The 57,671-nt window shown below is 57.8% G+C and carries 53 protein-coding genes and 4 pseudogenes (2 of these 57 only partly in view); 46 read left to right on the top strand and 11 right to left on the bottom strand.

Features of this window, described 5'->3' with window-relative positions:
- From L2I46_RS00615 to L2I46_RS00630, 4 genes are all read left to right on the top strand, one after another.
- A protein-coding gene (locus L2I46_RS00615) for a transglutaminase family protein (RefSeq protein WP_032453344.1) crosses the window boundary here: on the top strand, window positions 1–663 show its 3' portion. The gene continues 153 nt to the left of window position 1, outside the view; 663 of the gene's 816 nt are visible here — the last part of the coding sequence; the start codon falls outside the window, past its left edge; it ends in the stop codon at window positions 661–663.
- Between the two features lie 16 nt (window positions 664–679).
- A complete protein-coding gene (locus tag L2I46_RS00620) occupies window positions 680–1,426 on the top strand; it encodes a proteasome-type protease (protein ID WP_032453343.1) in 747 nt (248 codons plus the stop codon).
- A gap of 423 nt (window positions 1,427–1,849) precedes the next feature.
- On the top strand, window positions 1,850–2,836 hold the full coding sequence (locus L2I46_RS00625) for a fatty acid desaturase (RefSeq protein ID WP_164481489.1): 987 nt from the start codon (window positions 1,850–1,852) through the stop codon (window positions 2,834–2,836).
- Window positions 2,829–3,629 carry a phosphate/phosphite/phosphonate ABC transporter substrate-binding protein gene (locus tag L2I46_RS00630; RefSeq protein ID WP_194859638.1) on the top strand — a complete coding sequence of 267 codons (801 nt, stop codon included), beginning with the start codon at window positions 2,829–2,831 and terminating at the stop codon, window positions 3,627–3,629. The genes L2I46_RS00625 and L2I46_RS00630 overlap by 8 nt, the downstream gene beginning before the upstream one ends.
- Window positions 3,630–3,990: 361 nt before the next feature.
- Here the strand turns inward: L2I46_RS00630 and L2I46_RS00635 are convergent, their stop codons facing one another.
- Window positions 3,991–4,113: a hypothetical protein gene (locus tag L2I46_RS00635; RefSeq protein WP_218811005.1), complete on the bottom strand. Its 123-nt coding sequence runs from the start codon at window positions 4,111–4,113 to the stop codon at window positions 3,991–3,993.
- Window positions 4,114–4,310: 197 nt separating this feature from the next.
- Here L2I46_RS00635 and tdcA point away from each other — a divergent pair, with 197 nt between their 5' ends.
- The 5 genes from tdcA (at window position 4,311) to pflB (ending at window position 11,249) form a co-directional block, all read left to right on the top strand.
- On the top strand, window positions 4,311–5,249 hold the full coding sequence (gene tdcA / locus L2I46_RS00640) for a transcriptional regulator TdcA (protein ID WP_032453338.1): 939 nt from the start codon (window positions 4,311–4,313) through the stop codon (window positions 5,247–5,249).
- Between the two features lie 93 nt (window positions 5,250–5,342).
- Window positions 5,343–6,332, top strand: a complete 990-nt coding sequence (gene tdcB, locus L2I46_RS00645; protein ID WP_023290189.1) for a bifunctional threonine ammonia-lyase/L-serine ammonia-lyase TdcB — start codon at window positions 5,343–5,345, stop codon at window positions 6,330–6,332.
- A gap of 25 nt (window positions 6,333–6,357) precedes the next feature.
- On the top strand, window positions 6,358–7,689 hold the full coding sequence (gene tdcC, locus L2I46_RS00650; protein ID WP_236947461.1) for a threonine/serine transporter TdcC: 1,332 nt from the start codon (window positions 6,358–6,360) through the stop codon (window positions 7,687–7,689).
- A 27-nt stretch (window positions 7,690–7,716) separates the two neighbouring features.
- Window positions 7,717–8,925: a propionate kinase gene (gene tdcD / locus L2I46_RS00655; protein WP_032453336.1), complete on the top strand. Its 1,209-nt coding sequence runs from the start codon at window positions 7,717–7,719 to the stop codon at window positions 8,923–8,925.
- Window positions 8,926–8,954: 29 nt separating this feature from the next.
- Window positions 8,955–11,249 (top strand): formate C-acetyltransferase, encoded by a 2,295-nt coding sequence (gene pflB, locus L2I46_RS00660; protein ID WP_236947524.1) that lies wholly within the window; start codon window positions 8,955–8,957, stop codon window positions 11,247–11,249.
- A gap of 51 nt (window positions 11,250–11,300) precedes the next feature.
- Here pflB and L2I46_RS00665 read toward each other — a convergent pair whose 3' ends face one another.
- A complete protein-coding gene (locus tag L2I46_RS00665; RefSeq protein ID WP_004225356.1) occupies window positions 11,301–11,447 on the bottom strand; it encodes a hypothetical protein in 147 nt (48 codons plus the stop codon).
- 289 nt (window positions 11,448–11,736) lie between these two features.
- Between L2I46_RS00665 and L2I46_RS00670 the strand changes: the two genes are divergently transcribed.
- From L2I46_RS00670 to L2I46_RS00690, 5 genes are all read left to right on the top strand, one after another.
- The gene (locus L2I46_RS00670) at window positions 11,737–12,795 is read left to right on the top strand and encodes a branched-chain amino acid ABC transporter substrate-binding protein (RefSeq protein WP_075206763.1); all 1,059 of its coding nucleotides are present in this window, start codon (window positions 11,737–11,739) and stop codon (window positions 12,793–12,795) included.
- Between the two features lie 109 nt (window positions 12,796–12,904).
- A complete protein-coding gene (locus L2I46_RS00675; protein WP_023290184.1) occupies window positions 12,905–13,819 on the top strand; it encodes an ABC transporter permease subunit in 915 nt (304 codons plus the stop codon).
- 9 nt (window positions 13,820–13,828) lie between these two features.
- Window positions 13,829–15,115 carry a high-affinity branched-chain amino acid ABC transporter permease LivM gene (livM, locus tag L2I46_RS00680; RefSeq protein WP_023290183.1) on the top strand — a complete coding sequence of 429 codons (1,287 nt, stop codon included), beginning with the start codon at window positions 13,829–13,831 and terminating at the stop codon, window positions 15,113–15,115.
- A complete protein-coding gene (locus L2I46_RS00685) occupies window positions 15,112–15,987 on the top strand; it encodes an ABC transporter ATP-binding protein (RefSeq protein WP_072420770.1) in 876 nt (291 codons plus the stop codon). The genes livM and L2I46_RS00685 overlap by 4 nt, the downstream gene beginning before the upstream one ends.
- Window positions 15,984–16,703, top strand: coding sequence for an ABC transporter ATP-binding protein (locus L2I46_RS00690; protein WP_023290181.1), 720 nt, complete (start codon window positions 15,984–15,986; stop codon window positions 16,701–16,703). The genes L2I46_RS00685 and L2I46_RS00690 overlap by 4 nt, the downstream gene beginning before the upstream one ends.
- 5 nt (window positions 16,704–16,708) lie before the next feature.
- Here the strand turns inward: L2I46_RS00690 and L2I46_RS00695 are convergent, their stop codons facing one another.
- Complete coding sequence (locus tag L2I46_RS00695) at window positions 16,709–17,602, bottom strand: LysR substrate-binding domain-containing protein (RefSeq protein ID WP_023290180.1); 894 nt, start codon at window positions 17,600–17,602, stop codon at window positions 16,709–16,711.
- Window positions 17,603–17,885: 283 nt separating this feature from the next.
- Between L2I46_RS00695 and pckA the strand changes: the two genes are divergently transcribed.
- Entirely contained in the window at window positions 17,886–19,529 is a 1,644-nt protein-coding gene (gene pckA / locus L2I46_RS00700; RefSeq protein WP_072413373.1) for a phosphoenolpyruvate carboxykinase (ATP), read from the top strand.
- 49 nt (window positions 19,530–19,578) lie between these two features.
- Here the strand turns inward: pckA and L2I46_RS00705 are convergent, their stop codons facing one another.
- Entirely contained in the window at window positions 19,579–20,055 is a 477-nt protein-coding gene (locus L2I46_RS00705) for a GNAT family N-acetyltransferase (protein WP_065813351.1), read from the bottom strand.
- Window positions 20,056–20,154: 99 nt separating this feature from the next.
- Here L2I46_RS00705 and L2I46_RS00710 point away from each other — a divergent pair, with 99 nt between their 5' ends.
- From L2I46_RS00710 to L2I46_RS00720, 3 genes are all read left to right on the top strand, one after another.
- The gene (locus L2I46_RS00710; protein ID WP_117132444.1) at window positions 20,155–21,087 is read left to right on the top strand and encodes a LysR family transcriptional regulator; all 933 of its coding nucleotides are present in this window, start codon (window positions 20,155–20,157) and stop codon (window positions 21,085–21,087) included.
- 333 nt (window positions 21,088–21,420) lie between these two features.
- On the top strand, window positions 21,421–22,716 hold the full coding sequence (locus L2I46_RS00715) for an MFS transporter (protein WP_044523912.1): 1,296 nt from the start codon (window positions 21,421–21,423) through the stop codon (window positions 22,714–22,716).
- An 11-nt stretch (window positions 22,717–22,727) separates the two neighbouring features.
- The gene (locus tag L2I46_RS00720; protein WP_236947525.1) at window positions 22,728–23,537 is read left to right on the top strand and encodes a substrate-binding domain-containing protein; all 810 of its coding nucleotides are present in this window, start codon (window positions 22,728–22,730) and stop codon (window positions 23,535–23,537) included.
- Here the strand turns inward: L2I46_RS00720 and L2I46_RS00725 are convergent.
- On the bottom strand, window positions 23,512–24,411 hold the full coding sequence (locus L2I46_RS00725; RefSeq protein WP_023290175.1) for a LysR family transcriptional regulator: 900 nt from the start codon (window positions 24,409–24,411) through the stop codon (window positions 23,512–23,514). The genes L2I46_RS00720 and L2I46_RS00725 overlap by 26 nt on opposite strands.
- A 114-nt stretch (window positions 24,412–24,525) precedes the next feature.
- Window positions 24,526–25,008, bottom strand: a complete 483-nt coding sequence (locus L2I46_RS00730; RefSeq protein ID WP_236947462.1) for a cold-shock protein — start codon at window positions 25,006–25,008, stop codon at window positions 24,526–24,528.
- A gap of 191 nt (window positions 25,009–25,199) precedes the next feature.
- Here L2I46_RS00730 and L2I46_RS00735 point away from each other — a divergent pair, with 191 nt between their 5' ends.
- Entirely contained in the window at window positions 25,200–25,898 is a 699-nt protein-coding gene (locus L2I46_RS00735; protein WP_032428902.1) for an RluA family pseudouridine synthase, read from the top strand.
- A 24-nt stretch (window positions 25,899–25,922) separates the two neighbouring features.
- On the opposite strand, the gene L2I46_RS00740 is transcribed toward L2I46_RS00735, so the two are convergent.
- A complete protein-coding gene (locus L2I46_RS00740) occupies window positions 25,923–26,462 on the bottom strand; it encodes a DUF2058 domain-containing protein (protein ID WP_023290173.1) in 540 nt (179 codons plus the stop codon).
- Window positions 26,463–26,577: 115 nt separating this feature from the next.
- Entirely contained in the window at window positions 26,578–26,907 is a 330-nt protein-coding gene (locus L2I46_RS00745) for a gamma-glutamylcyclotransferase family protein (protein WP_236947463.1), read from the bottom strand.
- A 600-nt stretch (window positions 26,908–27,507) separates the two neighbouring features.
- Here L2I46_RS00745 and tssK point away from each other — a divergent pair.
- The 25 genes and pseudogenes from tssK to L2I46_RS00865 all read left to right on the top strand — a co-directional run bounded on the left by tssK (window position 27,508) and on the right by L2I46_RS00865 (window position 52,327).
- Window positions 27,508–28,848 carry a type VI secretion system baseplate subunit TssK gene (gene tssK, locus L2I46_RS00750; RefSeq protein WP_236947464.1) on the top strand — a complete coding sequence of 447 codons (1,341 nt, stop codon included), beginning with the start codon at window positions 27,508–27,510 and terminating at the stop codon, window positions 28,846–28,848.
- Window positions 28,845–29,498 carry a type VI secretion system protein TssL, short form gene (gene tssL, locus L2I46_RS00755; RefSeq protein WP_102002948.1) on the top strand — a complete coding sequence of 218 codons (654 nt, stop codon included), beginning with the start codon at window positions 28,845–28,847 and terminating at the stop codon, window positions 29,496–29,498. Before tssK ends, tssL begins: the two co-directional genes overlap by 4 nt.
- Before the next feature lie 3 nt (window positions 29,499–29,501).
- Entirely contained in the window at window positions 29,502–31,199 is a 1,698-nt protein-coding gene (locus L2I46_RS00760; protein WP_236947465.1) for an OmpA family protein, read from the top strand.
- A gap of 186 nt (window positions 31,200–31,385) precedes the next feature.
- Window positions 31,386–31,510, top strand: a pseudogene (locus tag L2I46_RS00765) (hypothetical protein).
- A gap of 150 nt (window positions 31,511–31,660) precedes the next feature.
- Window positions 31,661–34,147, top strand: a complete 2,487-nt coding sequence (locus L2I46_RS00770; RefSeq protein WP_032453318.1) for a DUF2345 domain-containing protein — start codon at window positions 31,661–31,663, stop codon at window positions 34,145–34,147.
- Window positions 34,148–35,068: 921 nt separating this feature from the next.
- Window positions 35,069–36,098, top strand: a pseudogene (locus L2I46_RS00775) (hypothetical protein).
- 248 nt (window positions 36,099–36,346) lie between these two features.
- Window positions 36,347–36,427 (top strand): annotated as a pseudogene (locus L2I46_RS00780) (hypothetical protein); the annotation flags it as partial.
- 21 nt (window positions 36,428–36,448) lie between these two features.
- Window positions 36,449–37,342, top strand: a complete 894-nt coding sequence (locus tag L2I46_RS00785; RefSeq protein ID WP_101855461.1) for a formylglycine-generating enzyme family protein — start codon at window positions 36,449–36,451, stop codon at window positions 37,340–37,342.
- A gap of 52 nt (window positions 37,343–37,394) precedes the next feature.
- Window positions 37,395–37,496: a hypothetical protein gene (locus L2I46_RS00790; RefSeq protein WP_071787070.1), complete on the top strand. Its 102-nt coding sequence runs from the start codon at window positions 37,395–37,397 to the stop codon at window positions 37,494–37,496.
- A 21-nt stretch (window positions 37,497–37,517) separates the two neighbouring features.
- Window positions 37,518–38,408: a formylglycine-generating enzyme family protein gene (locus tag L2I46_RS00795; RefSeq protein WP_023290165.1), complete on the top strand. Its 891-nt coding sequence runs from the start codon at window positions 37,518–37,520 to the stop codon at window positions 38,406–38,408.
- A 45-nt stretch (window positions 38,409–38,453) separates the two neighbouring features.
- The gene (locus L2I46_RS00800) at window positions 38,454–38,570 is read left to right on the top strand and encodes a hypothetical protein (protein ID WP_032453317.1); all 117 of its coding nucleotides are present in this window, start codon (window positions 38,454–38,456) and stop codon (window positions 38,568–38,570) included.
- Between the two features lie 21 nt (window positions 38,571–38,591).
- Window positions 38,592–39,485: a formylglycine-generating enzyme family protein gene (locus L2I46_RS00805; protein WP_105490710.1), complete on the top strand. Its 894-nt coding sequence runs from the start codon at window positions 38,592–38,594 to the stop codon at window positions 39,483–39,485.
- A 163-nt stretch (window positions 39,486–39,648) separates the two neighbouring features.
- Window positions 39,649–39,966, top strand: a complete 318-nt coding sequence (locus tag L2I46_RS00810; protein WP_272909654.1) for a DUF6392 family protein — start codon at window positions 39,649–39,651, stop codon at window positions 39,964–39,966.
- Window positions 39,963–40,100: pseudogene (locus L2I46_RS29580) on the top strand (DUF6392 family protein). The gene L2I46_RS00810 and the pseudogene L2I46_RS29580 overlap by 4 nt, the downstream one beginning before the upstream one ends.
- A gap of 65 nt (window positions 40,101–40,165) precedes the next feature.
- The gene (locus L2I46_RS00815) at window positions 40,166–40,408 is read left to right on the top strand and encodes a DUF6392 family protein (RefSeq protein ID WP_101867042.1); all 243 of its coding nucleotides are present in this window, start codon (window positions 40,166–40,168) and stop codon (window positions 40,406–40,408) included.
- A 297-nt stretch (window positions 40,409–40,705) separates the two neighbouring features.
- Window positions 40,706–40,972, top strand: coding sequence for a PAAR domain-containing protein (locus tag L2I46_RS00820; protein WP_004175522.1), 267 nt, complete (start codon window positions 40,706–40,708; stop codon window positions 40,970–40,972).
- Between the two features lie 3 nt (window positions 40,973–40,975).
- Window positions 40,976–42,133, top strand: a complete 1,158-nt coding sequence (locus tag L2I46_RS00825) for a type VI secretion protein (protein ID WP_236947466.1) — start codon at window positions 40,976–40,978, stop codon at window positions 42,131–42,133.
- A complete protein-coding gene (locus L2I46_RS00830; protein ID WP_236947467.1) occupies window positions 42,117–45,527 on the top strand; it encodes an ImcF-related family protein in 3,411 nt (1,136 codons plus the stop codon). Before L2I46_RS00825 ends, L2I46_RS00830 begins: the two co-directional genes overlap by 17 nt.
- Before the next feature lie 134 nt (window positions 45,528–45,661).
- Complete coding sequence (gene tssF, locus L2I46_RS00835; RefSeq protein ID WP_032453314.1) at window positions 45,662–47,425, top strand: type VI secretion system baseplate subunit TssF; 1,764 nt, start codon at window positions 45,662–45,664, stop codon at window positions 47,423–47,425.
- A gap of 29 nt (window positions 47,426–47,454) precedes the next feature.
- The gene (tssG, locus tag L2I46_RS00840; protein WP_168381036.1) at window positions 47,455–48,471 is read left to right on the top strand and encodes a type VI secretion system baseplate subunit TssG; all 1,017 of its coding nucleotides are present in this window, start codon (window positions 47,455–47,457) and stop codon (window positions 48,469–48,471) included.
- A complete protein-coding gene (gene tssJ, locus L2I46_RS00845) occupies window positions 48,452–48,988 on the top strand; it encodes a type VI secretion system lipoprotein TssJ (protein ID WP_072199221.1) in 537 nt (178 codons plus the stop codon). The genes tssG and tssJ overlap by 20 nt, the downstream gene beginning before the upstream one ends.
- A gap of 1 nt (window position 48,989) precedes the next feature.
- Window positions 48,990–49,433, top strand: a complete 444-nt coding sequence (tssE, locus tag L2I46_RS00850) for a type VI secretion system baseplate subunit TssE (protein WP_048297773.1) — start codon at window positions 48,990–48,992, stop codon at window positions 49,431–49,433.
- Between the two features lie 19 nt (window positions 49,434–49,452).
- Window positions 49,453–50,868, top strand: coding sequence for a VasL domain-containing protein (locus L2I46_RS00855; protein ID WP_105490708.1), 1,416 nt, complete (start codon window positions 49,453–49,455; stop codon window positions 50,866–50,868).
- A gap of 131 nt (window positions 50,869–50,999) precedes the next feature.
- The gene (locus tag L2I46_RS00860) at window positions 51,000–51,914 is read left to right on the top strand and encodes a sugar ABC transporter substrate-binding protein (protein WP_085550978.1); all 915 of its coding nucleotides are present in this window, start codon (window positions 51,000–51,002) and stop codon (window positions 51,912–51,914) included.
- A gap of 83 nt (window positions 51,915–51,997) precedes the next feature.
- Window positions 51,998–52,327: a DUF1869 domain-containing protein gene (locus L2I46_RS00865; protein ID WP_236947468.1), complete on the top strand. Its 330-nt coding sequence runs from the start codon at window positions 51,998–52,000 to the stop codon at window positions 52,325–52,327.
- Between the two features lie 88 nt (window positions 52,328–52,415).
- Here the strand turns inward: L2I46_RS00865 and ychF are convergent, their stop codons facing one another.
- Both ychF and pth read right to left on the bottom strand, forming a co-directional pair.
- Complete coding sequence (gene ychF / locus L2I46_RS00870; protein WP_002910443.1) at window positions 52,416–53,507, bottom strand: redox-regulated ATPase YchF; 1,092 nt, start codon at window positions 53,505–53,507, stop codon at window positions 52,416–52,418.
- Window positions 53,508–53,624: 117 nt separating this feature from the next.
- Complete coding sequence (pth, locus tag L2I46_RS00875; protein WP_004180389.1) at window positions 53,625–54,209, bottom strand: aminoacyl-tRNA hydrolase; 585 nt, start codon at window positions 54,207–54,209, stop codon at window positions 53,625–53,627.
- Between the two features lie 272 nt (window positions 54,210–54,481).
- On the opposite strand from pth, the gene ychH reads away from it, so the two are divergent.
- Together ychH and L2I46_RS00885 are read left to right on the top strand one after the other, a co-directional pair.
- Window positions 54,482–54,757, top strand: a complete 276-nt coding sequence (gene ychH, locus L2I46_RS00880) for a stress-induced protein YchH (RefSeq protein ID WP_002910437.1) — start codon at window positions 54,482–54,484, stop codon at window positions 54,755–54,757.
- 221 nt (window positions 54,758–54,978) lie between these two features.
- A complete protein-coding gene (locus L2I46_RS00885; RefSeq protein WP_048297769.1) occupies window positions 54,979–56,025 on the top strand; it encodes a MerR family transcriptional regulator in 1,047 nt (348 codons plus the stop codon).
- On the opposite strand, the gene dauA is transcribed toward L2I46_RS00885, so the two are convergent.
- Window positions 56,026–57,671: the 3' portion of a C4-dicarboxylic acid transporter DauA gene (gene dauA / locus L2I46_RS00890; protein ID WP_064157472.1), read on the bottom strand. It continues 34 nt past the right edge of the window; only the last 1,646 of its 1,680 coding nucleotides appear in the window; the start codon falls outside the window, past its right edge; its stop codon occupies window positions 56,026–56,028.

A 57,671-nucleotide genomic window follows, 5' to 3' on the forward strand; every position in this document is an offset into this window, starting at 1 on the left:
ACCGACGGCTGGGGCAATGTGCTGCATGTGCTGACGCTGGATAACCCGCACAAAGAGATCACCATCCGCGCCAGCGGGATTGTCGATATCGCCGACGAGGGGGAAGAGACGCGTGATGAAGAGGCCGAGCTGCTGTCGCCGCTGGTTTTTCTGCGCTCTACGCCGCTGACCCGCGCCGATACGGCGATCCGCGAGTTTGCCCAGCGCCTCTATCGTCCCGATGCGGCGGAAGAGAGTTTGAATCAACTGATGGCGGATCTGCTGTTAAGAATGCCATACTCCCCCGGCGCGACCCAGGTGCAGGACTCCGCTGCCGACGCCTTCGCCCGGGCGAAGGGAGTGTGCCAGGATCATACCCATGTTTTTCTCGCCTGCTGCCGGGCGCTGGATATCCCGGCGCGCTACGTCAGCGGCTATGTCTACAGCGATAACGCCCAGCATGTGGCGATGCATGCCTGGGCGGAAGTGTGGCTCGACGGCCGCTGGCTGTCGTTTGATATCACCAATAATACCCGTCGTCTGAATCAGCATCTGCGGCTGGCGACCGGGCTGGATTATCTCGACGCCTGCCCGGTACGGGGCACCCGGTTGGGCGGCGGCGGGGAGATTATGTTAACCAACGCTGAAGTGCGCGAACACAGCCAGCAGGCGCAGCAGCAATAATACGGGAATAACCGCAATGACCTACTGTGTGGCCATGTGCCTGGCGGATGGACTAGTGTTTGCTTCCGACTCCCGCACCAACGCGGGCGTCGACCATATTGCCACTTTTAAAAAGCTGCACGTTTTCCATCAGGAAGGGGAACGGGTGCTGGTGCTGCAATCCGCCGGCAACCTGGCCACCACCCAGAGCGTGATAAGCCTGCTCAGCGCGCGGATCCGTACCCAGCAGGAGCCGAACCTGATGCAGGTAACTTCCCTCTACGACGCCGCCATGCTGATCGGGAAAACGCTGCTGGAGGTGATCCAGCGCGACAGCAGCAACCAGCAAAACTGCAGTAACACCAACTTCAACTGCAACCTGCTGCTTGGCGGCCAGATCGCCGGTGAAACCCATCGTCTGTTCCATATTTATCCGGAGGGTAACTTTATTGAAGCCACCCGCGACACGCCTTATTTCCAGATTGGCGAAAGCAAATACGGCAAGCCGATCATCGATCGGGTGCTGACCATCGATACGCCGCTGGAGCAGGCGATGTGCTGCGCGTTGATCTCCATTGACTCGACGCTGCGCAGTAATCTGTCCGTCGGTCTGCCGCTGGATACGCTGCTCTACCGCAGCGGCAGCCTGAGCAGCGCCGGGCAGCATCGCATCACCGACAGCGATCCCTACTTCAACCGCATCCGCAAGGCGTGGTCGGAAGGGCTGTTGCACACCTTCCGGACCCTGCCGACCTGGACCCCAGCGGAGCGGGAAGAGGAGTAGTCTCTGCGCCGCATCGCCGGCAACGCCGGCGCGAAGGCGGATAAGGCGCCAGCCTCCAGCGGGCAAGAAAGGGGGGTACGTTGCCTGCTGTGGATTGCCGGGCGGCGCTGCGCTAACACCGGCCTCCAGTGACCGGGGATCGACGTTCATCCCGTAGGCCCGGCAAGCTTAGCGCCGCCGGGCGATGGGCCATCATAACCGGATGGCGGTCGCAGCGAACGTCTCCTCTTAACTCATGCCACGGCTGTCAGAATCCCACGCTATTTGCACGCCATCGACCCGTTGCGCCGTGGACGGCATTCTCTGAGTCATGCGGAACGTAAACGCGCTTTTTGGCAAAGCTAAGTAAATTAAATACTTTGTTATTTAACGTGTTATCTCACATCTTCGGAGGGAATGAGGCAACACGGCAAGGTATGGGAAGTGACGGAAAAGAAGACGGCTGTCTATGTGGATGACCAACAGCGCATCCTGATCCGCCAGCTGGCGCGCAGCTGGCTGTGGCGCAGCGAGCTGCCGACCTGGCTGCTGATTGTGACGGTTTACGGCGGCTGGTTTGCCTGCGTGACGAGCTGGCGGACGCTGGGACTGTTTCCGGCCACGCTGCTGCTAATCTGGTTTACCGCCTGGTATATGTCCTTACAGCATGAGCTGATCCATGGGCATCCCACCCGGCTGGCATGGTTCAACCAGCTGCTGGGGACGCTGCCGCTGGCGGTCTGGTATCCCTACGGCGTCTACCGCGACAGCCATCTGGCGCACCATCGCAACCATCTGCTGACGCACCCCGAGGACGACCCCGAATCGTACTATGTGACGGCGGAAAGCTGGCAGCGCTTCTCTGCCTGGCAGCGCCGCCTTATCCACCTGCGCAATACCTTCTGGGGGCGTCTGCTGCTGGCGCCGCTGATGGATATCGTTCACACCCTGCGTAGCGCGCTGCGGGCTTTCCGCGCGGGCGACCGCCGCGCCATTGCCATGTGGAGCCTGCATCTGTTTCTGTTGACGGGTCTGCTGGCCTGGATGGCGGCGCAGGGTTTTTCCCCGCTGTGGTTTGTGCTGGCGGTGAGCTACCCGGCGCTGGCCCTGACCAAAGTGCGCTCTTTTCTCGAACACCGGGCCGCGGATGACCCGCTGGCCCGCTCGGTGATCAACGAGGCCGGGCTCCCCTGGCGGGTGCTGTTCCTCAATCTCAACTACCATGCGGTACATCATGACCTGCCAGGGGTCCCCTGGTACGCTTTACGTCGGCTGTATCTGCATCGCCAGACGGCTTATCTACAGCGTAATCAGGGGTTCCTGGTGCGCGGGTACGGTGAGTGGCGACGCCATTTTAGCCGCCGGGCGGTGGCGGTGAACGCCCATCCAGGCTTTGGCGAACAGGCGCAGGCGGGAGGAGAACATGGCTGAACGTATGACCTTTCCTATGTATGCCATCCACCGACAACAGACCCAGGCCCTGTGGCTGGCGGTGCAGTCGCTGCTGGCTGAACGCGGCGTGAGGGTGGCGGAGGACCCTCCGGCGGCCGATCCCGAGGATCTGCTGGCCCACTGGCGCCAGCCGGGGCTGTTGCTGAGCCAGACCTGTGGCTATCCGCTGGTGACCCAGCTGCCGGAGGTGCAGACGGTGGGCTGCTTCCACTACGCCGCGCCCGGTTGCGAGGGGCGCCGCTACCGCAGCCTGCTGGTGGTTCGCGAAGCGGATAGTCACCGGATGCTGGCGGACTTTTTTGGCCGCCGCGCGGTGTGCAATGCCGAGCACTCGCAGTCTGGCTACAACGTGCTGCGCAAAATGGTCGCGCCGCTCTCCCGGCAGGGGCGATTTTTTTCGGCGGTGGTGTTCAGCGGCAGCCATCGGCAGTCGCTGCGCGAGCTGCAGCAGGAAAACGCCGATATCGCCGCCATCGACTGCGTGACCTACGCTCTGCTGCAGCGCCATCAGCCGCAGGCCCTGGCAGGCCTGGCGGCGATCGGCTGGAGCCCGGCCGCGCCAGGGCTGCCGCTGATCACCGCCGGCGCCACCCCGGCGGCGACGCTGAACAGCCTGCGCGAGGCGCTCCAGCAGCTGGTGAGCGATGCGCGCTATCGTCCCCTGTGCGACGCCTTTCTGATCTGCGGCTATAGCGATATGTCGCGGGAGGCCTATGCTCCGCTGCTGGCGTGGCGGGATGAGGCCGTGGCGCTGGGGGTCAGTCAGTTATAAGGGAGACGGTCCGGTTTACCGTCGTTGGCGAGTCGGCTGCGGTGTACCACCTCCGTGTCAGAGCGAGCAACAGGCGCGTTTAATTAACTGTTTTGAAGATTTGTGATCGGCAACACAAATGACTGCCTGCCAGGCGCCGCAAAAGATAAATTGCCAGAGTTGATTTTAATCAAAGTATGACCGCCTGCGATATGGCGGAAAAGCCGCCCCCTCCGCCGCACAAGAAAAACAAGATTGTGAATTTAATGTTTCTTTGCTGTAAATAATGCCTGCGCCTTTTTCCCGCCCGCCGCCGATAAAATGTGATGCCAAACCGACTTGTCGTTAAATAATGGCGTTGATTACGTCCGCTTTTTATTCTTTACAGCATTAATTTAATTTTCGCCTTTTTTATCGCCCTGACGGCGCGGGTCAAATAGCGTACAAAAAGCGTATTTTTTATCGCCATTTTGCCGTCGATGTTATCGCCATCAATTATTTTTATCCCCGCATTCGGTTACGGCAATAAACGCGCAAACGACGTTCACTATGATCTTAATGCGTTGATTTTAAATGGATTGTTCTGGGTGGAGAATCCTGCTAATCGGCCACGGCGGAGCCTTTGTGAGAGCTCTCACATAACCCGCTAATCGCGATTTGTTACACTTTCCGCCGTCAACAAAGGAATGAAAGTGAGACGTGATGAATACTTTTTCTCTGCCTAAAACTCAGCATCTGGTGGTTTTCCAGGAAGTGATCCGCAGCGGGTCTATCGGGGCCGGAGCAAAAGCGTTAGGACTCACACAGCCGGCGGTCAGTAAAATCATTGGCGACATGGAAAGCTATTTTGGCAGCGAATTAATCGTCCGGCGAAATACCGGCGTCTCGCTCACCGAGGCCGGGCAGGTATTTCTGAACTGGTCAGAAGCGATCACCCGGGAAATGAAAAATATGGTCAATGAAATGAATGCGTTGACCAACAGCACGGTGGTGGATGTCTCCTTTGGTTTTCCCTCGCTGGTGGGGTTTACCTTTATGTCGGAGATGGTGCATCAGTTCAAAATGACCTTCCCCAAGGCGCGGGTATCGATGTATGAGGCGCAGCTCTCTGCCTTCTTGCCGGCGATCCGCGACGGGCGCCTCGACTTCGCCATCGGGACGCTGAGCGATGAGATGAAGCTGCAGGACCTGCACGTCGAGCCGCTGTTTGAGTCTGAGTTTGTGCTGGTGGCGAACCGGGCGCGGATCGGCAACGGCACCGTCCGCCTGGCCTCGCTCCAGCACGAGCAGTGGGTGCTGCCGGAGACCAATATGGGCTACTACAGCGAACTGCTGACCACCCTGCAGCGCAGCGGCATCCGCCGTGAAAATATCGTCAATACCGATTCGGTGGTGACGATCTATAACCTGGTGCTCAATGCCGATTTTTTGACGGTCATTCCCTGCGACATGACCACGCCGTTCGGCTCGAGCCAGTTTGTCACCATCCCCATTAAAGAGGCCTTGCCGGTGGCGCGCTATGCGGCGGTGTGGTCGAAAAATTATCGGCTGAAAACCGCGGCGGCGTCGCTGGTGGAGATGGCGAAACAGTATTCATCGGGGCAGGGCAACCGCCACTGGCAGCCAATAGAAATTGCCTGACTGATATTGATTAAATAATCCAACAACCATCCTCGCTGTTGTCAGCAGGATGACGCCCGGTCATTGACTTTATATTAAGATACAGAGGCCATAATGCATATTACCTACGATCTTCCGGTATCCATTGACGATATTCTCGAAGCGAAGCAACGCCTGGCAGGAAAAATATATAAAACGGGTATGCCGCGGTCGAATTATTTTAGCGAACGCTGTAAGGGTGAAATATTTCTTAAATTCGAAAATATGCAGCGCACGGGTTCATTTAAAATTCGCGGCGCCTTTAATAAGCTCTGCGGCTTAACCGCAGCGGAAAAACGCAAAGGGGTGGTGGCTTGCTCAGCGGGCAACCACGCCCAGGGCGTCTCGCTCTCATGCGCCATGCTCGGCATTGACGGGAAAGTGGTGATGCCGAAAGGGGCGCCGAAATCGAAAGTCGCCGCCACCTGCGATTATTCGGCGGAGGTGGTGCTGCATGGCGATAATTTTAACGATACCCTCGCCAAAGCCAGCGATATTGTTGAACTTGAAGGCCGTATCTTTATTCCCCCCTATGACGATCCCCAGGTTATTGCCGGGCAGGGCACCATCGGTCTCGAAATATTAGAAGATCTGTATGACGTGGATAATGTCATTGTGCCGATTGGCGGCGGGGGCTTAATTGCCGGCATCGCGATTGCGATTAAATCTATTAACCCGACGATCCGCATTATCGGCGTGCAGTCGGAGAATGTTCACGGCATGGCCGCCTCCTGGTACGCCGGAGAGATCACCAGCCATCGCCACGCCGGCACCTTAGCCGATGGCTGCGATGTCGCCCGCCCGGGAAAACTGACCTATGAAATCGCCCGCCAGCTGGTGGATGACATCGTCCTCGTCAGCGAGGACGACATTCGCCAGAGCATGGTCGCCTTAATTCAGCGCAATAAAGTGATCACCGAAGGGGCCGGAGCGTTGGCCTGCGCCGCGTTATTAAGCGGCAAATTAGACAGCTATATCCAGAACCGCAAAACGGTCAGCCTGATTTCCGGCGGCAATATCGATCTCTCGCGGGTATCGCAAATTACCGGTTTTGTTGACGCTTAATTCAATACATAAGTGAGGACAGGATATGAGTACGACTGAGAGCATTGCATCCAGCCAGACAAGCCTTTCGTCCTGGCGTAAATCTGACACCACCTGGACCCTGGGCCTGTTTGGCACCGCCATCGGCGCCGGGGTGCTGTTTTTCCCCATCCGCGCCGGCTTCGGCGGGCTGATCCCGATCCTGGTGATGCTGGTGCTGGCCTATCCCATCGCCTTCTATTGCCACCGGGCGCTGGCGCGGCTGTGCCTGTCGGGGGCTAACCCCTCCGGCAATATCACCGAAACGGTGGAAGAGCATTTTGGCAAAACCGGCGGGGTGGTGATCACCTTTCTGTACTTCTTCGCCATCTGCCCACTGCTGTGGATTTATGGCGTGACGATCACCAATACCTTCATGACCTTCTGGGAGAACCAGCTGCAGATGCCGGCCCTCAACCGCGGAGTGGTGGCGCTGCTCCTGCTGCTGCTGATGGCGTTTGTCATCTGGTTTGGCAAAGACCTGATGGTCAAGGTGATGAGCTATCTGGTGTGGCCGTTTATCGCCAGCCTGGTGGTAATCTCCCTGTCTCTGATCCCTTACTGGAATAGCGCGGTGATTGATCAGGTGAACCTCAGCGATATCGCCTTAACCGGTCACGACGGCATTCTGGTGACAGTGTGGCTGGGCATCTCCATTATGGTGTTCTCCTTTAACTTCTCGCCGATCGTCTCCTCGTTTGTGGTCTCCAAACGCGAAGAGTATGAAGCGCAGTTTGGCCGGGAGTATACCGAACACAAATGCTCGCAGATCATCTCCCGGGCCAGCATGCTGATGGTGGCGGTGGTGATGTTCTTCGCCTTCAGCTGCCTGTTTACCCTCTCGCCGCAGAACATGGCGGACGCCAAGGCGCAGAATATCCCGGTGCTCTCCTATCTGGCGAACCACTTTGCCTCGATGTCGGGCGCCAAATCCACCTTTGCCACCCTGCTGGAGTATGGCGCGTCGATCATCGCCCTGGTGGCCATCTTCAAATCGTTCTTCGGCCACTATCTCGGCACCCTCGAGGGGCTGAACGGTTTGATCCTGCGTTTCGGCTTTAAAGGGGATAAAACCCGGGTCTCCAGCGGCAAGCTCAATACCCTGAGCATGGTGTTCATCATGGGCTCGACCTGGGTGGTGGCCTATGCCAACCCCAATATCCTCGACCTGATTGAGGCCATGGGCGCGCCGATTATCGCCTCGCTGCTGTGCCTGCTGCCGATGTACGCCATTCGTAAAGCGCCTTCGCTGGCCAAATACCGTGGCCGTCTCGATAACCTCTTTGTGACCGCCATTGGTCTGCTGACCATCCTCAATATCGTTTACAAACTGTTCTAATCCGGCTCAGGCCACGCGGAGTACAACATGACTGAATTTCCGGTAGTGCTGGTGATCAACTGCGGCTCGTCGTCGATCAAATTTTCCGTACTGGACGCCGCCAGCTGCGACTGCCTGCTCAACGGCGTAGCCGAGGGCATCAACGCGGACCAGGCGTCTCTCTCGCTCAACGGCGGCGAGCCGGTGGCGCTGGCGCCGCGCGGCTACGAAGGCGCCCTGCAGGCGATTGCCGGGGCATTAGCCCAACGCGATCTTATCGACAGCGTGGCCCTGATTGGCCACCGCGTCGCCCACGGCGGCGACCTCTTCACCGAGTCGGTCATTATCAGCGAGGAGGTTATCGACAATATTCGCCAGGTATCGTCCCTGGCCCCGCTGCATAACTACGCCAGCCTTAGCGGCATCGCCTCGGCGCAGCGGCTGTTCCCGGGGGTCATGCAGGTGGCGGTCTTTGATACCAGCTTTCACCAGACCCTGGCCCCGGAAGCCTTTCTCTATGGCCTGCCGTGGGAGTATTACCAGAACCTCGGGGTACGCCGCTATGGCTTCCACGGAACCTCCCACCGCTATGTCTCCCGGCGCGCCCTGGCGCTGCTCGGGTTGCCGGAGCAGGAGAGCGGCCTGGTGATCGCCCACCTGGGCAATGGCGCCTCGATCTGCGCGGTGCGCAACGGCCGCAGCGTGGACACCTCGATGGGGATGACGCCCCTGGAGGGGCTGATGATGGGCACCCGCAGCGGCGATGTCGACTTCGGCGCCATGGCGTGGATTGCCGCGGAAACCCGGCAGACCCTCAGCGACCTGGAGCGGGTGGCCAACACCGCCTCCGGCCTGCTGGGGATCTCCGGCCTTTCCTCCGACCTGCGGGTACTGGAGCAGGCCTGGCATGAGGGCCATGCCCGCGCCCGCCTGGCGATCAAAACCTTCGTCCATCGCATCGCCCGCCATATCGCCGGCCACGCCGCCGCGCTGCAGCGTCTTGACGGCATTATTTTCACCGGCGGGATTGGCGAAAACTCGGTGCTGATCCGTCGGCTGGTGAGCGAGCGGCTGGCGGTCTTTGGCCTTGAGATGGACGCTGCCCGCAACCAGCAGCCTAATTCGGCCGGCGAGCGCCTGATCTCCGCCGACGGCAGCCGGGTGCGCTGCGCGGTTATCCCCACCAATGAAGAGCGCATGATTGCCCTCGATGCGATCCGCTTAGGCCGGATCCACACCGCGGCGGCGCTGGCCTGATTTTTTTATTCTGTAGAGAGACGATGTTCATGAAAGTAGATATCGACACCCACGACGCACGATACGCCGACGCCTGGCAGGGCTTTCGCGGTACGGCGTGGCAAACGCAGATTAACGTTCGCGACTTTATTCAGCATAACTACACCCCTTACGAGGGCGATGAGTCCTTCCTCGCCGACGCGACGCCGGCCACCACCGCCCTCTGGGAGCAGGTGATGGCCGGGATCCGCGTCGAGAACGCCACCCATGCGCCGGTGGATTTCGACACCAATGTCGCCACCAGCATCACCGCCCACGCGGCGGGCTATATCAACCAGCCGCTGGAAAAGATCGTCGGCCTGCAAACGGACCGGCCGCTGAAGCGCGCCCTGCACCCCTTTGGCGGCATCAATATGATCAAAAGCGCCTTCGAGGCCTATGGCCGCGAAATGGACCCCGATTTTGAGTATCAGTTTACGGCGCTGCGCAAGACCCACAATCAGGGCGTATTTGACGTCTATTCCCCGGATATGCTGCGCTGCCGTAAGTCCGGGGTGCTGACCGGGCTACCGGACGGCTACGGTCGCGGACGGATCATCGGCGATTACCGCCGCGTGGCGCTGTACGGCATTCGCTATCTGGTCCGCGAACGTGAGCTGCAGTTTGCCGACCTGCAGCCGGCCCTTGAACGCGGCGAGGCGCTGGAGTCCACCCTGCGCCTGCGCGAAGAACTGGCCGAACAGCGGCGCGCGCTGCAGCAGATGCAGGAGATGGCGGCCCGTTACGGCTGCGATATCTCCCACCCGGCGCGCACCGCCCGGGAGGCGGTGCAGTGGCTCTACTTCGCCTACCTGGCGGCGGTGAAGTCGCAGAACGGCGGCGCCATGTCGCTGGGACGCACGGCCACCTTCCTCGACATCTATATTGAACGCGATCTGCGCGCCGGTTTACTCAATGAGGAGCAGGCCCAGGAGCTGATTGACCACTTCATCATGAAGATCCGCATGGTGCGTTTCCTGCGTACCCCGGAATTTGACTCGCTGTTCTCCGGGGATCCCATCTGGGCGACGGAAGTCCTGGGCGGTATGGGGCTGGATGGCCGCACCCTGGTCAGTAAAACCACCTTCCGCTATCTGCATACCCTGCACACCATGGGTCCGGCGCCGGAGCCGAACCTGACCGTGCTCTGGTCGCAGGCGCTGCCGGTGGCGTTTAAAAAATACGCCGCCCGGGTCTCTATCGCCACCTCGTCGCTGCAGTATGAGAACGACGATCTGATGCGCAGCGATTTTCACAGCGACGACTACGCCATCGCCTGCTGCGTCAGCCCGATGGTGATCGGCAAGCAGATGCAGTTCTTCGGCGCCCGCGCCAATCTCGCCAAAACGCTGCTCTACGCGATTAACGGCGGGGTGGATGAGAAACTGAAGATCCAGGTGGGGCCGAAAACCGCGCCGCTGCGCGATGAGGTGCTGGACTACGACAGCGTGATGGCCAGCCTCGACCACTTTATGGACTGGCTGGCGGTGCAGTACATCAGCGCGCTGAACATCATCCACTGCATGCATGATAAGTACAGTTACGAAGCGGCGCTGATGGCCCTGCACGACCGTGACGTTTACCGCACGATGGCCTGCGGCATCGCCGGCCTGTCGGTGGCGGCGGATTCGCTGTCGGCGATAAAGTACGCCCGGGTGAAGCCGGTGCGCGACCATCACGGGCTGGCGGTGGACTTTGTCATTGAGGGGGATTATCCGCAATATGGCAACAACGACGATCGCGTCGATGCCATCGCCTGCGACCTGGTGGAGCGCTTTATGCGCAAAATTCAGGCGCTGCCCACCTGGCGCCAGGCGGTGCCGACCCAGTCGATCCTGACCATTACCTCCAACGTGGTGTACGGGCAGAAAACCGGCAGCACGCCGGACGGACGTCGGGCGGGGACGCCGTTCGCCCCGGGGGCCAATCCGATGCATGGCCGCGACCGCAAAGGGGCGGTGGCGTCGCTGACCTCGGTGGCGAAACTGCCGTTTACCTACGCCAAAGATGGCATCTCGTACACCTTCTCCATCGTGCCGGCGGCCCTCGGCAAAGCGCCGTCGGCGCAGGAAAACAACCTGGTGGGGCTGCTGGACGGCTACTTCCATCACGAGGAGACGGTGGAGGGGGGACAGCACCTCAACGTCAATGTACTGAACCGGGAAAAGCTGCTCGATGCGATAGAACATCCGGAGCAGTATCCGAATCTGACGATCCGCGTCTCCGGCTATGCGGTCCGCTTTAACGCGCTAACCCGCGAGCAGCAGCAGGATGTGATCTCGCGAACGTTCACCAGCCAGCTCTGAGCGGCCGCCGGGCCACAGGGGAGCCCTTAACGGGCTCTCCTGTTATCATCTTCACATTACCGCAACAAAATAATCACCACTGTTGATCATATTCGCATTTTTGCACCACGCTGGCGCGCAGCGACCGCTAACTGCATCTATGTTTAGCTCACGGGCCGGTACGGATACCGCGTTGTCCGGCTCGCCACGTGATGGCAACCGATCTCCTGACCTGAAAGGGAATGCGCCCTTGCCGGATGCGGCACGGGTTGTCGTCGCGTGCGCACCGACCGGGGCGTCCGCTCTCCGGCGCGATCTCTCTACCTGGCGGGATTTTTGCTTCTTCCACCCTGGCCGTCTTGGCGCTGCGCCTGCGTCGGTACCACACGGTAAGTGATATTTTCTGCGTCATTCCATGACGCCAGGCTCTAAATCGCTGAGGAATATCCGAATGTCTTTGAAACTGAAAACAATGACGCTTCATGTTGTGATAGCAGGTTGTATGAGCATGGCCTTTTACGCCCAGGCTGACGTGAAGATCGGCGTCGCCGGGCCCTTCACCGGCCCCAACGCCACCTACGGCGCCCAGTACTGGAAGGGGGCCTCGCAGGCGGTGGCTGATATCAATGCCGCCGGCGGCATCAAAGGCGAAAAGATTGTGCTGGTGCAGGGGGATGACGCGTGCGAACCGAAACAGGCGGTAGCGGTGGCCAACCGGCTGGTGGACGAAGCGAAAGTCTCCGCCGTGGTGGGGCACTTTTGCTCTTCCTCAACGATGCCGGCCTCCGAGGTGTATGACGAAGCCGGGATTCTGACCATTACTCCCGGCTCCACCAACCCGCAGATCACCGAGCGCGGCATGAAGGATCTCTTCCGCATGTGCGGCCGCGACGATCAGCAGGGGGCGATTGCCGCCAACTATATGCTGGACGTGCTGAAGGCGAAGAAAATTGCCGTCATTCACGATAAAGACACCTATGGCCAGGGGCTGGCCGATGCCACCCGCGCGGCGCTGGCGAAGCGGGGCACCAAAGAAGTGTTGTACGAAGGCCTCTCCCGCGGTGAAAAAGACTTTAACGCCCTGGTGACCAAGATCGGCGCCCTCAAGCCGGACGTGGTCTATTTTGGCGGCTGCCACCCTGAGGCGGGCCCGCTGGTGCGCCAGATGCGCGAGCAGGGAGTGCAGGCGAAATTCTTCTCCGGCGACTGTATTGTCACCGAGGAGCTGGTGACGGCCGCCGGCGGGCCGCAGTTCACCAACGGCGTGCTGATGACCTTTGGTCAGGACCCGCGCACCCTCCCGGAAGGCAAAGCGGTGATCGAGAAGTTCCGCGCCAGCGGCTTTGAGCCGGAAGGCTATACCCTCTACGCCTATGCCTCTATTCAGGCTATCGCCGCCGCCTGGAACGCCGTCGGCACCGATAACGCCAAAGCCAGCGACTGGCTGAAGAGCCACGACGTCGAGACGGTGATGGGCAAAAAAGGCTGGGATGGCAAAGGCGACCTCAAGGTGTCGGACTATGTGGTCTATCAGTGGGACGACAAGGGCAAATATCACCAGCTCTGATCGGCTACCACCCAGGAACTATCCGTTGTTTTGATTGGCTAATCGTCTCACGACGGCGGTCGACCGGGTACCGATCCCGGCGGCCGTCGGCCTGGCGGCTGGAGGGGCTATGACGGCGTTTTTTCTGCAACAATTGATCAATGGGCTGACGCTGGGCGCGGTGTACGGCTTAATCGCCATCGGCTACACCATGGTGTATGGGATCATCGGCATGATCAACTTCGCCCACGGCGAGGTGTATATGGTCTCCGCCTACCTGTGCGCCATCGGCCTGGCGCTGCTCTCCTTCTTTGGGATCCACTCGTTCCCGCTGCTGATTTTCGCCACCCTGGTATTCACCATTGTGGTCACCGGCGTGTACGGCTGGGCGATCGAGCGCATCGCCTACCGGCCGCTGCGCAACTCGACGCGTCTGGCGCCGTTGATCTCGGCTATTGGAATGTCGCTGATCCTGCAGAACTATGTTCAGCTGAGCCAGGGGCCAAACCAGCAGGGGATCCCGACGCTGCTCAGCGGCGCGCTGCGTATGACGGTGGGCGATGGGGTAGTGCAGATCACCTGGACCAAGGTGTTTATTCTCGTCGCCGCGCTGGTGGGGATGCTGATCCTGACCTGGATTATCCAGTACACCCGGCTGGGGCGCATCTGCCGCGCCACCCAGCAGGACCGGCGCATGGCGGCGATCCTCGGCATCAATACCGACCGGGTGATCTCCCTGGTGTTTGTCATCGGCGCGGCGATGGCCGGCCTGGCCGGGGTGCTGGTGACCATGAACTACGGCACCTTCGACTTCTACATCGGATTTATTATCGGCATCAAAGCCTTCACCGCCGCGGTATTGGGCGGGATTGGCTCGCTGCCTGGCGCGATGCTGGGCGGACTGCTGCTCGGGGTGGCCGAGGCGCAGTTCGCCGGAATGGTGAATTCGGATTACAAAGACGTTTTTTCCTTTGCGCTGCTGGTGGCGATCCTGATTTTTCGCCCGCAGGGGCTGCTGGGTCGACCGCTGGTGGCCAAGGTCTGAGGGGGCTCTATGGGTGAACTGACGCGCCAGCCTGCGCGGGATATCAAAAGCGCGCTGATCGACAGCGTGCTGGCCGGTCTTTGCGCGTTAATTGTCTTTGGCCCGATCGTCGGCGTGGTGCTCAAAGGCTATGGCTTTACCCTCGCGCCCGCGCGGGTGGCGATCCTGGTGGCGGTGGTGATGGCCGGCAGACTGGCGCTCAGCCTGCTGCTGCAGAGCCGGCGGGGCAAGGCCTTGGTTGCCCGCTTTGAGGGGGCGGATGACGGGGTGTACGTCCGGCCCCCGGGCTACCGCTCGCGGCTGCGCTGGATAATGCCGCTGCTGGTGGGCCTGGCTATCGCCTTTCCGTTTCTCGCCAGCAAATACCTGCTGACCGTGGCGATCCTCGGGCTGATCTACGTCCTGCTCGGTTTGGGGCTGAATATCGTGGTGGGTCTCGCGGGGCTGCTCGATCTGGGCTATGTGGCGTTCTATGCTATCGGCGCCTACGGCCTGGCGCTGGGCTACCAGTACCTGGGCCTCGGCTTCTGGGCGATGCTGCCGCTGGGAGCGGTGATGGCGGCCCTCGCCGGGGCGTTGCTGGGCTTTCCGGTGCTGCGCATGCACGGCGACTATCTGGCCATCGTCACCCTCGGCTTTGGCGAAATCATTCGCCTGGTGCTTAACAACTGGGTGAGCTTCACCGGCGGCCCCAACGGCGTCCCGGTGCCGTCCCCGACGCTGTTTGGCCTCGAATTTACCCGCCGGGCAAAGGATGGCGGTATCCCTATCCATGAGTTCTTCCACGTCAGTTACAACCCCAACCTGAAATTCATCTTCCTCTACGCCGTGCTGTGCATGGTGGTGATACTGGTGCTGCTGGTGAAGCATCGCCTGACGCGGATGCCCATCGGCCGCGCCTGGGAGGCGCTGCGCGAGGATGAGATCGCCTGTCGGGCGATGGGGCTCAACCATGTGCTGGTCAAGCTCTCGGCGTTCATGCTCGGCGCGTCGACCGCCGGCATCGCCGGAGTGTTCTTCGCCAGCTATCAGGGATTTGTTAATCCGACGTCGTTCACCTTTTTTGAGTCGGCGCTGATCCTGGCGATTGTGGTGCTGGGGGGAATGGGCTCCACCCTTGGGGTGGTGCTGGCGGCGTTTGTCCTGACGGTCACCCCGGAACTGCTGCGCGGGTTTGACGAATATCGCGTGCTGCTGTTTGGCGTGCTGATGGTGCTGATGATGATCTGGCGGCCGCGCGGCCTGGTGCGCACCAGCCGCAGCGGGGTCGCGTTGCGAAAAGGAGTCGCGCCATGAGCGACAGCATCTTACGCGTTGAGCATCTGATGATGCATTTCGGCGGCATCAAAGCGCTGAATGACGTCAATCTGGAGGTGGAGCGGGGATCGATCACCGCCCTGATCGGCCCCAACGGCGCGGGCAAAACCACGGTATTTAACTGCCTGACCGGCTTTTACCGGGCGACGGGGGGGAGTATCGTGCTACGGGCGCGGGAAAAGGTCACCGATGTCATTCAGGTGCTGGGGCAAAAGCTTCACCCGGACGATTTCCTCCACCCGGCGCAACTGGGGCGGCGGATCTATTACAAGATGTTCGGCGGCACCCATCTGGTGAACCGCGCCGGTCTGGCCCGCACCTTCCAGAATATTCGCCTGTTCCGCGAGATGTCGGTGATTGAGAACCTGCTGGTGGCCCAGCATACCCAGGTCAACCGCCATCTGCTGGCCGGGATCCTCAACACCCGCAGCTATCGGCAGGCGGAAAGTCAGGCGCTGGATCGCGCGTTTTACTGGCTGGAGGTAGTGGAGATGGTGGACTGCGCCAACCGTCTGGCGGGAACGCTTTCCTACGGACAGCAGCGGCGGCTGGAGATCGCCCGCGCCATGTGCACCCGTCCGGAGATGATCTGTCTGGACGAGCCGGCGGCCGGACTCAACCCGGTTGAAACCCAGGCGCTGAGCCGGATCATCCGCTTTCTGCGCCAGCAGCACGGCATCACGGTGCTATTGATCGAACATGATATGGGGATGGTGATGGAGATTTCAGATCATATCATCGTCCTCGATCACGGGGACGTCATCGCCCGCGGCGCGCCGCAGGCGATTCAGGCCAACGCCAGCGTGATTGCCGCCTATCTTGGCGCTGAGGAAGAGGAGACGCGCCGATGAGCCAGCCACTGCTTGCCTTTGATGAGGTGGATGTCTTCTACGGGCCGATCCAGGCCCTGAAGCAGGTCTCCCTGACCGTCAACGAGGGGGAGACGGTGGCGCTGATCGGCGCCAACGGCGCGGGTAAATCGACGCTGTTGATGTCGGTCTTCGGGCAGCCGCGTATTGCCGGCGGGGAGATTTTCTATCGCGGGGAGGCGATCAGCCGGAAATCGACCCACTTTATCGCCAGCAACGGCATCGCCCAGGCCCCGGAAGGGCGGCGCATCTTTCCCGATATGACCGTCGAGGAGAATCTGCTGATGGGGACTATTGCCATTGGCAACCGCTATCAGGCCGAGGACAAGGCCCGGATGTACCAGCTGTTCCCCCGGCTGGAAGAGCGGCGGGGACAGCGGGCGATGACCCTCTCCGGCGGCGAACAGCAGATGCTGGCCATCGCCAGGGCGCTGATGAGCCGGCCGCGCCTGCTGCTGCTGGATGAGCCGAGCCTGGGACTGGCGCCGCTGGTGGTGAAGCAGATATTTCAGATCCTGCGCGAGCTGACGGCCCAGGGGATGACGCTGTTTCTGGTGGAGCAGAACGCCCGCCATGCCCTCAACCTGTCGGACCGCGCCTACGTGATGGTGAACGGCCAGATCCGCCTGAGCGGTAGCGGCCAGGCGCTGCTCAACGACCCGGAGGTGCGTAAGGCGTATCTGGGGATCAGCGGCTGAGAGGGTTAATCCCGCGGTTGGTTACGGGTTTTAATGTGCTGCCAGAAACGTTCGGCGGCCTGGTTAAGCCGCGAGCCGGAGCGGTAGAGCCAGGCGCCGATCGGCAGCGACAGGCTCTCATCGAGGATCGTCAGTCGGCCTTCGTCCAGCTCGCGCTGAATGGAGTACTGCGGCAGCCAGCCCACGCCGTCGCCATTGAGGATCATGCGCTTGAGCAGTTCGCTCATGGAAGAGACAAAGGTGAGGGAGAAGGTGATCTCCGGCGTGCGGTCGATGACCTGGTTCACCTGACGCCCCATATAGCTGTCGTTGGCGTATTTCATCAGCGGCAGCACGCCGCGATGTAAATGAAACAGCGGCCGGCCATGTTCGTCGCAGGGAGAGACCAGGTGCAGGTAAGAATCAAAAATTTTATGATTAATAAACGGATAGTTCATTAATTCTTCATTATAGAAGGAGAGGATAAAATCGCTTTTACCCTCTTTCAGGTTAAATACGGCGTCGTTGACGTTAATCGATTCAACATGAAAAGTCTTATTTTTACGGTCGGTGTAACCGGCGATAATTTCCGGCAGCAATAACACCGACAGCGAAGGGGCGGCGTCGATTCTTATTTTCTGCGTGGTGTTATTTAAACCTTTAATTCGGCTGATCTGAAAATCCATGTCGTCGAGCATATTTCGCGCATAGCCGACAAAAATTTTCCCGCGGTTGGTCAACTGCAGGGGGTTGGCGCTGCGGTCGAAGATGCTGAATCCGAGGGAAGCCTCCAGCGACTGGATGCGTCGGCTGAACGAGGACTGCGAGATATTGCGGGCTTTGGCCGCCAGGGTAAAGCTGCGTGACTCCTCGAGAGCAATCACATCATACAGCCATTTAACTTCCAGATTTGCCAACACCGATCCAGTCCTCAAAAACGCAATAAAGGCTATGCAATTTTAGCATAGCGCATAGAAACTATGCAATTAACATAATTATCGACAGGTGTTAACATTTTTTGGAAAGTTGAGATTTATGAATGCGTATCGGCGACCCTACATGAGCACGATATGAAATCGCGACTCACGGTTATTTATTGCTTTATTTCATTGCCCAGGATTTATCTTATTAAATAGCTGGCGACGATGACGAAAGCAATGAATAACCCAGGCCTCTTACCTTAAATAGTTTGTCAGGAGTTCCATGTCACAACAAATTGAATCAGTAAAAATGGCTCTGCAGGAGCTGGGGATTAATGCAAGCGGCGAATTGTTTTACAACCCTGATTACGATTTGCTTATTGCACATGAAACCGCTCCTGAGCTGACCGGCGCGGCCCGCGGCGTAATGACCGACTCTGGCGCTGTGGCAGTGGATACCGGCATCTTCACCGGCCGCTCGCCGCGCGATAAATATATCGTCAGAGACGAGCAGACGCGCGACACCGTATGGTGGGCTGACTCCGGCCTCGGCCGCAATGATAATAAGCCGTTATCGCCAGAAGTGTGGCGCAGCCTGAAAAGCCTGGTCGCAGGCCAGCTGAGCGGCAAAAAACTGTACATCATCGACGCCTGGTGCGGCGCCAGCCCGGACACCCGCCTTGGCGTGCGCTTCGTCACCGAGGTGGCGTGGCAGGCCCACTTTGTCAAAAACATGTTTATCGTGCCGAGCGCCGACGAGCTGGCCAGCTTTACCCCGGACTTCGTGGTGCTCAACGGCGCCGGCTGCACCAATGCCAACTGGCAGGCGCAGGGCATGAACTCCGAGAACTTCGTCGCCTTTAACCTGAGCGAGCGTATTCAGCTCATCGGCGGCACCTGGTACGGCGGCGAAATGAAAAAAGGGCTGTTCTCGGTCATGAACTACCTGCTGCCGCAGAAAGGCATCGCGTCGATGCACTGCTCGGCCAACCGCGGCGAAGCAGGGGACGTCGCGCTGTTCTTCGGCCTCTCCGGTACCGGCAAAACCACGCTGTCCACCGATCCGCATCGTCAACTGATTGGCGATGACGAGCACGGCTGGGACGATGATGGGGTGTTTAACTTCGAAGGCGGCTGCTACGCCAAGACCATCAATCTCGACCCGCAGGCGGAGCCGGAGATTTATGGCGCCATCCGCCGCAATGCGCTGCTGGAAAACGTGGTGGTGCGCGCCGACGGCAGCGTGGATTACGCCGACGGCAGCAAAACCGAGAACACCCGCGTCTCCTATCCGCTGTCGCATATCGACAATATCGTCAAGCCGGTGTCCCGGGCGGGCCATCCATCGAAGGTGATTTTCCTTGCCGCAGACGCGTTTGGTGTCCTGCCGCCGGTCTCCCGTCTGACCACCGAGCAGATGCAGTACCATTTCCTGTCGGGCTTCACCTCGAAGCTGGCGGGCACCGAGCGCGGCATTACCCAGCCGACGCCGACCTTCTCCGCCTGCTACGGCGCGGCGTTCCTGCTGCTTCACCCGACCCAGTACGCCAGCGTACTGGCGGCGAAGATGGCGGAATCCGGTGCGGAAGCCTGGCTGGTCAACACCGGCTGGAACGGCGAGGGCAAACGCCTGTCGCTGCGCGATACCCGCAGCATCATCAGCGCGATCCTCAATGGCACCACCGGCCCGCTGCGCGATGAAGCGATCCCGGTGTTCAATCTTGCGATCCCGCAGAGCATTTCGGGCGTCGACAGCGCGGTGCTGGATCCGCGTAATGGCTGGAGCTCAGCGGATAAGTGGCAGGAGAAGGCGGAGAGTCTGGCTCAGCTGTTTATGGATAACTTTAAGCAGTACAGCGATACCGAAGCGGGCGCGCGTCTGGCGCTGGCCGGTCCGCAGCTGCAGAATAGCGCGGTCGAAGCCTGATCCGCGGCCAGCAGGTCGACGCCTGGCGCCGACCTGCTGGCGAGCCGCTTTACTCCGCAAAGGCCTGCAGCGCATCGCCAGTGAGGCGATAACGCACCCACTCATCTTGCGGCTGCGCGCCAATGCTCAGATAGAAATCAATCGCCGGCTGGTTCCAGTCGAGCACGCTCCACTCCAGACGCCCGCACTGACGCTGTACAGCATATTGCGCGATGGTTTTCAGCAGCGCTTTTCCGGCGCCGATCCCGCGATAGTCGGGGGTTACGTACAGATCCTCCATATAGATGCCGTTACGGCCAAGCCAGGTGGAGTAGCTGGTGAAGAACACGGCGTAGCCCACCGCTTTGCCCGCCACCTCGCAGATCAGCGCCTCGGTTTTGCTGCTGCTGGCAAACAGCGTCTCTCTGATCTCCTCTGCCGTCGTCACCACCTCTTCGGGGGCTTTCTCGTAGACCGCGAGTTCATAAATCATGTCATAAATAGCGGTGGCGTCGTCCGGGGTGGCCTGGCGGATCGTGATGCTCATGGGTCGTCCTGTCTGAATGGTATGAAAGAAAGCAAAATTGCTGACCCAGAGCATAAGCGGTATTGTGAAAAGAATTAAGTGCAATGAAATCAGCAAACGATGAATATTATGCATCCTGTCCTGCGCCGTATCGACCTCAACCTGCTGCCGGTCTTTGACGCGGTCTATCGCTCCCGCTCGGTGCGCCTGGCGGCAGAAGAGCTGGCGATGAGCACCTCGGCGCTGAGCCATGCGCTCTCCCGGCTGCGCAGCGCCCTCAACGACCCGCTGTTCTATCGGGAAGGTCACCGGATGTGTCCCAGCGTCTATGCCAGCCAGCTGGCGCCCTCTATCGCTTCGGCGCTGAAATTTCTCAATCAGGAGCTGACGCCGCCGGCGGCGTTTGTGCCGGCCGCCAGCACCGACTGCATGCAGATTGCGATCACCGATTTCACCGCGTTCTGCGTCTTTCCGACGCTGATGCACCACCTGCAGCGTGAGGCGCCCGGGCTGCGGTTTGAGCTCCGTTATCTGCCCCACAGCCCGGCGCTGACCGAGCTGCTGGCGGGGGAGGTCGATCTGGCTCTCGGGTTCAATACCCCTGACGAGCCAGTTCATCCCGATCTCGAGGAGATTAACTGGCTGCGGGACGAATATGTGGTTATCAGCCAGGCCGACCGAACGGCGCTCACCCTGGACGCCTACCTTGCGGCCCGTCATCTGGTGGTGACCCCGTGGAATGAGCGGCAGGGGGTGCTGGACTGTGAGCTGGAGCGGCAGGGCTATTCGCGGCAGGTGGCGGTGAAAACGCCCTCGATGCTGAGCGCTCCCTTTATTATTGAGCAGAGCGATCTGCTGATGGCGCTGCCCCGGCGGGCGGCGGAGACGATGGCTCGCGCCGCCCGGCTGACCATTTTCCCGCTGCCGTTTCCGGTTCCCCCGTTTGACGTCAAGATTTACGCCCACAAACGCAGCGGGAAACGCGAGGCCACCCGCTGGCTGATCTCCCTGTTGCAGACGCTGGGGAACGCCGCCGCGGCGCCGGCGCCCTGAGGTCACGTCCGGATTATTAACATCTTGCCGCTCGGCGTCGCGTTAACCCTGCCGGGCCGGGTATGTCTTTTACCGCCTGGCGCCCGGGGCGCAGCGGCGTACCCTGGCCTCGGTCACAAAACGGAAAACTCACTTTTTCATCCCTGCCGCCGACGCTGATGGCGCAGAGAGTGTTAAATGATTGTATATAAAAGTAATGTTAATTAGTTAAATGTTATTTATGCGTAAATTGCATCAATGGATGCGTTTATTACGCTTATTTCGTTCCCGGTTCTGTTTCAGTCTTCAGCAACAGGCGCGCGACAACGCGTGGATAACAAACTGGAGACCTGCATGCATTCGACAACCTCACTGATGAGCACCCGTGACCGGCTCGGCGCCATTCTGCGCGTCACGTCCGGTAACTTTCTCGAACAGTTCGACTTTTTCCTGTTCGGGTTTTATGCCACCTACATCGCACATACCTTTTTTCCGGCGAGCAGTGAATTCGCCTCGCTGATGATGACCTTCGCGGTCTTTGGCGCCGGCTTTCTGATGCGGCCCATCGGCGCCATCGTGCTTGGCGCCTATATCGACAAGGTAGGGCGGCGCAAAGGGCTGATTGTGACCCTGTCGATCATGGCCACCGGCACCTTCCTGATCGTGCTGATCCCCTCTTACCAGGCCATTGGCCTGTGGGCGCCGCTGCTGGTGCTGATCGGCCGCCTGCTGCAGGGCTTCTCCGCCGGCGCTGAGCTGGGCGGGGTATCCGTCTATCTGGCCGAGATCGCCACCCCGGGCCGCAAAGGGTTTTACACCAGCTGGCAGTCGGGCAGTCAGCAGGTCGCCATTATGGTGGCGGCCGCGATGGGCTTTGCCCTCAACGCCGTGCTGGAGCAGAGCGCCATCAGCGACTGGGGCTGGCGTATTCCGTTCCTTTTCGGCTGCCTGATCGTCCCGTTCATTTTTGTGCTGCGCCGTAAGCTGGAGGAGACCCAGGAGTTTACTGCCCGCCGCCATCATCTGGCGATGCGCCAGGTATTCGCCACCCTGCTGGCGAACTGGCAGGTGGTCATCGCCGGGATGATGATGGTGGCGATGACCACCACCGCGTTCTATCTGATCACCGTCTATGCGCCGACCTTTGGCAAAAAAGTGCTGATGCTCAGCGCCTCGGACAGCCTGCTGGTCACGCTGCTGGTGGCGATTTCCAACTTCTTCTGGCTGCCGGTGGGCGGGGCGCTGTCCGACCGCTTTGGCCGCCGGCCGGTGCTGATTGCCATGACCCTGCTGGCGCTGGCTACCGCGTGGCCTGCGCTGACCATGCTGGCGAACGCGCCGAGCTTTTTGATGATGCTGAGCGTGCTGCTGTGGTTGTCCTTTATCTACGGCATGTACAACGGGGCGATGATCCCGGCGCTGACCGAAATTATGCCCGCCGAAGTGCGCGTGGCAGGCTTCTCGCTGGCCTATAGCCTGGCGACCGCGGTGTTTGGCGGCTTCACGCCGGTGATTTCCACGGCGCTGATTGAATATACCGGTGATAAAGCTTCCCCAGGCTACTGGATGAGCTTTGCCGCCGTCTGCGGCCTGCTGGCCACTTGCTACCTCTATCGCCGCAGCGCCGTTACGCTGCAGACGGCACGTTAATCAGGGAGATGATGATGCGTAAAACGACAGGAACCCTGCTGGCCACGCTGCTGCTGGCCGCCACCGGCGGCAGCGCGCTGTCCGCTGAGGTCACCATGATGATCTCCGGCGGCTTCAAAGCGGCGCTGGAAAAGCTGGCCCCGGCATGGGAAAAACAAAGCGGTAACCACCTCGTGGTGATCCCCGGGCCGTCGATGGGGAAAACGCCGCAGGCGATCCCTAACCGCCTGGCGCGGGGCGAACACGCGGACGTGGTGATTATGGTCGGCGACGCGCTGACCGGCCTCGAGAAAGCGGGCCGTACGCAACCGGATTCGCGCCGGGAGCTGGCCGACTCGCCCATCGGCGTGGTGGTGAAAGCGGGAGCGCCGCTGCCGGCTATCCGCAGCGCAGACCAGCTGCGGGCGGCGCTGCTGGCTGCGCCGTCGGTCGCGTACTCCGACAGCGCCAGCGGACGCTATGTCAGCTCGACGCTGTTCCACCGCCTGGGCATTGATGAGGCGATGCAGAGCAAAGCGCAGATGGTGGAGCGTATTCCGGTAGCCTCGGAAGTGGCGAAGGGACGGTATGAGATCGGTTTTCAGCAGGTAAGCGAACTGCTGCCGGTGCCCGGCGTGACCTTTGTCGGCGAACTGCCGGATAACCTGCAGTACATCACCCGCTTTGCCGGGGCGGTGACCGTCAGCGCCGACCACCCGCAGGAAGGAAAGGCGCTGCTGACGTATCTGGCCTCACCGGCGGCGCAGGAGACCATCCACGCCACCGGTATGCGAAGCGTAGCTGCCGCCGCGCCGGTCAGCCAGAAGGATACTGTTCAATAATCAGCTTCTCCAGCTCTGCCGCCACGTAGGACTGAATACGGCCGCTGAGGCGGATCAGACCTACCGTACGGGTGACCACCGGCTCGGTAAGCGGTACGGCGCGGAGAACGGAATGCTCCCCGGCGGGCATCGACATCGCGGGCACGGCGGCAATGCCGATGCCCGCTTCCACCATACCCAGCATCGTGGTGACGTGGCGGGTTTCGCAAATGCTTGGCCGCGCCGGCGTCAGATGCGCCAGCTCCCTGTCGAGCAGCGTCCGGTTGCCGGAGACCCGATCGAGGCCAATATAATCCTGTTCAAAGTATGCCTGCCAGCTGAGGTGCGTCCTGCTCGCCAGCGGATGGTCGTGCCGACAGGCGGCGACATAGCGGTCGTCGGCCAGCGGGGTGAATTCGATGCTGGCCGGCAGGTTTTTGGCAAAGCAGAGGCCAAAGTCAGCCTGTCCGCTGCTCACCGCCTCAATGACATTCCCGGCGCTGCTGTCGATCAGCCGGATACGCACCTGGGGAAAGCGCGCCTGAAAGCTGCGGATGATTTCCGGCATAAAGTAGTAGGCGGCTGAAGGTACCGTCGCCACTGTCACCAGCCCGGTACGCGCCTTGCTGACCTGGCTGATATCCGCCAGCACCGTCTCGACGTGGGCCAGCAGCTGCTCCGAACGTTCGGCAAAATTCTGTCCATACAGCGTAAGGGTCACGCGGCGGGTGGTGCGCTCGAACAGCCGGTTGCCTAACGCGGTTTCCAGCTTTTCGATGCGGCGGCTGAGGGCCGACTGCGACAGGCAAATGGATTCTGCGGCCAGCCGAAAGCTGCCATACTCCATCAGGGCGCGAAAGGCATAGAGATCGTTGAAGTCAAAATTTACGGGCATGGCGGCGGCATCCTTATCGGCTGTCTGGCGCCTCGCCCCGTCCGGTGAGGGGCGATGGCGACGAAAATCGGCTCGGCAGGTGACTGGGCGCGCGGCTGACCGCACGCCGGGTCGTCATACCTTGAGCAGTTTTACCGTGGCATCGATATCGATTTCGTCTTCCGAGAAGATCAGGGTTGTCCCCTGAAAGGTGGTGATCGCCAGCTTTTTCACCGAGCGCATCTCTCCCGGCTGCACCGCGGATTTTGGCCGGATGCTGTTCATCAGCAGCCCGACCGACAGCACCGCGTTTTCTTTATCCACGCGGGTCTCGACCGGCTCTTCTTCCCGGTAAACCACATAGGATTTGATGGAGGTCAGCTTCAGCCGCTCGCCGGCGATATAGATATATTTGCTTTCCGAAATGACCTTCACCGCGTAGGCCGACAGCCCTTTATTGTTGGTGGTAGGTTCAAAAGTCACCGCCGCGTCTTTCTTGATGAGATCGGGATTGGCGACCTTAATCACATGAAAATACCGGTTTTCGCCGTTTTCATCTTTGATAAATCCAAAACCTTTATCTTTAAACCACGTTGTGATTGTTCCGTTCATCGCCATTACCGTTCTTACTCGTTGGTTAACTCAAATTTTGCAGCGCGCAGTGTAAAGCACATTGCCTGCGCAGACCATGCCTTTGCGATAAGTGTGGGTGATAAATGACGCCGCCGCGAGGGCGGATCGTGCGCCAGCGTCGTACCGGCGGGCAAAATGGGTTACTATCGCCGGCCACTCCTTCTTCGGGCCGTCTGATGTCCACCATTATCGATACCTTTGTCGCTCCGCCGTGCCGCGAGCAGATAACCCTCCTGTATCAGGACGAACACCTGCTGCTGATCAATAAACCTGCCGGGCTGCTGAGTCTGTCAGGCAAAGATCCGCGCAACCTCGACTCCGTGCATCATCGACTGGTCCAGCGCTTTCCGGGCTGCACCCTGGTACACCGCCTTGATTTCGGCACTTCCGGTCTGATGGTGGTCGCCCGCAACAAGGTGATTAACGCCGCGCTGTGCCAGCAGTTCAGTCAGCGCACGGTGGGTAAGGTCTATACGGCGCTGCTGTGCGGCCATCTGCCGGAAGATGAAGGGATAGTGGAGGCGGCGATCGCCAAAGACCCGGCCCGTTTCCCGCGCATGTCGATCTGCGCCCGGCACGGCAAACCGGCGCGTTCGCGCTACCGGGTAATTGACCGTATGTACCAGACGCGGGAAGGGGAGAGGGCGCTGGCGCTGACGAGGGTGGCGCTCACCCCGGAGACCGGGCGCACCCATCAGCTGCGGATCCACTGTCAGCTGCTGGGCTATCCGATCCTTGGCTGCGATCTGTATGGCGGCCGGGAATTGCCGGGCACGGAACAGGCTCCGCGGCTGATGCTGCACGCCAGCGAACTGCGTTTTCGCCACCCCGTCAGTCGCGAGCCGATGCATATCCAGCAGGCAAGCTCGTTCTGATCGCCTGCCGCCGGAAGCCCGCGATCACCACATCAGGTCGTCGGGCACCTTAAAGTCGGCGTATGGATCGTCTTCATCCTGCTCATCCTGGCTCAGGGCGCTGTGCAACACGATGCTGCTGGCATCGCGCTGGGCAATTTTCTCAGCCACAATCGCCGGAATAATTGCATATTCCCCTTCAGGTTTGTTATCCACCGCCAGGCGGGCAATCGCCAGGCGACCGTTAATCAGCTGGGTTTGGGTGGTCTTGTCGACCATGATTTTTTTGATCAGATTATTATCGGTAAAGTTAAAGCCGATATCGCCCCGGGCGACGGTAATGCGGTTCATCTCAATCAGCTGCTTGACCTGAGCTTTATACTCTTTCGCCAGCACCGCCTGCTTTTGCTGCTCGCTGAGCTGTTTATCGCGCTCCAGCTGGGCTTTTTTATTCTCTTCCACCGCTTCCCGGGCCTCACGGGCCTGCACGCGGGATTTTTTCGCCGTTCTCTGGACTTTGGCCATTTTTTTGCTGCTGACCAGGCCGGCTTTGAGCATCTGCTCTTGTAAGGTAAGTTTTGTCATTTGCGTATCTGAAGCTTAGGAAACATCTGGCAAGTATACCTGCATTGGCGGAAACGACGCCAGACCCGCGGACGTACTGGGCCGCTGTGCCCGGTAGCGCGAGACTGGCCGGGGATTACTCCCGGGGCTGGAGCTGATAAACCCAGGCGCTGACCTGCTGTCCATCGTCGGTAGTCACCTCCACCGACACCCGATCGTACCCCTCCTCAAAGTCGTCCAGCATGGGCCAGTGCGCCGCCAGCCGGTCGGACAGGAACAGATAACCGTTGACCCGCGGGCCGTTGGCATCGAGGACGATCCCCGGAAAATCAGCGGCTGCGCCCCAGCCGCGCGCGTAAAAGGTACCGGTAACGTAACCCGGACGCCACTCGCCCCCGATCGCCTCCAGAATATGCGCATTGCTGCGACCGGGACAGAGCGTCCCATAGACAAATAGCGGTTTCATTTTCTCTCTCTCGTTCGCCCTGATACCCGCCCCCAGCGGAGCGGAAAACCAAAATACGGGGTAATTCAGCGCCTGGCAATGGCCGGGTGGGGGGGCAGGCATCTCTCTGATGCCGGGGGAGATTCAGGCGCCGGCGCTGTCGGTGGCATATTTACTGCAGTGACAATTTTAGTGTTGAGTTTTTTTTATTATTTGCAGGTGAATATAAATAATATTTAATAGCGAAATAATAAATGGACGGCTTATGGAATAAGCTGCGTGAATGGAATGAAGAGGAATTATAAAACTTCCTTGGGTTGAATTCAGATATTATTTAGGGCCAGGCGTTACCTCCCCTGGCTATTTCACTTTAAGATAAACCTCCCTTGAACAAAAAATACCATCTGATTTCGAAATTCTCGCGGGCAGGGGAGATATTTCCTTTCCTTGAAGCGGCAGGCAATCAATCGAGACGAACGACCTTCGGGAGAAAAACCGCTAGTGAGGAACAGGCCAGAGCAAATGCAGGGGCTGAGGCGAACGCAAGGTATATGAAGGATATCCCACCGGGCATTTGGTCCTGTCTGCAGACAGATGAAAGTGAAAGGCACAGGAGGTGCGATGAAGATTTTCCGCCCATTATGGCGCGATGGGGCTTTTCTGGTTCCGCAGCAGTTTCAGCAACAGGCCCGCTGGGAGGCGCACGTCGCCGATACGGTCTCCCGCATGGCGCTCGCCCACCCCTGGGGGGTATTGCGCGCGGAGTTTGACGCCAGCGCGCTCACTCTTTCCCGGCTCAACGCCACCCGGCTGATCGTGCGTTTCGCCGACGGCGCGCTGATTGACACCGAGCTGGCGGATATTTTGCCACCGGTCCGCGATGTATCGGACGTGATGCAGGACAACGTGGAGGTTCTGCTCGCTCTGCCGCTGCTCAGCGCCAGCGGCGGCAATCTTGATGACGGCCAGGAAAGCGCCCGCCCGCGCCGCTGGCGCGCCGAGCAGGTGACCGTGCAGGAGCTGGCAGGCCATGAACGCAGCGAGCTGGCCGTCCTGCGGCACACGCTGACGCTGCGTCTCTCCATCGAAGAAAACGCAGCCTTCCTAACCTGCCCGGTAGCGCGTCTGGGACGCGACGCCCAGGGACAGTGGATCTTTGACCCGAAATTCATCCCGCCGCTGCTGTCGCTGGCCGCAAGCCCGACGCTGGTCAGCGAGCTGGGCGAGCTGCTACATCGCCTGCAGGCCCGACGCAGACGCCTCATGGCCATGCGCCGTGAAAGCAATGCGCGGATGGCTGATTTTGCCGTGGCGGATGTTTCCCTGTTCTGGCTGCTCAACGCACTGAACAGCGCCGAGCCGGTGCTCAGCGAGCTGCATCAGGACCCTTCGCGCCATCCGGAGCTGCTCTATCGTGAACTGGCCAGGCTGGCCGGCAGTCTGCTGACCTTCTCTCTTGAACATCATCTGGACGCGATCCCCCGCTACCGGCATGCCTCGCCGGAGCAGGTATTCCCACCGCTGTTTGCCCTGTTGGATACGCTGCTCGAAGTCAGCTTGCCCTCAAGGGTGATCGCCATCGCGCTGGAGCAGGGTGCTGACCGGGAGATCTGGCGGGGGAGGCTGCACGATGCACGGCTGCGCGAGGGGGCGGATTTTTATCTGTCGGTGCGTTCTTCACTTCCCCCTCACCAGCTTCAGAGCCGCTTTCCGCAGCTCTGTAAGGCGGGTAGCCATGATGATGTCGCCGAGGTCGTCAACATTGCCCTCAGCGGCATCGCGATCAAACCGCTGAGCCACGTGCCGGCGGCCATTCCGCTACGTCTGGAAAACCAATATTTCGCTCTGGATCTTTCCACCGATGCCGCCCGCGCGATGCTGGAGGCTGGCAACTGCACCTTCTATACCCCGGAATCGCTTGGCGACGTGAAACTTGAACTCTTTGCGGTACTGCGCTCATGAATATCTCTGAAAGCGATCTGATCAACAAAACCTTTTACCCGGGCTGGCTGATGGTCAGTCAGTTACGCTGCGGCCAGCCGGTGACCGATGGCGAGGCGCTCTATCGTCAGGCCTGTCGATGGGTGACCGAGGCGCGAGAGGCGCTGGCGGCGGCAGGCGTCAGTGAAGCCAGCGCTGAGCAGATGCTCTATGCCTACTGCGCGCTGCTTGATGAGAGCGTCCTTAACCGCGCCAGTCAGGATGATGGCTGGCGCAGGTGGCGCAAGGATCCGCTGCAGGCGCGCTTTTTCAGCACCCTCAACGCCGGGGAAGAGCTCTGGGAACGGATCCGCCAGCTGCTACGAGAGCCCGCGGCGGATGCGGCAGTGCTGACCTGCTTCTTTCGTACTTTGCAGCTGGGGTTTGTCGGAGAGTACCGCGCCCAGGATGACGAACGGCGTGAGGATGTAGCGCATGCGCTTGGCGCGCGGGTTCCGCCGTTCAGCATAACCCAGGAGGCGCCGGTGGTGGTTCGTGCCTCCCGGCTGCGCAGCGGACGGCGGATGTACTGGTGCGGCTGGGCGGCTGGCATTGTGGCGCTGGCGGCGCTGTGGTTGACCTTCTCCTCCATGCTGTCACAGATGGTGGCGCATATAGCAGGGCAGGGATAAGAGATGTGTGATAACGCCTGTCGTCTGCTTACGCTACTGACCGTCATCCTGGCCCTGTGGCTGGTGCTGGGCTTCTGGCCGCTGTCCATCGGCAACCAGGTGATCGTCAGTCTGTGCATCCTGCTGGTGGGCGGCGCGGCGCTCTGGCGTCAGCGTCGCCGGGCAGTCAGCCGTCAGCGACCGGAAATCGTCCTGCCGTCCGAGGATTTTCAGGGGGCGGTGGTTCTGGTCTGCGGGGATACCGACGGTCTGTTTCCCGGGCGTTCGGCGCACTGCGAAACCCGCCTCGGCTGGTATCTACGGGGGGAAAGCGCGGAGCAATTGCCGCTGCTGGCGCAGTACCTGGCGGCGGCGCGTCCAGCACTGGTATCGCAGGTTTCCGTGCTGCTGGCGGTGGTACCGGAGCACCACACCACCGGGGAGCACCTGGTGCAGTCGCTGTGCGACTGGCGGCGGAGTATTGTTCAGTGCCGAACCTGGTTAAACGGTCTGCCGCCGGTGTGGAGCGTGTTCTGGGTGACGCCGCCTGGCGGCCAGGTAGAGGAAAACCGCTGGTTTACCGTCACGCCGGAGAGGCCTGGTCTCCAGGTGCGGCAGAAAGGACAAGCGCCCCAGTCGGTTGCCGAGTGGCAGCGGGAGGGCAGACCTGATTCACGCCTGTATCAGACGCTGTGGCTGGAGAGCATTCTGGCGTTGGCAGAAAACGTTCTTTTCCGGCCATTCCGCGCCCGGCAGGCGGAACTTCCTCCGCTGAACCTGTGTGCCGTGGGCATCTGCCTGACACCGATGGTAGCGGCGGCAAATAACCTCTGGCAACAGCAAATCGCCGGGATCACCACGCTCTCCCCGGGCAACGCCGCGGCGCCAGGTCCTCACCCGCTGCCGGATCTTCTTCTGTCAACACTGCCTCACCGCCACGGGGTCAGCCGCCGGATGCGCGCTGCCGGTCTTGCCGCTGGCATGGGCTTCCTCTTTCTGGCGCTGGCGATGCTGGCTTCCTTTATCAACAACCAGCGCCTCGTGCGCAGCGTCGGCGATCATCTGGCGGTCTACCACCGCCTTAGCGGCGCGCCGCCGACGCCGAAGCTGCAGGCGCAGCAGCGTCTGCGTGCCGACAGCCGCCTGCTGGATGACTGGCAGCGCCGGGGAGAGCCGCTGCGTTACCGGCTGGGGTTGTATCAGGGATTGCGGCTGATCCCCTTCGTGGAAGCCGCGATCAATGACTGGGCGCCGCCCCCGCCGCCGCGTCCGGTCATTAAGCAGGTTGTGCAGGGGCCGCAGACGATCCGCCTCGATAGCATGGCGCTGTTCGATACCGGCAAATCGACGCTGAAACCGGGTTCGACAAAGCTGCTGGTGAACTCGCTGCTGGGCATTAAGGCGAAACCCGGCTGGCTGATCGTGGTGGCAGGCCATACCGACAGCATCGGCAATGATAGATCTAATCAACAACTCTCCCTGAAGCGTGCCGAGGCGGTCCGCGACTGGATGCGCGATACCGGCGATGTGCCGGAGAGCTGTTTTGCGGTGCAGGGCTACGGCGCAAGTCGTCCTGTCGCCAGCAACGAGACGCCAGACGGGCGGGCGCAAAATCGCCGGGTGGAGATCAGTCTGGTCCCGCAGAAGGACGCCTGTCTGACGCCGGGCACGGCTAATACCTCAGGAGCCGGGGCTGACGCCTTAAAAAACGAAACCGAGTAATCCGCGACCCCGAACGAGGACGTTGAACAACAACAATCTGGCTGCCTGACCCTGTGCGCTACGGGTCCCTGATAAACAGGAAATAGCGATGGGCGGTAGCGTGCCTGCAGCCAGTCAATCTTGTCGGCAAGTGAGGCCTCTGCGGGGGTGAAGTGCGGGACAGGGGGATGGATAAAGGAGATCTGCATCGACAGCGCTAAGGACATTGCCAGAGAAATGCTGGCAGCGTTAAACGTTGAAGGTTCCGGTTTCTGGCTGCTCTTTTTATTTCTCAGTCAGTGAATATAAATATCCCTGGGGTTGCCTTTTAGTAATGAAGTTCCTGGTGGGGTATCTGAGATATCGATATGCACATAAATATATTTATGATGAATGAGATGATTATCATTAAACAAAATTAAACAGGGCGTCCTGTGAATTGATTTTTGATAGTCATTACAGCGGAGTAAAACAGGAATATAATGGATACCTCTTCAATAATTACCGGCACCACCCTTAACCGTTACCAGCTGGATATTCCTTCATGTACCGCATCGCTGGATGTGGAAGAATTCAGTGGGGCAGAAAAACTGAGTGAACTTTATTATTACACCATTACGTTTACCAGCGCAGAGAAAAACATTGATGCCGCACAGCTCCTGAGCAAACCCGCCATGCTGACGATGGGCGGCGGCGCACTGCAGCAGCTGGCGGACTGCAAACGCGTCCATGGTGTGATTACCACCTTCCGGCGCGTCAGTCGTTCTGAAGATCAGTCGACCTATCAGATAACCCTCCAGCCGTTTCTCTCCCTGCTGGATAAACAGTTTCGCAGCCACCGTTTTTTCGTCAACAAATCGGTGCCGGAGGTGGTGGAGCAGGTATTGCAGGAACATCACCTGCATGACTGGGAGTATGAGTTTAATCTCAAGCAACACTATCCGCGGCGCGAGCAAATTAATCAGTATCAGGAGAGCGACCTGGCATTTATCCAGCGCCTGCTGGCAGAGGTGGGGATATTTTATTTCTTCACCCTACAGGAAGAGGCGCAGAGCGAAGTGGTCCACTTCGCCGACGCGCAGCGGGCGCTGATGTTCGATAAAACACTTCCTGTAAACAGCCCGTCCGGGATGAGCGACAGCGGTACGGAATCGATATGGGGTCTGAGCATCACGCACAACGTCGTAGAGGCGAACGTCACTACCCGGGATTATAACCCCCGCGATGCGCAGAGCGTTCTCCAGTCGGCAACAGCGGATATGACCCGGGGAAATGGTGAAGGCATCACTTACGGAGAGGTATACCACTATAAGCTTCGCCACCGGGAGCGGGGCGATAAAATCGACCCGCAGGCGGAGACCGCCAACTTCTATGCCCGTCTCGACCATGAGCGTTTTCTCGCTCGCCAGACGCTGATTACCGCGAGCAGTACGGCAGCCTGGCTGGCGCCGGCCCAGGTGCTGACCCTCACCGACAGCCTGCCGTCGACCCTGCCTGCCCCCGTGCAGGATTCGCTGTTAATCACCGGCACCGGTTTTACCGCCAGCCGCCGGGAGGCGCTGCGGGTGACCCTGCTGGCGGTGCCCTACAGCGAAACATTGTGCTGGCGTCCGCCGCTGCTGCCTCGCCCGAAGGTGACTGGCACCATGACGGCGAGGGTGACCAGCGCGAAGGCGAATGATATCTACGCCTGGCAGGATGCGTCCGGCCTGTACCGGGTGAAATTTGACGCTGACAGAGATGATAAAGGGCAGGGTCAGGAGAGTATGCCGGTGCGGCTCGCTAAACCTTACGGCGGCGATGTGTACGGCTTTCACTTCCCGCTGGTCCAGGGCACGGAGGTGGCGATTGCTTTCCACGAAGGCGATCCTGACCGGCCGTATATCGCTCATGCACTGCACGACTCGCGGCATGTTGACCCTGTGACGGAAAAGAACAGCACCCGCAATGTGATTCGTACTCCGACCAACAATAAGCTGCGAATGGAGGATAAGCGCGGCGAGGAGCATATCAAGCTCAGCACCGAGTACGGCGGCAAGACGCAGCTGAACCTGGGGCATAATGTGGATGCGCAGAGGGAATTGCGGGGGGAGGGGGCGGAACTGCGTACGGATAAATGGGTGAGCATCCGGGGCGGTGCGGGAGTGTTTATCAGTGCGGATAAACAGCCTTCGGCAGGCGACAGGATGCTGGCAATGGAGGAGGCGATTGCGCAGCTTGAAAATGCCCTGGGTATTGCGAAAAGCCTGGCGTCGGCAGCGGAATCGGCTCAGGCCCTGCCATCGGATACCGGCAACCAGCAGACGCTGAACGATGCGCTGAAAGAGCTGGCGCAGCCGGGGATAGTGCTGAATGCGCCGCAGGGCGTGAGCATCAGCAGTCCGCAGGCGGTACGGTTGTCTTCGGGTAGCGCCAGCGTGGGGATTGTGTCACAGCAGAATACGGACATCAGTGCGCTGAAACGTTTTACGGTAGCGGCGGGAGAAGCCGTCAGCCTGCTGGCACGAAAGACGGGGATTAAGCTGTTTGCGGCGAAGGGAAAGATGGAAATCCAGGCGCAGGATGATGCGCTGGAGGCGACGGCGAAAAAGGATATCACCGTGACCAGCGTGGAAGGGCGAGTGGAAATCACGGCGGCGAAGGAACTGGTGGTGAACTGTGCGGGAGCGTATATCAGGCTAAGTGGTGGCAATATCGAGCTGGGCTGCCCGGGGAATATTCTGCTGAAATCGGCCAATGTGCAGAAAATGGGCGCAGCTGATTATGATGCAAACAAACCTGAGCTTCCCGTCGGTTTCAGTGAGTTTTTTACTGCAAAAGATGAAGAGTCCGGGGAGATTTTACCTTTTACCCGGTACAGGATAACAACCGGTGAAGGTAAAGTATTTGAAGGCAGGACCGATGCGGAAGGTAAAACTGTTGCAGTTTATACTGCCCTGCCTGATGCCCTGCATATAGAATTACTTTAAAGAATGAAGGAATAGCATATGGCTACCGGAGAAGAGAAAAGTAAAACATCGGTACAAGGGACGGGAACGGTTGTAAAAGGAAAATATGGCCCAGAATGTTATTTTCACCCAGGTAGCGCAACATTGCTTTTTCTGGAGGCTTCAGATACTAAAATTATCGAACAGGAGCATGATTTTCTGTCTGGCTTGCTTGAAACTCAGAAACAGGCGCAAAAAAATCTTGATGATATTAATTTTGAAGCAATCACTCAGGCAGGCAGAGTGCCAGCAAGAAAATTTGAAAGTGAAATCACTAAAGCCTATGAAGCCTTAAACAAAGCAAATCAGGCTTTGCGGAAAGAGCTTATGTCACTAACAGCGAATCCTCCGGAGGGGGAATTGCTTAATGATAAAATGAAAGATACTGCCATTGGTATAATGGAACTTATTCCGCTTAAAAATAACACAGTGAAAGGATTCAAGAAAACTTATGTGCGTTCCGATAAAATAAAACAACAGTGGCGAACATATAAGCTCAGCGAAGTTGATAAAGAAAGTGGTGAAGCCAGTTTCATAAAATATAAAAACAAAACTATTGTTTCTCAGGATGCGAATGGTAATCAGGTTAATAAAACCATACGTCAGGGAAAAATAGATACAGCGGAACTAAAAAAACAACTAAGTAACGTACCTGTTTCACTGAAATTCGATCTTGTTGACGATACGAATGTTATTGTCAGTCACTGGGCAGAGGAAATGAACAAATCTCTGACCTGGCCAAAGGGGGATGGTAAAGACGACGAATCTGTTTATCACCAGTATGTTGATATCAGCGCGCAGGCTCAACTGATGCGCTACAGCCATGGAGCGGGTGCATCAGCGGAATATAATCCGTCAGAAAAAAAACTGGAGGGCAAAATAGAAGGTCATGCCAGTTTTGCACTGGGGGAGGCGAAGGCCGAAACGGCCCTGTACCTGCCGGACAGGTTAGGTGTCAGCCTTTTATTTCCGGCGAAAAAAGTGACTCCACAGACACCGGATGGTGTCTGTAATATGGGAGCGCTGCGTTTTGCCATGAAACTGGTATTGTCAGGTAGCGTAGGTGCCAGTGCTGCAATTGAATTAGGGGTGACAGTAGACTGGAGTGGAGAAATGGGAAAGGGCTATGGCATTAAAGGCCGTCCTGCAACCCTGACTGCCCCACCGTTACCAGGACAGCAGCAGGTGAATTTAAAGACCTCAACAATACCTGAAGCACAGGGGGGAGGTGAAATTGGTGTTTTTGTTGGTGCTCAGGCGGGAGGTAATATCAGTGGTGCCATTGAGTGGTTTGACCCGCATCCTGATGATACGCCAGTAGCTATAGGTGTTGAGAAAGATAACAAACCCATTGTCAATAAAGAGAAGAAGTTTGCCGCGATAGCCAAACTGGAAGCGGGGATGACGGTGCAGGCAGGCGCAGGGGGAAGTGGGGTTTTTTATATCACCTATATTCAGGGACGTTTTCGTATTTACTGTAAAGCGGCTTTATGTTGGGGAGTGGGAGCCAAAGGGGAAGTCGGTTTTGAAGTTGATGGCAGCAGTTTTGCGGCTTTTATGAAGAGTTTTATGTTTATGTTAAGGAATGTGGATTATCAGAAGTTAGAAGATATGATGGGAGAGAATGCTTTTAGAGGGTTATGTTCAATCCCAATAATTATAGCAGCAGAAGGAATACAAGCACTGGAGAAAAGATATAATCAAGTTGTGGATATATTGGACAGCTTAAGAGTAGATCTTCTGGAAGAAAATAAACGTGTGGATTTGATGAGCAGTATTTTATCTAATCCTGATCAGCTTAAGTATACCCCTCCGGAAACAAAAGGGGCAGTGATTGCCACATTAATTGATCAGAACTGGGTGGACTGGCTTGACCCTCGCAATCAGAATAATGATTTTTTTTCCGTTAACAGCTGGAAGCTCGGTCCTCTAAAGAGGCGAAAACAAGCGGTGTTTATGGCGCTGAAGTGGATACAAAGTCAGGCAGATTATAACAATGTCATGCAGCATTTGACGTTGTCGCCAGGGGAGAAGAAAGGTAATAAAGAACTGAATGAAAAAGATGTGATCAACTTTTTAGGTATCGGGGAACAAAAATTGTTTTTTTACACCAATTATGGCGAAAAGCTCACCTTACTGCATAATAACCTCCCGGTTTTTGTTGACCCGGATGAGCCATTTAAACCTATTCCAGACATCCTGATGTCAGAATACCTTGCCATGATTGATGATCAGCACCCGACTTTTACAATGACTGCCTGATGCAATGGCTAAGGTGATAAGATGAGAAAATTAATTGTAGTTGCTTCCGTTGCTGCCAGTTTACTGCTCGGGTGTGACCAGAAGAGTACTGGCAAGCGTGAAACCTTGTCTGAAGCGCTTGTTGCTAAGTCGCTTTCTAACATGGTTCCCGTTAAGGGCGGCGAGTTCTTAATGGGGGATTTTGGCCCATTAGTTGGTGAAAAACTGCCTTTCAGCATAAACCAGGATGATAAGGTATTACATAAGGTTGTATTAAGTGATTTTTCGATATCAAAGTTTAAAGTTACCAACGATGATTATAATAAATATCTGCAGATAACAGGAATAAAAAAACCTCCCATTAATATTCTGGTCAAAGAGTACCCATCCTTGCAAAAAGGTGATTACTCTGTTGGTGTGACCTGGCAACAGGCAAAAGATTATTGTCAGTGGCTAGGTAAGGAGTCCGATAAAAATATTGATTTACCGACAGAAGCACAATGGGAATATGCGGCAAGGTCAAGAGGGCAGTATCTTCCTTTTGCGACAAATAATGGAAATTTCGAGCTTGGTTCTAATATACCTGAACAAAAGAAATTAGATGAATACACAGATGGTTATGGTTTTCCTATTTATCCAATTGGGAAATATCCTCCGAATCCGCTAGGTTTATACGATATGGGGCTAAGTGGAGCCGAATGGAGTAATGATTGGTATTCAACTGATTATTATTCCCACTCCCCTGTTTATGATCCTCAAGGTCCAGTTAAAGGTAATGAAAAAGTTTTAAGGGGGTATGTTGGCGGAGATCGTCAGTATGCCTTGACTATATTCAGGCAATCGTCACAACCTGTGCCAAAATTTGCTGGGCGTGATGATTATCAAAAGTTTGGAGTTAGTCCTCTTTTTGTATTTCGTTGCGTTATTAATAAATAATATCGTTTGACGGTAATACTATATTATAGTCGGAACGCTCAATGAATATAATATTCCGCTGGACAGCCTGTTTAAACCTGTCCCGGATAGCCTGATGTCAGAATATCTTGCCATGATCGACGACCAGCACCCGACGGGTACAATGACTGCCTGATGCAATGGCTGAGGTGATAAGATGAGAAAATTAATCGTAGTTGCTTCCGTTGCTGCCGGTTTACTGACAGGGTGCGATCAGGGAAATACCACCGGGAGTGAAAAAGCAGCTAAAGCACTTGTGGATAAATCGGTCTCTAATATGGTCCCCGTTCAGGGTGGTGAGTTTTTAATGGGTGATTTTGGTCCATTAGTTGGTGAAAAATTACCTTTCAGCATACAACAGGATGATAAAACTTTACATAAGGTTATTTTAAGTGATTTTTCGATATCAAAATATAAAGTCACTAACGATGATTTTAATGTTTATTTGAAAGTAACAGATAAAAAAAATCCACCTGTGGATATACTGGCACAACGTCATCCTTCTCTGCTAAAGGGGGATTATCCTGCAGGTGTTATCTGGCAACAGGCAAAAGATTATTGTCAGTGGTTAGGTAAAAAATCCGGTAAAAAAATTGATTTGCCGACAGAGGCACAATGGGAGTTTGCAGCAAGATCCAGAGGTCAGTATCTTCCGTTTGCTACTAACAATGGTGAGTTTACACCAGGAAAAAATGTCCCAAGCCAGGATGAACTGAATAAATACACTGACGGGATGGGGCTTCCCATTTATCCAGTAGGTAAATACCCATCAAATCCCTTAGGGCTGTATGATATGGGATTGAGTGGTTCAGAATGGACCAATGACTGGTATGCAGCAGATTATTACTCCAACTCTCCGGTAAAGAATCCTCAGGGACCAGAGCAAGGGACCGAGAAAGTGTTGCGTGGGAATGTTGGCGGCGACAGACAGTACGCATTGACTATGTTTAGACAATCTGCTTCACCACTCCCAGAAGAAGTTGATGGTGACTATGAAAAATATGGTGTTGGTCCGCAGTATGTTTTCCGTTGCGTCATCAATAAATAATGTCGTTTGGTGGTGACATATATCATTTTAACCGGAGCAACAGCGTTGAATGAATGTTCCAATAAACCGGAGAGACTATTTAAACCTGTCCCGGATAGCCTGATGTCAGAATATCTTGCCATGATCGACGACCAGCACCCGGCGGGGACAATGACTGCCTGATGCAAAGGCTGAGGTGATAAGATGAGAAAATTAATCGTAGTTGCTTCTGTTGCCGCCAGTTTACTGCTCGGGTGTGACCAGAAGAGTACTGACAAGCGTGAAACCCTGTCTGAAGCGCTTGTTGCTAAGTCGCTTTCTGACATGGTTCCCGTTCAGGGCGGCGAGTTTTTAATGGGGGATTTTGGACCATTAGTCGGTCAAAAACTACCTTTCAGCATAAACCAGGATGATAAGGTATTACATAAGGTTGTATTAAGTGATTTTTCGATATCAAAGTTTAAAGTTACCAACGATGATTATAATAAATATCTGCAAATAAGAGGGGTAAAAAAACCACCCATCCATATTTTTTTAAAAAATTATCCATCCTTGCAAAAAGGAGATTATTCTGTTGGTGTTACCTGGCAACAGGCAAAAGACTATTGCCAGTGGTTAGGTAAGGGGGCTGGTAAAACGATTGATTTACCAACAGAGGCGCAATGGGAATATGCAGCAAGATCCAGAGGTCAATACTTTCAGTTTCCAACAAATAATGGTGAGTATTTACCTGGAAAAAATGTTCCGGGTAAAGATGAATTAGATAAATATACAGATGGTTTTGGTTTCCCATTTTACCCAGTAGGCAAATATCCCCCAATCCCCCTGGGTCTGTATGATATGGGGCTCAGTGGCTCTGAATGGACTAATGACTGGTATGCAGCAGATTATTACTCTCATTCTCCGGTAAACGATCCCCAGGGACCTGCGCAGGGTACTAAAAAAGTCCTGCGCGGATATATTGGCGGCGACAGACAGTACGCTTTAACCATGTTCAGGCAATCAAAATTGCCAGTTCCGAAGATCGATAAAGACGATGACTATGAAAAATATGGTGTTGGTCCGCAGTATGTATTTCGTTGTGTCGTTAATAAATAATGTGTGATGCTATATCTTATTTTAAAAAATCGGTGGCGTTCAACATATAAGGTTTTTTTCTAATGGATGGTAAAATCATGTACAGTAGTGAAATTAATTCATCGTTATCAACGATGATTGTCAACGGAAAAAAGTGGTGCTCATTAAAAATCTGAAAGAAGAAATGTTAAGGTTTGAAGATGAAGCCAAAACTGACTGGCTGTTTCCTAATCCTATGCCGTTTGGTCTGGAACGAGTTATGACTCAGCAGTGGGTGCGGGCTTATCTAGGATTTCCGATGGTTTACGTTGAAGCAAAAATTGTTATGACTGCTTATAGGGGGGGAAAAGAGATATATACCTTACCTATGCCTCATCAAAATAGTTTTGTCGGATTTACCTATAACAAGGATTTATTTTCAGAAACCGTGACTTTTTATCCACCGGAGCGAGCAAAGGAGATTCATATTGCGCTGGAGAAAAAGCGACTTTGTGGCAAATGAATATTGATATCGAAACACTTGTGAAGCAACTAGGTAAACCTTGTTAGAATATTTATGATCAACGTTTAATTCCCTACAAAAAACCAACAAGTACTGTTAGTGATGATATTTTCAGGCTGGATATGAGGCGATAAGGAATATTTTTATCTTTTATCAATAACCAGAAAAAATCTTGAGGAAGTGACTTTGCGGTTAGAAGATGAAAAAAACGGCTTGGTTATTTCCTAATCCGCTGCCATTTAGTCTTGAATCAGTAATGACGCAGCGATGGATGCGCGAACGCTTCGGATTTCCCATAGGTTATGGCGAACGCAAAACGATAGAGAGCTATAGTCGTCGTATTAGCGAGGTATACCCACTGTTGCCACCTAATCAGAAAATGTCTGTTTTATTTTCTTATAATTCTGATTATTTTGTTGCTAGTGTATTTTTTATTGTATAGAGCATGCAATAGAAATTAAGGCGGATCTCGCGAATATAAGGTCGTCTGGCAATTGGCGTTCGAAGTGAAAAGTTATTAATGTAGGGGATATCACTTGGGGGAAGAAGTATATATTAAGTAAAGAGAGGCGTGCAGATATTCCAGGTATTATTTTATGTTTATTATTCTTTCTTTGATAGGAGTAGCCGGTTTTTGTCTGTTATTAAATGTTATTGCCTCACTCTTTAGGTTGAAATAGATGCGATTGAGTATTCTAATTAATAATTACTATATCGCTGACATATAAAAGGAAATTCAATGTCCAAAGGTTTTGTATTACTCGGCGATAAAACCACGCACGGCGGTGCTGTTATTTCCGCATCCTCCACCATGATTGTAAATGGAAAGCCCGTAGCGCTGGTGGGGGATAAAGTCAGCTGCCCGATTCCGGGACATGGCACTAATGCCATTATTGAGGGAGCGCCGGAATGGTCTTCCGATGGTAAAGCCATCGTGGTCGATGGCTGCAAATGTCAGTGCGGTTGCCAGGTGATTTCCGGCGCGCCGGAATGCGCGATAGGATAAAAAATGGGCTGGGTACGAACAAAAGCATTGACCATGGAGCAGCCATCGGCTCCTTCACTGACCCGATGGCTGTTTGCCGGTGTACTGATGGCGATTATCGGTGTCCTGCTCTTTATCCTCCATGCTTCCGGCACCGTAAAAATTCTCTCAGTGATAAATATCTGGTGGGTATCCCTGATGCCAGCAGGATGCTGGTTGCTGATTTTTTGTCTGCGTTGCTACCTGTGGGACAGGGATCTGAAAGCGCATCAGTTCTTGCTGAAAGAGGCGGAATACGGACAGCAGAGGTGGGAAGACTGGGCCGGGCGCTGGCTGGCCGTTCTGGGCAGTGCAGTGCTGTTGCCGGATCATACTTCTGCGGCGCATTGTGGGAGTGAGCGGTCTCAGCAATACGGACTTACCCGCAGGATTAATTACCTTCCGGCAGAAGAGCCCGTGCAGTTGAGAGCGATGCATGCGCTGCTTACCAGTATAGAAGAGCGCGTGCAGTGCCTACCGGAAGAGCTACCGCTGCATGTCACCCTGATCACGGATAATCCCTCGCCTGAGCTGACCAGCAGTTTCAGTAATCTCTGGAAAGAACACATTCCTGGCCGCGCCGTGTCCGATGATATTACCGTTACCGGCTCATTCTCACTGTCGGAAGTGGAGGAGCGCCTGAAGCAGCCTGTACTGACGGTCAATCTACTCCTGGTCATCCAGCTCAACGGTGGTACAGCATACTCCGACGGGCTGGCCGTGTTGCTGCTGACCAGCGATGATGTGGCGCAAAAATACCATCTGCCGCACTCATCACGGCTGTTACGTCCGATGCCCTTAGATATGACGAACTTTGAAGACGATATCACCCTGTTTCTGGAAACCCAGACTGTCGCCTGCCAGACGCCCTCCGTTATCGGGGACGCAAAAAAATGGACGGAAAGAAGCGCCGCGCTTATCACGCAGGGCGGCAAAATGCATACCCCATGGAAAGCTGAAGATATCGCGCTGCTGGAAAAATGGTGCGGTATTCCGGGACCCGCAGCGCCCTGGCTCCTGACCGCGCTGGCAGCCGATCTGGTCAGCCTCCGTAAACAGCCCCTGCTGGCGTTATTTTCCAGCGAACAGGAACATTTTATCAGTACCATCACCACAGGGAGTGAAGATGAATATACCGGGTAATGGCCTGGGCCGGTTTGGCCTGGCCGGGCTTACGTTGGCCGGGATGGCTGCAATATGGGGGGGGATCACCCGCTATGGCGGCATGCTGAATATCAATACGCGGGGCGAGCAGGTACTGGCGTTTGTTCTGGTCTGTCTGGCGTTGGTATTTGTTTTTTACCTTCCTGCAATGTCCCGCCGTGTGAAGGAGAGTTTATATCGCCGGCAGTCGCAGCAGGCCAACGTCTTACCCGGCGAAGAAGGGCGCGTGGCACTGACACCTCCCCATCATATTACGGTGGGGGAAATTCGCCAGACTCTGCGCTATCAGTATGGACGCGCCTGGTCCCGCAAAGTCCGTATTCTGCTGATAATTGGCTCAGTCAGAGACGTAGAACAACTGACCCCAAAGCTCACGCAGGAACTCTGGCAGGAAGATCAGGGTACATTATTGCTGTGGGGTGGAGACCCTGGGGCAGCGGTAGATCCCGCCTGGTTCACAGCGCTGCGTAAACTGCGTTATCGCCCGGCTGATGGTATGGTGTGGGTAACATCGGGCTTTGACGGCGTTTTGACAACGATGAACAGAACGAAGCCCAGGCTCACGTCAGATGAAATGGACAATGTGTCTCACTCTCTAAAGCTACGCTACGAAGCTCTTGGATGGAAACTTCCCCTATACGTCTGGTCGCTGTATGAGGAGGGCAACGAAAAAAATGGACGTATCACTCAGCCTGTAGGCTGCCTGTTACCCGCAGGTTGTACGCCGCAAATAGTTGCCGAACAGTTCACTGCCCTGGCGCCGTTACTGATAGAGCAGGGCATCCAGCAGATATGCGGGCAACCACAGCACAATTTTTTACTCGCGCTGGCCGACCAGTTGACTCGGGAAGCGGAAGCGGTGGTGGAACCGTTATCGATACTGCTTAATCCATACCGACCATTGCCGCTGGCCGGGGTGGTATTTAGTGAGGCATCAGTAGAGGCTGGTCGCAGTGTCAGTCATCACTGGGGACGGGATAACCGCTGGGAAACGATACCAGACTCTGTGCTGTGGTTGCCAGCCGGTCTACGTCCGCGCAAACAGGGCGTCGACTGGATGCGTGGGATGAGCGTGGCCGCTGCTGCCCTGATGTTACTCTGGGCCGCCTCAATGACAGTCTCTTTTATCGCCAACCGCCACCTGGTGGCGACCGCACAGCAGCAGGTGCAGCAGGCCTCGGCGGGAAAACAGCCGCTGGCCGTACGCCTGCATGCGCTCTCCGCGTTACAGAAAACGCTTTCTCAACTGGAATACCGCTCGCAGCACGGCGCGCCGTGGTATGCCCGCGCTGGCCTCAGTCAGAACGATGACCTGCTGGCGGCGCTGTTTCCGCGCTACGGAGAGAGGGCGCAGCCGCTGCTGCGCGATGCGGCAGCAGCGCACCTTCAGCGGCAGCTGAACGCCTTCGCACAGCTGCCGCCGGACAGCCCGCTGCGTGAGAAGATGACGAAGACCGCTTACGACCAGTTGAAACTGTACCTGATGTTGACCCGCCCGGAGAGAATGGATGCTGCGTGGTTTGCGGGAGCGTTGATGCGCGAGTGGCCGCAGCGTTCCGGCGTGGCGGACGCCGTCTGGCAGGGCAGCGGCCCTTCGCTACTGGCATTTTACGCTGCCAGCCTGGCGTCGCATCCGCAGTGGCGTCTGCCTGTCGATGACGGTCTGGTCAGCCAGGCGCGCACACGGTTAATTCGCCAACTGGGCCAGCGCAACAGTGAGTCCACGCTTTATCAGAAGATGCTCGCGCAGGTGGCGAACCAGTATGCGGACTTGCACCTGGCGGACATGACCGGCGACACCGACGCGTCGCGCCTGTTCACCACCGATGAGGTGGTGCCGGGGATGTTCAGCCGGAAAGCCTGGGAAGAGACGGTGCAGCCCGCCATTGAGAAAGTGGTCGCGGAACGCCGCGATGACATGGACTGGGTGCTGAGCGACGCGAAGCAGCCTGCCGCGCAGTCGGCGTCGCCGGAAGCCTTGCGAGTCCGGCTGGCGGAGCGTTATTTCGCTGATTTCAGCGGCGCCTGGCTGGATTTTCTCAACAGCTTACGCTGGCAGCGCGTGGAGACCCTCTCCGATGCCATCGACCAGCTGACCCTGATGGCCGATGTGCGCCAGTCGCCGCTGGTGGCGCTGATGAACACCCTGAGCATGCAGGGGCGAACCGGCCAGACCGGGGAAGCTATTGCCGATTCGCTTGTCAAATCAGCGAAAAATCTGTTTAACCGCGACGGGCAGCCCGCCATCGACCAGCAGGGTGGCGTGCGCGGTCCTCTGGATGCCACCTTCGGGCCCGTACTGGCGCTGCTGGACAATCGCGACGGCGGGGCGTCCACCAGCCGTCTTAGCCTGCAGACCTTCCTGACCCGCGTCACCCAGGTGCGTCTGCGCCTGCAGCAGGTCACCAACGCCACCGACCCGCAGGCGATGACCCGCCTGCTTGCGCAGACGGTGTTCCAGGGCAAGGCAGTGGATCTAACCGAAACGCGCGACTACGGCAGCCTGGTGGCGGCGGGACTGGGCCAGCAGTGGAGTGGTTTTGGACAGACGCTGTTTGTTCGCCCGATGGAGCAGGCCTGGCAGCAGGTGCTGACGCCGGCGGCGGAAAGTCTCAACGCCCAGTGGCGCAGCGCGGTGGTGGAGGACTGGAATCGCGCTTTTGGCGGCCGCTACCCCTTTAAAAATACCAGCAGTGAAGTCTCTCTCCCGCTGCTGGCAAAATATCTCAATAGCGAGACCGGGCGCATCGCTCGCTTTCTGCAGACCCGGCTGAATGGCGTGCTACATAAAGAGGGGAGCCGCTGGATGGCGGACAGTATCAATGCCCAGGGACTGACGTTTAACCCGGCCTTTCTGCAGGCGATGAATACCCTGAGCCATCTCTCCGACGTCGCGTTCGCCAATGGCGAAGCGGGATTGCATTTTTCGCTACGTCCGGGCACGGCGGACGGTGTGATGCAGACGGAGCTGGTGATTGACAGCCAGAAACTTGTCTACATGAACCAGATGCCGGTCTGGCGGCGGTTCAGCTGGCCCGCCGATACCGAAGCGCCGGGCGCCAGTCTGAGCTGGATCAGCACCCGGGCGGGCACCCGCCAGTATGCAGATCTTCCGGGGGCCTGGGGCTGGATCCGCCTGCTGGATAAGGCGGTGGTCAGCGCTTACCCCGGTACGAGCAGCAGCTGGAGCCTGAGCTGGAAAGCGCCGGATGGTCTGTTGCTGAACTACACCCTGCGTACCGAGGCGGGGGAAGGACCGCTGGCGCTGCTGGCCCTGCGAAACTTTACGCTACCTGAGACGATATTCAGCGTGCGCGCGCCTGCTGAGCGTGTTCCGCTGACCGACGATATACCCGGCGAAGAGGGATACTGAAACCGCCTCCCTCACTGATTGGCGTTGACCTGCGACGCCGGGCCTCCTCTGCTCATGGCCGCCCGGCGGCCAATTAATCTGCCCGCGCAGCCATGCTGCGTGTCTCCCTGAAGACGAATAATGGAATAGTCATAATGGACGATTTAACCCTGCGATATTTTGACGCTGAAATGCGCTACCTGCGTGAGGCGGCAAAAGCGTTCGCGCAGGCTCACCCCGACCGGGCGGCGATGCTGGATCTCGATAAAGCCGGCACGCCGGACCCTTACGTTGAGCGCCTGTTTGAAGGCTTTGCCTTTTCCGTAGGTCGCTTGCGCGAAAAAATTGATGATGATCTGCCGGAGCTGACCGAGGGGCTGGTCAGCATGCTGTGGCCGCACTATTTGCGCACCATTCCGTCGCTATCGATCGTGGCGCTGACCCCAACGCTGCCGGCGATGAAGATGGTGGAAACGGTGCCCGCCGGGTTTGAGATAAGCTCCCGCCCACTGGGGCCGAAAAATACCGTGTGCCGGTACCGAACCACCCGCGATCTGACGCTTAATCCGCTGGCGATAGAGGAGGCGGTGATGACGGCGGAGCCGGACGGACGTTCGGTCCTGCGGCTACGCTTCACCTGTAGCGAGCTGGCAGACTGGTCGCAGACCGATCTCCGCCGCCTGCCGCTGTACCTGGGGGAAGACGCCGTTACCGGCAGCGCTCTTCATCTGTGGCTGACCCGACGCCAGGCCGCGATTTACCTGCGTCTGCCAGGGCAGGCGGAGCGGGTAAGTCTGGACGGCTATTTTTCGCCGGGGGGATTTAGCGAGGAGGATCGTTTATGGCCGAAGGGGGAGAGCGCTTTCAGCGGCTATCAGTTGCTGCTCGAGTATTTCACCTTTCGCGAAAAATTTATGTTCGTGCAGCTAAATGGCCTCGAAAACATCACCCTGCCGGCGGGGATAGCGCATTTCACGCTCGAGGTGGTGTTCAGCGAGGTCTGGCAAAGCGATTTACCCGTCAGCGCAAGCAGCCTGCGCCTGCACTGTGTGCCGGTGATTAACCTGTTTACCCTCGAGGCCGATCCGTTGACCATCAGCGGGCTGGAGAGCGAATACCTCCTGCGTCCGAAGCGCCTGCAGGATGGGCATACCGAAATCTATTCTGTTGACAGCGTGACCGGCTCCGGGCGCACCGGGGAGGCACGCTATGTGCCTTTCACCCGCTTTCGTCACCAGGGCGGGATGATGCGTCGCCATGCGCCGGAACGCTACTACCACACCCGCGTCAAGCGGGGCGTCACCGGCATGCACGATACCTGGCTTATCCTCGGCGGGCAACAATGGGAGGCCGACCGGGCGCTGGAGCGGGAAACGGTCTCCTTGCGCATCACCGGCACTAACGGCCAGCTGCCGCGCCGGGCGCTACAGAGCACGCTGCTGGATCGCTGTGAGTCGATATCAGCCACGCCGCTTACCGTCCGTAATCTCTGTAAACCCACGCTGCCGGCATATCCCCCGGCGGAAGACCGCTACCACTGGCGGGTCATGAGCCATCTGGGCACCCGTTTTCTCAACATGATGAGCAGCGCCGAGGTGCTGCGCGGCACGCTGTCGCTCTACAACTGGCGGGAAGATGAGCTCAATAACCGCCGTCTGGACGCCATTCTGGCGGTCAGTCATCACCGAATTCAGCGTTTCGAGCAGGGCTTCCTGCTGCGCGGGCTGGATATCGAAGTGACGCTCGACAGCAGCGCATTTACCGGGGCGGGCGATGTCCATTTGTTTGGCGACATGCTCAACCGCTTTTTCGCATTGTATGCCGATATGAATCAGTTCATCCAGCTGACGCTCATTGTTCAACCTGAAGGGAAATGTATCCGGTGGAAAGAGAATCACAGTCTGCGCCTGCCCGGCTGATGGCGCAGCTCCGGCCTCAGTTGCCGTACATGAATTTTTACCGCTTCTGCCAGTTGCTGGAGGAGAACCATCCGAAGGCGCCGATCATCGGCAGCGGCTGGCTGGTGGGTGATGAACCCATACGCTTTCGCCCGCATCCGGGGATGGGTTTCCCGGCCGGCGAAATCCGTGGAATGGACGATCCTGACCCGCCCCGGCCGCCGGCGGTTCGCGTTGCTTTTATGGGTCTCTACGGCGTGGAATCCCCGCTACCGACACACTATAGCGATGACATTGCGCAACGGCGGGAAGGCGTCGAGGCTACCGAGGATTTTCTCGATATCTTCAACCATCGACTAATCGCCCAGTATTACCGTATCTGGCGCAAATATTCCTACCCGGCAACCTTTCGGGCGGGTGGCACGGACAACACCTCGCAGTATCTGCTGGGCCTGGCGGGGCTGGGCATACCGGGATGTGCCGCTGTCGCCGCAGCGCCGCTGTCGCGATTTCTGGCGCTGCTGCCGGGGATGATGTTGCCGGGGAGATCCGGGGAAGGCATGGAGGCGCTGGTGGCGCTACTGGCTCCGGGGACCCGGGCGACGGTGTACCACCACGATCCCTGCCGGATCCCCTTGTCGCAGCCGTTAGCGATGAGCGTCCGCCAGCCGGTTAGCCTGCAACATCGGCCAGTGATGGGAACTCACGCTACGGATGTGAACGGTCAGGTGTTGCTGCAGCTGGCGACGGAAAAGCCTGATGAGGTCCGCGGCTGGCTGCCCGGCGGCGAACTGTTCAGCGACCTGATGGCGCTCCTGCACGTCTGGCTCGGATCTCATCTCGACGTGCGGCTGCAGCTTTGCGTCGCCCGCCATTTACTGCCGGATGCGCAACTTTGCTGCCAGCAGGCGCATGCCGTCCAGCTCGGGAGAACGGCTGTGCTGCAACCGCTGGATGCGCAGAAGCAGGCTGACGACAGGATCACGATTTATCTGGGGCGCTATCAGCGCGTCCGGGAAAACCTCCACCGCAGGGAGAGCGATGAAGATGGCGATTACCGCAGTTAAACCCTCTGCCACGTTACTGGCATTCTTCATGGTCACCCTCTTAACCGGCTGCGGCCTGACGCAGACCGTGAAAGACGGCGCCGTTTCCGTGACCCAGTCCATTTTTTACCCCCAGGTGAAAACACTTCATCTGGATCTTCGCGCCCGGGAAGGCGTGAATAACAACGCCAAAGGCGCCTCCCTGGCGACGGTGGTGCGTATTTACCAGCTGAAGGACCGGCAGGCGTTTGACAATACTGACTACCCGTCGCTGTTTGCCGGCGATGGCCAGGCGCTGCAGGCGGACCGGGTGGCGGAAAAAGATATTCGCCTGCGTCCGGGCGAATCGGTGACCGTTGATATGCCCATGGAAACCAGCGCGCAGTTTGTGGCTGTGGCGGCCATGTTTATCGATCCAGACCTGACGCTAAATAGCTGGCGGCTGGTACTCACCCGGGACGATCTCGACCCGGCGAGACCGCGCATTATCGAAGCCAGCCAAAATCAACTGACGCTGCACCCGCTTAAGGAGAAGTGAAATGCCTCGTCCCTCCCTGTACGACATCCTCTACGGCAATTTCGCCGGCGGGCTGGACCTGAACAACGTCAGCGAAACGGATCAGGTCATCCTGTCGGTGCTCGATAACATGCAGCGCATCCTCAACTGTCGGGCCGGAACGCTGGCGCATTTGCCGGACTACGGCCTGCCGGATATGACCGCTATCCTCCAGGGCATGCCGGCGTCGGCGCATCAGCTGATGAGTACGCTGTCGGCGGTGTTGCTGAAATACGAACCGCGCCTGCAGCGGATCGCGGTGGTGATGCTCGATCAGGATGCGCCCGGCGAACTGCGCTATGCCATTGATGCTGAGCTGAAGGATATCGGTCTGGTACGTTACGGCACAGAGTTTATGCCTGAGGGCAGGGTGCTGATCCGCCACCTTAAACGTCAGCAGTACCTTGACGCCCGCTCCGCCCTCTAATCTCTCGCTGAAAGACATCATGATGACAACACATAAAGACCGCCGCTATAAAACCGGTGGCGACCCGCGCACGCTGGCTGATTTTATTGCCCTGCGTGCGGAAATGAACAAGCTCAGCCACCCGGCGCGGCCGGATATTAACTGGCCGTATGCCGAGCAGCTTGCCCGTGCGCTGCTGGAGCATCACGGCGCGGATCTGCAGACTGTCGCCTGGTATACGCTGGCCCGCGCCAGGCTGGACGGCCTGGCAGGGATCAACGAGGGGCTATCGCTGATGGAAACGCTGCTGGCCCACCAGGGTAAAAACCTGTGGCCGCAGGCGCTCCCGGCCCGCACCGAAATCTTCCGCACCCTGAGCAAGCGGCTGCGGCAGGTGATCCGCACCCTGAACCTCACCCCGGACGATCTTGCGTCGCTTAGCCAGGCTGAGTGTTCGCTGCAAACCTTCGACGCGGTGCTCCAGCGCCTTGAGATCGCGCCTGAAAACCCGCTGAGTGACCTGCGGGCGCTGCTGCGCAGCACGGCAACCCGCTTTGAGAACCTCGACCCTGCGCCAGCGCCTCCCGTCGCGCCGCCGGTGGCGATGTCTGAGGCGGCGCTTCCCGACGCTCTGGTCAGCGAAGAGGATGCTGCGAGGGCTGAGCCAGCGCGAGAACGACAACGTAGACCAGAGGCTGAGCCGCCGGCTCCGTCTTCACCAGCAAAGCGGCCCGCGCCAGGGATAGCATCGACTCCGGTCGCCGCGTCGCGCTGGAAGCCATTTATCGCCGGAATGGTCACCATGCTGGCGGTGTCGGGCATCGCCGTCGGCGGATGGCTGGCGCTGCGCCAGACCGATTTGCCGCCGACTGTGATGACGCAACAGGCCGGGCCGCTAGCGGACCTCCCGGGGGGATCTCCCCACGCGCCGGTCGATCTGCGCCAGGCGCAGCGCCAGCTTGACGATCTCGCCCGCCTGGCGCCGGACTGGGCGATAAGCTACGGCGACCGGCTGGTCCAGCTTGCCCTGAGCCGCTGGCCGGAACAGGCAAAGCCCCTGGCGCAGCAGTGGCAGCGGCAGCTAAGCGCTGCGGCATTGCCCGCGGAAAACCTCACCGGCTGGGCGGAGGGCATGCGTCAGCTGCAACGGCTCGCCGGTCAGCTCAATGCCCTCGACGAGCAGAAGGGGAAGTACCTGACTGTGAGCGAACTGAAAACGGCGGTGTTTGCCATTATGCAGTCGCTTAACCGCGCCGTTCCGCTGGAAGAGCAGCTGCGCGAGCTGGCCGCGCTCCCCGCAGGTCAACCCTGGCCAGCCGCCCGCGGCAGTCTCGCCGAACTGCATCTGCAACAGCTGATCGTGGAGTATGCCCTGCTGAAACGAAAACAGCCGGGGCCACCGCCCGCTGCGCGACCCGCACCCGGTGGGCCCTCGGTGAGTGAGGCGGTGAAATAAAGTGTGCGCATGGCAACATTTTCTTTACATCATGATTGCAAGAACTCTACGCCCTTCGTAGTCTGAAAATGATTTAAATATACCGTTTCATTTTATATTGAAAATTTTATTTCAAACTCTAAGGGCATGCTATGAAGCACTGTAAAATCATCCTGTTAGTTGGCCTTCTGGCCAGTTCCGCTTCGGCATTGGCGGAGAAGATCGGCGTCTCGATGGCTTACTTCGATCAAAACTTTCTCACCATTATTCGTCAGTCCATTGAGAAAGAAGCTCAAGCCCGCCAGGTCGAGGTGCAGTTCGAAGACGCCCGCGGCGACACCGGACGCCAGGCCGATCAGGTGCAGAGCTTCATTGCCTCCGGCGTGGACGCGATCATCGTTGATCCCGTGGACTCCGCCAGCACCCCGCAGCTGACGAAGATGGCGCAGCAGGCCAGGATGCCGCTGGTGTATGTGAACCGGACGCCGGGGGATAAAACGTTACCCCCTGGCGTGGTGTTTGTCGGTTCGGACGAGCGGGAGTCCGGCACATTGCAGATGGAAGCGCTGGCGAAGCTGGCGAACTACAAAGGCAACGTCGCCATCATGATTGGTAATCTCACCGATGCCGGCGCGCTGCAGCGCACCAGGGACGTAGAGCAGGTGGTGGCCAAATATCCGGCGATGAAAGTGGTGCAGAAACAGCCGGCCAACTATTCCCGCAGCGAGGGAATGGATCTGATGCAGAACTGGACAGGCAACGGGGAAGCGATTGATATTGTGGCGGCGAACAACGACGAGATGGCGATTGGCGCGGCGATGGCGCTGGAGAAGAGCCAGAAGAAGCTGCTGATCGGCGGCATCGACGCCACGCCGGATGGGCTGAAAGCGTTGGCCAGCGATAAGATCCAGGTAACGGTTTTCCAGGATGCCGTTGGTCAGGGCAAAACGGCCTTAGCGGTGGCATTGAAGCTGATTAAAGGAGAAAAAGTCGAGTCCCATGTCTGGATCCCGTTTGAGTTAGTGACCAAAGAAAACATGCAGACCTATGTGGAAAAGAGTCATTAACGGCAAGGCAGAAATGTTCGAACTTTGCTGATAAAACCGGGCTGAGAATATGACGCCCGGGCAACGAAACCGGAGGAAAAGAGATGGCAATGGCAAAAAGCGGCTACACGCTGCAGGTGATAAAGGCAGGGCTGCAGGGGTATGTTGAAATGAGGTGGGGGCATCTCGCGGAAGTTGATACGCGCGTGGCGGCGGCGACCATCGCGCAGCATATCGGGCGACCCTCGTCTGCGGCGGATCCGCAGGAGATCAGCCTGTCGCTGACCAATGCCGCCAGCGGCATCTCGGTGGAGCTTCATCACCCGGCCTCAGGGGAAAGCGCCACCCCGGCTTTTATTGAGGACGAGTTAAAAAAGATTGTGCAGATCGTTGATGGCTACGAGGCGGCAGAAGAGACCCATATCGTGGAGTAGCGCGCCGCCTTGCGCACAGGAAAAAAAATCCACGCCGGAGCGTGGATTTTTTATTACTCGATGGCGGCAGAAACGCCAGCCAGCGGGATTAGACGTTGAACAGGAAGTTCATCACATCGCCATCTTTCACGATGTAGTCTTTACCTTCAGCGCGCATTTTACCGGCTTCTTTCGCGCCCTGTTCGCCTTTGTAGGCGATAAAGTCTTCATAAGCGATGGTCTGCGCGCGGATAAAGCCTTTTTCGAAGTCGGTGTGGATCTTACCGGCTGCCTGCGGCGCGGTCGCCCCGACCGGGATGGTCCAGGCGCGAACTTCTTTCACCCCAGCGGTGAAGTAGGTCTGCAGGTTCAGCAGGGCGTAGCCAGCGCGGATCACGCGGTTCAGGCCCGGTTCTTCGAGACCCAGCTCAGCCATAAACTCATCACGCTCTTCATCGTCCAGTTCGGCGATGTCCGCTTCAACCGCGGCGCACACCGGCACCACTACAGACCCTTCCTGCTCGGCGATAGCGCGAACCTGATCGAGGTATGGGTTGTTCTCGAAACCGTCTTCATTGACGTTCGCGATGTACATGGTCGGCTTGAGGGTCAGGAAGCTCAGATAGCGGATGGCCTCTTTCTCTTCTTTGGTCAGATCCAGCGCGCGCAGCATACCGGCGTTTTCCAGCTGCGGCAGGCATTTCTCCAGCGCGGCCAGCTCAACTTTCGCGTCTTTATCGCCGCCTTTGGCTTTTTTGGAGACGCGGTGAATCGCGCGCTCGCAGGTATCAAGGTCAGACAGCGCCAGCTCGGTGTTGATAACGTCGATATCTTCCGCCGGGTTCACTTTCCCTGCCACGTGAATAATATTATCGTTTTCAAAGCAGCGAACCACATGGCCGATAGCTTCGGTTTCGCGGATGTTGGTCAGGAACTGGTTGCCGAGACCTTCGCCTTTGGACGCGCCTTTCACCAGGCCCGCGATATCAACGAACTCCATGGTGGTCGGCAGGATACGCTGCGGTTTGACGATTTCAGCCAGCTTGTCCAGACGCGGATCGGGCATCGGTACGACACCGGTGTTCGGCTCAATGGTACAGAAGGGGAAGTTGGCCGCTTCAATACCCGCTTTGGTGAGCGCATTGAACAGGGTGGATTTGCCGACGTTGGGCAAACCGACGATACCGCATTTGAATCCCATGATTTAAATCACCTTAATCTTTGGATAATCAATCTGTTATCAGGAACAGATTGCAGAAAATTGAATAGCTTTGCCTATTATACACGGTGCGCGGCAAAAATGCCGCACGACAACGGCTTATTGCGCCTTAAAGGCGTGTAAACGGTTGGTCGCTTTAGTGAGACCATCCTTTAACCAGATTTCCGTACAGCGCGCCGCTTCGTCGACGGCATCATCAATCAGTTTCTGCTCGCTGGCCGGTGGTTTGCCGAGGACAAAGCCGACAACCTTGTTTTTGTCGCCCGGATGGCCGATCCCGACGCGTAAGCGGTGAAAGTTCGGGTTATTGCCGAGTTTGCTGATGATGTCTTTCAGGCCGTTGTGGCCGCCATGGCCGCCGCCAAGCTTAAATTTCGCCACGCCCGGCGGTAAATCCAGCTCATCATGGGCAACAAGAATTTCGTCCGGGTTGATGCGATAAAAGGTCGCCATCGCGGCCACGGCTTTACCGCTAAGGTTCATAAAGGTGGTGGGCACCAGCAGGCGAACATCCTCGCCCGCCAGGTTGATGCGCGAGGTGTAGCCGAAGAATTTGCTCTCTTCGCGCAGCGGCGCGCGATGGCGATCCGCCAGTAAATCCACATACCAGGCGCCAGCGTTGTGCCGGGTGGCGGCATATTCCGCACCGGGGTTGGCCAGGCCGACAATCAGTTTAATGGTCACGTTTTCTTTCCTGCATGGGGCATTCTCTGCCGCGTAGTGTACTGTCTGCGGGCGCGCTTGACAAAGTTCTGGCCTCGAGACAATACCAGCATTGATGATTTACTCTCTAAACCATTAGAATTTGATATTGTTCATAGGCTTATTTGTAAATTTTTGTCTATTTGCTGTTCACTAATGTGATCGTGGGCGCACTCCACAGAAGAGACCTTGTCTATACTACACCTATAAGATTTGGGGACATTCCCTGGCAACCCAAAGTCCGGAGGTGACACATGAAACGCAAAAACGCTTCGTTACTCGGTAACGTACTCATGGGGTTAGGGTTGGTGGTGATGGTTGTGGGGGTGGGTTACTCCATTCTGAACCAGCTTCCGCAGCTTAACCTGCCACAATTCTTTGCGCATGGCGCAATCTTAAGCATCTTCGTTGGTGCGGTGCTCTGGCTGGCCGGTGCCCGTATTGGCGGCCACGAGCAGGTCAGCGACCGCTACTGGTGGGTGCGCCACTACGATAAACGCTGCCGTCGTAATCAGCATCGCCACAGCTAACCGTAGCATGATTCCCGCATCGGTCCCTGAAGACCGATGCGTTTTACTGTGCCTCTCGTTATCTCTTCTTCTTTTTCCCGCCATTTGACGACCCCCGTTCCGACCTGAGCTTCGTGATGCTATGGTTGCCGCCAAAAGTGAATATCAAGCGCGTTTTTCGCTTGACCCTGACGTTACGTCAGGCAGCAGAGTAGCGGACCTGGCCACAGAGAGGAGCAGTCATGTTAATTCAGGTGGGAGAGCTGGCGAAGCGCGCCGGGCTGACGGTGCGTACGCTGCATCATTATGAACAGACGGGGCTGTTAACGCCTTCGGCCAGAAGCGAGGCGGGCTATCGGCTCTATAACCTGTCCGCGGTTCAGCGCCTGCATATGATCAAGGCGCTGGCGCAGACCGGGCTGACGCTCGCCACCATCAAGGACTATCTCGATCGGCGAACGCTGTCGCTACCCGAACTGCTGACGCAGCAGATAGAGACGCTTAATGACCAACTGCGCGATGTCGGCAGGCTGCGCGACCGGCTGTTGGCGCTGCGCGAGGCGCTGGCGAGCGGCAATGAACCCGATCTGGAGTCCTGGCTACAGACGCTGGAGTTAATGAAAATGTACGATCGTTGGTTTAGTCAACAGGAGTTAGCCGTGCTGCCGTTTGCGGCACAGGATGAACAGCGCGCGCAGGCGTGGCGCGAGCTAACAGAGGAGGTGCAGACGCTAATGGCGAGCGGCTGCCCGACGGACAGTCCGCAGGCGATGAGTCTGGCGACGCGCTGGATGGAGCGCCTGGAGCAGGATACGGCCGGGCGCCCGGAGTTTCTGACCCGCCTGAACGAGATGCATGCCGCCGAGCCGCAAATGGTTGAACAGACCGGCGTCACCCCGGCCATCATTGCCTTTATCACCGAAGCCTTTGCCGAAAGCAAACTGGCTATCTGGGCGCGGTATCTCGACGACGAGGAGATGGCGTTCACCCGCCGGCACTACTTCGACCGGCTACAGGAGTGGCCAGCGCTGGTGGCGAAGCTGCATCAGGCGTGCCGTGAGGGCGTAGCGCCGGACTCGGCGTCGGGTCAGGCGCTGGCCCGGGCGTGGCTTGAGCTGTTTCAGTCCTACGCCGGCACCCGGCCGCAGACGTTGCAGAAGTTTCGTCAGGCAATGGAGCAGGAGCCGCATTTGATGAAGGGCACCTGGATGACGCCGGCGGTGCTGAGCTGGCTGCAGCAGGCGACCGGAGCCTTGATGCGGCAGGCGCAGGGGCCTGCCGCCGGGTGATCACAGGTCAGCCAGCGCGGCCTGACGATCGGGGTAGAAGCTCAGGCGTCCGGGCAGCGGCTTGACACCGGCGCGCGCTAACGTGCGTAGCGGCTGAAATTCGAGGTTAGATACGCGCAATTCGCAGCCTTCCGGCAGCTTGTTCACAAAGCGCTGGAAGGCATCCAGACCGCCGGCGTCGAGAACCGGCACCGCGTCCCACTTCAGCACCACGATGCGCTTGCCGGCGATCCGGGTCTCCAGGTCGTTGAATAGACCTTCGGCGGCGGCAAAGAACAGCGGACCGATCACCCGCAGCACCAGCACGTCGTCTGGCACTTCGACGTTGACCGGCGCCAGATGGGTCATGCGCGCGATACGGCGCATAAATAACAGCGAAGCCAGCACAATCCCGACGCTGATGGCGATCACCATATCAAACAGCACCGTCAGCGACATGCACATCAGCATCACCACGATGTCGTCCTTCGGCGCGTGGCGCAGCAGATTGATGACTTTATGCGCCTCGCTCATGTTCCATGCCACCATCAGCAGCAGGGCGGCCATCGCCGACAGCGGCAGCCAGGAGAGCAGCGGGGCGAGGATCAGCAGCGCCATGATCACCAGCAGGGCGTGGATCACGGCGGCGATCGGCGATGTGGCGCCGGCGCGGACGTTCGCCGCCGAGCGGGCAATCGCCGCGGTGGCAGTGATCCCGCCGAAGAACGGCGCAACGATGTTGCCCAGCCCCTGGCCAATCAGCTCGCTGTTGGCTTTATGTTTGGTACCGGTCATGCCGTCGAGCACCACCGCGCACAGCAGAGATTCAATAGCGCCCAGCATCGCCATGGAGAAAGCCGCGGGCAGCAGCGCCTGCAGCGAAGCCCAGCTCAGGGTAAAGTTGGAACCCGGCATATCCCAGGGCAGCACCAGCTGCGGCAGCAGCTGCGGAATGCCGTTGCCCTGAGTGCCGTCCGCCAGCTGATAGTGGAACTGCGAGCCGATCGTCGCCACATCGCCGCCGAGCAAGTTGACGACCAGCATCACCCCACAGCCGGCCAGCAGCGCCGGGAGGTGGCCCGGCAGACGGATACCCAGCCGCGGCCAGAGGATCAGGGTGCCGAGGGTGACGACGCCGATGGCGGCGTCCCCGACGTTAATGGTCGGCAGGGCCATCGCCAGCGCCGCCACTTTCTGCAGATAATGCTCCGGCACATGGGGCATCTGCAGGCCGAGGAAATCTTTAATCTGCATGGTACCGATGGTGATACCGATCCCGGAGGTGAAGCCGAGGGTGACCGACAGCGGGATATATTCGATCAGGCGGCCAAAGCGCGCCAGGCCGAAAAGCATTAAAAAGATCCCCGACATCAGCGTCGCCACCAGCAGCCCCGCCAGGCCGAACTGCTGGGAAACCGGATAGAGGATCACCACAAAGGCGGCGGTCGGTCCGGAAACGCTAAAGCGCGATCCGCCGGTTAAGGCGATCACAATCCCTGCCACCGCTGAGGTATAGAGGCCGTACTGCGGCGGCACACCGCTGCCAATCGCCAGCGCCATCGCCAGCGGAATCGCAATGATCCCGACGGTGATCCCGGCGATCAGGTCGCGGGTAAAGCGGGCAGTGGTGTACTTTTCTTTCCAGCAAGCGTCGATGAGGGCGCGGA

Origin of the sequence: Klebsiella sp. 2019SCSN059 (genome assembly GCF_021739525.1) — a bacterium.
Lineage (GTDB): Bacteria > Pseudomonadota > Gammaproteobacteria > Enterobacterales > Enterobacteriaceae > Klebsiella > Klebsiella quasipneumoniae.

Bases quoted from the DNA above. Each gene is read 5' to 3' on its own strand.
- pflB (WP_236947524.1), top strand. From the start codon at position 8,955: ATGAAAGTAGATATCGACACCCACGACGCACGATACGCCGACGCCTGG.
- L2I46_RS00630 (WP_194859638.1), top strand. From the start codon at position 2,829: ATGGCTGAACGTATGACCTTTCCTATGTATGCCATCCACCGACAACAG.
- tdcA (WP_032453338.1), top strand. From the start codon at position 4,311: ATGAATACTTTTTCTCTGCCTAAAACTCAGCATCTGGTGGTTTTCCAG.
- L2I46_RS00710 (WP_117132444.1), top strand. From the start codon at position 20,155: ATGAATATTATGCATCCTGTCCTGCGCCGTATCGACCTCAACCTGCTG.
- L2I46_RS00860 (WP_085550978.1), top strand. From the start codon at position 51,000: ATGAAGCACTGTAAAATCATCCTGTTAGTTGGCCTTCTGGCCAGTTCC.
- L2I46_RS00830 (WP_236947467.1), top strand. From the start codon at position 42,117: ATGAATATACCGGGTAATGGCCTGGGCCGGTTTGGCCTGGCCGGGCTT.
- L2I46_RS00770 (WP_032453318.1), top strand. From the start codon at position 31,661: ATGGATACCTCTTCAATAATTACCGGCACCACCCTTAACCGTTACCAG.
- L2I46_RS00620 (WP_032453343.1), top strand. From the start codon at position 680: ATGACCTACTGTGTGGCCATGTGCCTGGCGGATGGACTAGTGTTTGCT.
- tdcC (WP_236947461.1), top strand. From the start codon at position 6,358: ATGAGTACGACTGAGAGCATTGCATCCAGCCAGACAAGCCTTTCGTCC.
- L2I46_RS00705 (WP_065813351.1), bottom strand. From the start codon at position 20,055: ATGAGCATCACGATCCGCCAGGCCACCCCGGACGACGCCACCGCTATT.
- L2I46_RS00820 (WP_004175522.1), top strand. From the start codon at position 40,706: ATGTCCAAAGGTTTTGTATTACTCGGCGATAAAACCACGCACGGCGGT.
- L2I46_RS00670 (WP_075206763.1), top strand. From the start codon at position 11,737: ATGGCCTTTTACGCCCAGGCTGACGTGAAGATCGGCGTCGCCGGGCCC.
- L2I46_RS00675 (WP_023290184.1), top strand. From the start codon at position 12,905: ATGACGGCGTTTTTTCTGCAACAATTGATCAATGGGCTGACGCTGGGC.
- L2I46_RS00810 (WP_272909654.1), top strand. From the start codon at position 39,649: ATGTTAAGGTTTGAAGATGAAGCCAAAACTGACTGGCTGTTTCCTAAT.
- L2I46_RS00690 (WP_023290181.1), top strand. From the start codon at position 15,984: ATGAGCCAGCCACTGCTTGCCTTTGATGAGGTGGATGTCTTCTACGGG.
- L2I46_RS00725 (WP_023290175.1), bottom strand. From the start codon at position 24,411: ATGCCCGTAAATTTTGACTTCAACGATCTCTATGCCTTTCGCGCCCTG.
- livM (WP_023290183.1), top strand. From the start codon at position 13,829: ATGGGTGAACTGACGCGCCAGCCTGCGCGGGATATCAAAAGCGCGCTG.
- L2I46_RS00795 (WP_023290165.1), top strand. From the start codon at position 37,518: ATGAGAAAATTAATCGTAGTTGCTTCCGTTGCTGCCGGTTTACTGACA.
- L2I46_RS00715 (WP_044523912.1), top strand. From the start codon at position 21,421: ATGCATTCGACAACCTCACTGATGAGCACCCGTGACCGGCTCGGCGCC.
- L2I46_RS00785 (WP_101855461.1), top strand. From the start codon at position 36,449: ATGAGAAAATTAATTGTAGTTGCTTCCGTTGCTGCCAGTTTACTGCTC.
- ychH (WP_002910437.1), top strand. From the start codon at position 54,482: ATGAAACGCAAAAACGCTTCGTTACTCGGTAACGTACTCATGGGGTTA.
- L2I46_RS00865 (WP_236947468.1), top strand. From the start codon at position 51,998: ATGGCAATGGCAAAAAGCGGCTACACGCTGCAGGTGATAAAGGCAGGG.
- L2I46_RS00730 (WP_236947462.1), bottom strand. From the start codon at position 25,008: ATGGCGATGAACGGAACAATCACAACGTGGTTTAAAGATAAAGGTTTT.
- pckA (WP_072413373.1), top strand. From the start codon at position 17,886: ATGTCACAACAAATTGAATCAGTAAAAATGGCTCTGCAGGAGCTGGGG.
- L2I46_RS00720 (WP_236947525.1), top strand. From the start codon at position 22,728: ATGATGCGTAAAACGACAGGAACCCTGCTGGCCACGCTGCTGCTGGCC.
- L2I46_RS00745 (WP_236947463.1), bottom strand. From the start codon at position 26,907: ATGAAACCGCTATTTGTCTATGGGACGCTCTGTCCCGGTCGCAGCAAT.
- tssG (WP_168381036.1), top strand. From the start codon at position 47,455: ATGAATTTTTACCGCTTCTGCCAGTTGCTGGAGGAGAACCATCCGAAG.
- L2I46_RS00685 (WP_072420770.1), top strand. From the start codon at position 15,112: ATGAGCGACAGCATCTTACGCGTTGAGCATCTGATGATGCATTTCGGC.
- tssJ (WP_072199221.1), top strand. From the start codon at position 48,452: ATGGCGATTACCGCAGTTAAACCCTCTGCCACGTTACTGGCATTCTTC.
- tssL (WP_102002948.1), top strand. From the start codon at position 28,845: ATGAATATCTCTGAAAGCGATCTGATCAACAAAACCTTTTACCCGGGC.
- L2I46_RS00855 (WP_105490708.1), top strand. From the start codon at position 49,453: ATGATGACAACACATAAAGACCGCCGCTATAAAACCGGTGGCGACCCG.
- L2I46_RS00885 (WP_048297769.1), top strand. From the start codon at position 54,979: ATGTTAATTCAGGTGGGAGAGCTGGCGAAGCGCGCCGGGCTGACGGTG.
- L2I46_RS00735 (WP_032428902.1), top strand. From the start codon at position 25,200: ATGTCCACCATTATCGATACCTTTGTCGCTCCGCCGTGCCGCGAGCAG.
- L2I46_RS00815 (WP_101867042.1), top strand. From the start codon at position 40,166: ATGAAAAAAACGGCTTGGTTATTTCCTAATCCGCTGCCATTTAGTCTT.
- tssF (WP_032453314.1), top strand. From the start codon at position 45,662: ATGGACGATTTAACCCTGCGATATTTTGACGCTGAAATGCGCTACCTG.
- ychF (WP_002910443.1), bottom strand. From the start codon at position 53,507: ATGGGATTCAAATGCGGTATCGTCGGTTTGCCCAACGTCGGCAAATCC.
- L2I46_RS00825 (WP_236947466.1), top strand. From the start codon at position 40,976: ATGGGCTGGGTACGAACAAAAGCATTGACCATGGAGCAGCCATCGGCT.
- tdcD (WP_032453336.1), top strand. From the start codon at position 7,717: ATGACTGAATTTCCGGTAGTGCTGGTGATCAACTGCGGCTCGTCGTCG.
- tdcB (WP_023290189.1), top strand. From the start codon at position 5,343: ATGCATATTACCTACGATCTTCCGGTATCCATTGACGATATTCTCGAA.
- tssE (WP_048297773.1), top strand. From the start codon at position 48,990: ATGCCTCGTCCCTCCCTGTACGACATCCTCTACGGCAATTTCGCCGGC.
- tssK (WP_236947464.1), top strand. From the start codon at position 27,508: ATGAAGATTTTCCGCCCATTATGGCGCGATGGGGCTTTTCTGGTTCCG.
- L2I46_RS00740 (WP_023290173.1), bottom strand. From the start codon at position 26,462: ATGACAAAACTTACCTTACAAGAGCAGATGCTCAAAGCCGGCCTGGTC.
- L2I46_RS00805 (WP_105490710.1), top strand. From the start codon at position 38,592: ATGAGAAAATTAATCGTAGTTGCTTCTGTTGCCGCCAGTTTACTGCTC.
- L2I46_RS00760 (WP_236947465.1), top strand. From the start codon at position 29,502: ATGTGTGATAACGCCTGTCGTCTGCTTACGCTACTGACCGTCATCCTG.